General features: G+C 69.5%; 49 protein-coding genes (2 of these 49 cut by a window edge). 29 read left to right on the forward strand and 20 right to left on the reverse strand.

The annotated features are described in order from the left end of the window. A protein-coding gene (locus EDC29_RS06625; protein WP_123142996.1) for a FecCD family ABC transporter permease crosses the window boundary here: on the reverse strand, nt 1-1031 show its 5' portion. Its footprint begins 49 nt before the window's first position; 1031 of the gene's 1080 nt are visible here — the first part of the coding sequence; the start codon lies at nt 1029-1031; the stop codon falls past the left edge of the window. Further along, complete coding sequence (locus tag EDC29_RS06630) at nt 1013-2146, reverse strand: ABC transporter substrate-binding protein (RefSeq protein ID WP_132229077.1); 1134 nt, start codon at nt 2144-2146, stop codon at nt 1013-1015. The genes EDC29_RS06625 and EDC29_RS06630 overlap by 19 nt, the downstream gene beginning before the upstream one ends. Nucleotides 2147-2410: 264 nt before the next feature. Here EDC29_RS06630 and EDC29_RS06635 point away from each other — a divergent pair, with 264 nt between their 5' ends. Next, nucleotides 2411-3460, forward strand: a complete 1050-nt coding sequence (locus EDC29_RS06635; protein ID WP_123139415.1) for a GGDEF domain-containing protein — start codon at nt 2411-2413, stop codon at nt 3458-3460. A gap of 34 nt (nt 3461-3494) precedes the next feature. Here the strand turns inward: EDC29_RS06635 and EDC29_RS06640 are convergent, their stop codons facing one another. Then, the gene (locus EDC29_RS06640; protein WP_123139414.1) at nt 3495-3902 is read right to left on the reverse strand and encodes a hypothetical protein; all 408 of its coding nucleotides are present in this window, start codon (nt 3900-3902) and stop codon (nt 3495-3497) included. A 98-nt stretch (nt 3903-4000) separates the two neighbouring features. Further along, nucleotides 4001-6043, reverse strand: coding sequence for a M1 family metallopeptidase (locus EDC29_RS06645; RefSeq protein WP_132229079.1), 2043 nt, complete (start codon nt 6041-6043; stop codon nt 4001-4003). Between the two features lie 159 nt (nt 6044-6202). On the opposite strand from EDC29_RS06645, the gene EDC29_RS06650 reads away from it, so the two are divergent. Both EDC29_RS06650 and EDC29_RS06655 read left to right on the forward strand, forming a co-directional pair. After that, nucleotides 6203-7336 (forward strand): ChaN family lipoprotein, encoded by a 1134-nt coding sequence (locus EDC29_RS06650; protein ID WP_243695633.1) that lies wholly within the window; start codon nt 6203-6205, stop codon nt 7334-7336. After that, nucleotides 7336-8595: a peptidase U32 family protein gene (locus tag EDC29_RS06655; protein ID WP_123139411.1), complete on the forward strand. Its 1260-nt coding sequence runs from the start codon at nt 7336-7338 to the stop codon at nt 8593-8595. Before EDC29_RS06650 ends, EDC29_RS06655 begins: the two co-directional genes overlap by 1 nt. A 10-nt stretch (nt 8596-8605) precedes the next feature. On the opposite strand, the gene EDC29_RS06660 is transcribed toward EDC29_RS06655, so the two are convergent. Further along, on the reverse strand, nt 8606-9049 hold the full coding sequence (locus EDC29_RS06660) for a YcgN family cysteine cluster protein (RefSeq protein ID WP_123139410.1): 444 nt from the start codon (nt 9047-9049) through the stop codon (nt 8606-8608). Nucleotides 9050-9305: 256 nt separating this feature from the next. Here EDC29_RS06660 and EDC29_RS06665 point away from each other — a divergent pair, with 256 nt between their 5' ends. From EDC29_RS06665 to EDC29_RS06685, 5 genes are read left to right on the forward strand one after another with little or no spacing between them, the layout of a single operon-like run. Next, on the forward strand, nt 9306-9764 hold the full coding sequence (locus EDC29_RS06665) for a methylated-DNA--[protein]-cysteine S-methyltransferase (RefSeq protein ID WP_123139409.1): 459 nt from the start codon (nt 9306-9308) through the stop codon (nt 9762-9764). Continuing rightward, the gene (gene xerD, locus EDC29_RS06670) at nt 9764-10660 is read left to right on the forward strand and encodes a site-specific tyrosine recombinase XerD (protein ID WP_132229081.1); all 897 of its coding nucleotides are present in this window, start codon (nt 9764-9766) and stop codon (nt 10658-10660) included. The genes EDC29_RS06665 and xerD overlap by 1 nt, the downstream gene beginning before the upstream one ends. A gap of 34 nt (nt 10661-10694) precedes the next feature. Then, nucleotides 10695-11177, forward strand: a complete 483-nt coding sequence (locus EDC29_RS06675) for a YajQ family cyclic di-GMP-binding protein (RefSeq protein ID WP_123139408.1) — start codon at nt 10695-10697, stop codon at nt 11175-11177. An 8-nt stretch (nt 11178-11185) separates the two neighbouring features. Beyond that, complete coding sequence (locus EDC29_RS06680; RefSeq protein ID WP_123139407.1) at nt 11186-11917, forward strand: DsbC family protein; 732 nt, start codon at nt 11186-11188, stop codon at nt 11915-11917. A 26-nt stretch (nt 11918-11943) separates the two neighbouring features. Then, complete coding sequence (locus EDC29_RS06685) at nt 11944-12729, forward strand: PP2C family protein-serine/threonine phosphatase (protein ID WP_005224017.1); 786 nt, start codon at nt 11944-11946, stop codon at nt 12727-12729. 13 nt (nt 12730-12742) lie between these two features. On the opposite strand, the gene mutS is transcribed toward EDC29_RS06685, so the two are convergent. Beyond that, nucleotides 12743-15337 (reverse strand): DNA mismatch repair protein MutS, encoded by a 2595-nt coding sequence (mutS, locus tag EDC29_RS06690; protein WP_123139405.1) that lies wholly within the window; start codon nt 15335-15337, stop codon nt 12743-12745. A gap of 425 nt (nt 15338-15762) precedes the next feature. On the opposite strand from mutS, the gene EDC29_RS06695 reads away from it, so the two are divergent. Both EDC29_RS06695 and EDC29_RS06705 read left to right on the forward strand, forming a co-directional pair. Beyond that, nucleotides 15763-16341, forward strand: a complete 579-nt coding sequence (locus EDC29_RS06695) for a hypothetical protein (protein ID WP_123139598.1) — start codon at nt 15763-15765, stop codon at nt 16339-16341. Between the two features lie 471 nt (nt 16342-16812). Beyond that, the gene (locus EDC29_RS06705) at nt 16813-17223 is read left to right on the forward strand and encodes a bacteriohemerythrin (protein ID WP_062271649.1); all 411 of its coding nucleotides are present in this window, start codon (nt 16813-16815) and stop codon (nt 17221-17223) included. Between the two features lie 6 nt (nt 17224-17229). On the opposite strand, the gene EDC29_RS06710 is transcribed toward EDC29_RS06705, so the two are convergent. Next, nucleotides 17230-17982, reverse strand: coding sequence for a TSUP family transporter (locus tag EDC29_RS06710; RefSeq protein ID WP_132229083.1), 753 nt, complete (start codon nt 17980-17982; stop codon nt 17230-17232). A 469-nt stretch (nt 17983-18451) separates the two neighbouring features. Between EDC29_RS06710 and EDC29_RS06720 the strand changes: the two genes are divergently transcribed. The 12 genes from EDC29_RS06720 to radA all read left to right on the forward strand — a co-directional run bounded on the left by EDC29_RS06720 (nt 18452) and on the right by radA (nt 32057). Further along, entirely contained in the window at nt 18452-19381 is a 930-nt protein-coding gene (locus EDC29_RS06720; protein ID WP_123143495.1) for an ABC transporter ATP-binding protein, read from the forward strand. Between the two features lie 5 nt (nt 19382-19386). Then, nucleotides 19387-20163 carry an ABC transporter permease gene (locus EDC29_RS06725; protein WP_123139401.1) on the forward strand — a complete coding sequence of 259 codons (777 nt, stop codon included), beginning with the start codon at nt 19387-19389 and terminating at the stop codon, nt 20161-20163. A 395-nt stretch (nt 20164-20558) separates the two neighbouring features. Beyond that, nucleotides 20559-22934 carry a penicillin-binding protein 1B gene (gene mrcB / locus EDC29_RS06730; protein ID WP_123143455.1) on the forward strand — a complete coding sequence of 792 codons (2376 nt, stop codon included), beginning with the start codon at nt 20559-20561 and terminating at the stop codon, nt 22932-22934. A 2-nt stretch (nt 22935-22936) separates the two neighbouring features. Beyond that, nucleotides 22937-23731 carry a tetratricopeptide repeat protein gene (locus EDC29_RS06735; RefSeq protein WP_132229085.1) on the forward strand — a complete coding sequence of 265 codons (795 nt, stop codon included), beginning with the start codon at nt 22937-22939 and terminating at the stop codon, nt 23729-23731. 35 nt (nt 23732-23766) lie between these two features. Then, nucleotides 23767-25674, forward strand: coding sequence for a DNA repair helicase YoaA (gene yoaA, locus EDC29_RS06740; RefSeq protein WP_123139398.1), 1908 nt, complete (start codon nt 23767-23769; stop codon nt 25672-25674). A 41-nt stretch (nt 25675-25715) separates the two neighbouring features. Beyond that, a complete protein-coding gene (locus tag EDC29_RS06745; protein WP_123139397.1) occupies nt 25716-26414 on the forward strand; it encodes a J domain-containing protein in 699 nt (232 codons plus the stop codon). Nucleotides 26415-26915: 501 nt separating this feature from the next. Then, entirely contained in the window at nt 26916-27272 is a 357-nt protein-coding gene (gene rpsF / locus EDC29_RS06750) for a 30S ribosomal protein S6 (protein WP_062271666.1), read from the forward strand. Nucleotides 27273-27294: 22 nt separating this feature from the next. Next, the gene (gene rpsR / locus EDC29_RS06755; RefSeq protein WP_005222396.1) at nt 27295-27519 is read left to right on the forward strand and encodes a 30S ribosomal protein S18; all 225 of its coding nucleotides are present in this window, start codon (nt 27295-27297) and stop codon (nt 27517-27519) included. Between the two features lie 61 nt (nt 27520-27580). Continuing rightward, a complete protein-coding gene (locus tag EDC29_RS06760) occupies nt 27581-28489 on the forward strand; it encodes a hypothetical protein (RefSeq protein WP_123143179.1) in 909 nt (302 codons plus the stop codon). Between the two features lie 47 nt (nt 28490-28536). Then, on the forward strand, nt 28537-28986 hold the full coding sequence (rplI, locus tag EDC29_RS06765) for a 50S ribosomal protein L9 (RefSeq protein WP_005222409.1): 450 nt from the start codon (nt 28537-28539) through the stop codon (nt 28984-28986). A gap of 267 nt (nt 28987-29253) precedes the next feature. Further along, nucleotides 29254-30663, forward strand: a complete 1410-nt coding sequence (gene dnaB, locus EDC29_RS06770) for a replicative DNA helicase (RefSeq protein ID WP_123139395.1) — start codon at nt 29254-29256, stop codon at nt 30661-30663. A 20-nt stretch (nt 30664-30683) separates the two neighbouring features. Next, entirely contained in the window at nt 30684-32057 is a 1374-nt protein-coding gene (gene radA / locus EDC29_RS06775; RefSeq protein ID WP_123139394.1) for a DNA repair protein RadA, read from the forward strand. Here the strand turns inward: radA and EDC29_RS06780 are convergent, their stop codons facing one another. Beyond that, on the reverse strand, nt 32058-33278 hold the full coding sequence (locus EDC29_RS06780; protein ID WP_132229087.1) for a YfiM family lipoprotein: 1221 nt from the start codon (nt 33276-33278) through the stop codon (nt 32058-32060). It lies immediately after the preceding gene. A 134-nt stretch (nt 33279-33412) separates the two neighbouring features. Between EDC29_RS06780 and EDC29_RS06785 the strand changes: the two genes are divergently transcribed. After that, nucleotides 33413-33964, forward strand: a complete 552-nt coding sequence (locus EDC29_RS06785) for a gamma carbonic anhydrase family protein (RefSeq protein ID WP_200189335.1) — start codon at nt 33413-33415, stop codon at nt 33962-33964. After that, entirely contained in the window at nt 33961-36114 is a 2154-nt protein-coding gene (locus EDC29_RS06790; protein WP_132229089.1) for a methyltransferase domain-containing protein, read from the forward strand. Before EDC29_RS06785 ends, EDC29_RS06790 begins: the two co-directional genes overlap by 4 nt. A 12-nt stretch (nt 36115-36126) precedes the next feature. On the opposite strand, the gene EDC29_RS06795 is transcribed toward EDC29_RS06790, so the two are convergent. From EDC29_RS06795 to EDC29_RS06825, 7 genes are all read right to left on the reverse strand, one after another. Continuing rightward, complete coding sequence (locus EDC29_RS06795; protein WP_132229091.1) at nt 36127-38874, reverse strand: EAL domain-containing protein; 2748 nt, start codon at nt 38872-38874, stop codon at nt 36127-36129. A gap of 200 nt (nt 38875-39074) precedes the next feature. After that, complete coding sequence (locus tag EDC29_RS06800; protein ID WP_132229093.1) at nt 39075-39506, reverse strand: type IV pilin protein; 432 nt, start codon at nt 39504-39506, stop codon at nt 39075-39077. A 14-nt stretch (nt 39507-39520) separates the two neighbouring features. Next, nucleotides 39521-42739: a pilus assembly protein gene (locus EDC29_RS06805; protein ID WP_132229095.1), complete on the reverse strand. Its 3219-nt coding sequence runs from the start codon at nt 42737-42739 to the stop codon at nt 39521-39523. A gap of 13 nt (nt 42740-42752) precedes the next feature. Continuing rightward, a complete protein-coding gene (locus EDC29_RS06810; protein WP_132229097.1) occupies nt 42753-43301 on the reverse strand; it encodes a pilus assembly PilX family protein in 549 nt (182 codons plus the stop codon). An 8-nt stretch (nt 43302-43309) separates the two neighbouring features. Further along, complete coding sequence (locus EDC29_RS06815; RefSeq protein ID WP_132229099.1) at nt 43310-44392, reverse strand: PilW family protein; 1083 nt, start codon at nt 44390-44392, stop codon at nt 43310-43312. Then, nucleotides 44389-44841 (reverse strand): type IV pilus modification protein PilV, encoded by a 453-nt coding sequence (pilV, locus tag EDC29_RS06820; protein WP_132229101.1) that lies wholly within the window; start codon nt 44839-44841, stop codon nt 44389-44391. Before pilV ends, EDC29_RS06815 begins: the two co-directional genes overlap by 4 nt. After that, nucleotides 44832-45410, reverse strand: a complete 579-nt coding sequence (locus EDC29_RS06825; protein ID WP_242466015.1) for a GspH/FimT family pseudopilin — start codon at nt 45408-45410, stop codon at nt 44832-44834. Before EDC29_RS06825 ends, pilV begins: the two co-directional genes overlap by 10 nt. 382 nt (nt 45411-45792) lie before the next feature. Here EDC29_RS06825 and EDC29_RS06830 point away from each other — a divergent pair, with 382 nt between their 5' ends. Next, nucleotides 45793-46809 (forward strand): class 1 fructose-bisphosphatase, encoded by a 1017-nt coding sequence (locus tag EDC29_RS06830; RefSeq protein WP_132229103.1) that lies wholly within the window; start codon nt 45793-45795, stop codon nt 46807-46809. A gap of 80 nt (nt 46810-46889) precedes the next feature. On the opposite strand, the gene EDC29_RS06835 is transcribed toward EDC29_RS06830, so the two are convergent. From EDC29_RS06835 to EDC29_RS06855, 5 genes are all read right to left on the reverse strand, one after another. Next, the gene (locus EDC29_RS06835) at nt 46890-47309 is read right to left on the reverse strand and encodes a DsrE family protein (RefSeq protein WP_123139384.1); all 420 of its coding nucleotides are present in this window, start codon (nt 47307-47309) and stop codon (nt 46890-46892) included. Nucleotides 47310-47381: 72 nt separating this feature from the next. Continuing rightward, nucleotides 47382-48800: a PhoH family protein gene (locus tag EDC29_RS06840; protein ID WP_123142832.1), complete on the reverse strand. Its 1419-nt coding sequence runs from the start codon at nt 48798-48800 to the stop codon at nt 47382-47384. A gap of 224 nt (nt 48801-49024) precedes the next feature. Further along, nucleotides 49025-49495, reverse strand: a complete 471-nt coding sequence (locus EDC29_RS06845; protein WP_123139382.1) for a peroxiredoxin — start codon at nt 49493-49495, stop codon at nt 49025-49027. Nucleotides 49496-49576: 81 nt separating this feature from the next. After that, entirely contained in the window at nt 49577-50116 is a 540-nt protein-coding gene (locus EDC29_RS06850) for a glycine cleavage system transcriptional repressor (RefSeq protein WP_005222440.1), read from the reverse strand. Between the two features lie 243 nt (nt 50117-50359). Continuing rightward, nucleotides 50360-51037, reverse strand: coding sequence for a Fe2+-dependent dioxygenase (locus EDC29_RS06855; protein WP_132229105.1), 678 nt, complete (start codon nt 51035-51037; stop codon nt 50360-50362). Nucleotides 51038-51121: 84 nt separating this feature from the next. On the opposite strand from EDC29_RS06855, the gene EDC29_RS06860 reads away from it, so the two are divergent. The 4 genes from EDC29_RS06860 to smc all read left to right on the forward strand — a co-directional run. Next, nucleotides 51122-51709, forward strand: a complete 588-nt coding sequence (locus EDC29_RS06860; RefSeq protein ID WP_123142835.1) for a hypothetical protein — start codon at nt 51122-51124, stop codon at nt 51707-51709. 13 nt (nt 51710-51722) lie between these two features. After that, nucleotides 51723-53516: an SLC13 family permease gene (locus EDC29_RS06865; RefSeq protein ID WP_132229107.1), complete on the forward strand. Its 1794-nt coding sequence runs from the start codon at nt 51723-51725 to the stop codon at nt 53514-53516. A 43-nt stretch (nt 53517-53559) separates the two neighbouring features. Continuing rightward, the gene (mepA, locus tag EDC29_RS06870; protein ID WP_132229109.1) at nt 53560-54393 is read left to right on the forward strand and encodes a penicillin-insensitive murein endopeptidase; all 834 of its coding nucleotides are present in this window, start codon (nt 53560-53562) and stop codon (nt 54391-54393) included. Nucleotides 54394-54485: 92 nt separating this feature from the next. Beyond that, on the forward strand, nt 54486-56389 hold the 5' portion of the coding sequence (gene smc, locus EDC29_RS06875; RefSeq protein ID WP_132229111.1) for a chromosome segregation protein SMC. 1588 nt of this gene lie beyond the right edge of the window; 1904 of the gene's 3492 nt are visible here — the first part of the coding sequence; it begins with the start codon at nt 54486-54488; its stop codon lies beyond the right edge, outside the window.

Below are 56389 nucleotides of genomic sequence, written 5' to 3' on the forward strand. Positions count from 1 at the left end.
AGCATGGCGGTGACCGCGCCGACCGGCAGTACCACCGGGGCGATGATCAACCGTCCCAGGGTGTCGGCGCCGAGCAGTACGATGGCCCCGGCCAGGGCGGCGTAGGGGAGCAGATAGCGGTGGTCGACACCGATGATCAGCCGCACCAGGTGCGGCGCGATCAGCCCGACGAAGCCGATCACCCCGAGGAAGGCGGTGCTCACCGCCGCCAGGACCGCGCCGGCGGCCAGGACCGTCAGCCGTAGCCGCGCCACCGCCACGCCGAGCGCGCGGGCGCTGTCCTCACCCCAGGCCATGGCGTTGAGCTGCCAGCCGGTGCGGGTGAGCAGGACGAGCAGCGGCGCCAACACCAGGGCGAGCCAGCCGACCTCGCGCCAGCCGGCCTTGCCGAGGTCGCCGAAGGTCCAGAACAGGGTCGCCGCCGCCTGGGTGTCGCTGGCGAAGTACTGCACCAGCATGGTGCCGGCGCTGGAGAAGGCGCCGAGTGCGATCCCGGCCAGCACCAGCGCCTCGGGGCGCAGCTGGCGCAGCAGCGCGATCAGCAGGATGGCCGCGGCGGTGCAGAGACCGCCGACGAGTGCCGCGCCGACCACCAGATAGGGCTGCTCGATCACCACCGTCTCGGGTCCCAACCGATTGAGCTCGCCGGCGCCGAGCAGCACGATGGCGCAGGTCGCGCCGAAGGCCGCGCCCTGGGAGACCCCGAGTGTCATCGGCGAGGCCAGGGGGTTGCGCAATACGCTCTGCATCACCGCCCCGGCCAGCGCCAGGCTCATGCCGGCGAGCAACGCGGCGAGCAGCCGCGGTAGCCGGATCGACCAGATCACGTGTGCCGCGGGGTCGGGGGCGGCGGGTCCGGCGCGCAGCGCCGTCAGCACCTCGCCGGCCGTCAGTGGGTAGCTGCCCTGGCCGAGGGCATAGACCACCAGCGCCATCAGCCCGACTCCCAGCGACAGCCCGGCGAGCAGGCGCCTGCGGCGTTGGTGGCGGAAGCTCGCGCGTGGCGCCGGGCTCAGGACACTGGCGTCCATCGTCCCTGCTCCAGATCGAGTCGCCCCAGGCCATGGCCGTGCTCGGCCAGCGCCGGCATGATATCGGCACCGAGAAAGGTGCGCATGATGGCGCCGGCCCGCGCCCCGATGTCGATGTCCGCCAGCGCCTCGGGGTGGAGCACCTTGGCCATCATCCAGGCGTTGACCAGGGCGTTCTCGACATTGGTGTTGTAGGCGTTGAACGGCAGGGTCAGCCACACCTGTCCGGTACGGACCGCGCGCAAGCGGTGATAGAACCCAGGGTCCCTGGCGTATTCGGTGAGGATGCCGGCCAGCCCGCCGCCGTCGATGAAGAGCACCGGCGGGTCCCACAGCAGCAGTTGCTCGCGATCGAGGAAGAGATGTCCTGCCGGGCCCGCCCGGTCGGCGAGGTTCTGTGCCCCGGCCCAGCGCAGCGGCTGGTGACCGGCCTGGGTACTGGTGAGACCGTGGCTGCCCTGCATGCTGACGCCGCCGAGATAGGCGGCCACGGGGGGCGTGGCGCCGACGCGTCGGTGCAGCGCGTCCAGCTCGTCGGTGAGGGCGGCGACGAGCTGGGCGGCGCGCTGGCCGCGCCCCACCGCCTCGCCCAGGGCCTGGAGCGACCCAATCAGTTCGTCGATGCGGAGGATGCCGGTATCGCCATAGTCGAGCACCAGCAGCTCGACCCCGGCGCGTGCGCGCAGTGCCTGCAGCTGCTGATCGTCGAGGGCGGCGGCGGCGACCAGATCGGGGCGCAGCCGCAGCACCTGTTCGAGGTCGGGCATCCGCCCGGGACCGCCGGGGCCGATCGAGGGCAGGGCGTCGATCCCCGTCGGCAGGGCGTAGCGATAGCTGCTGGTGGTGAGCGCGCGTCGCTCGAAGTCCTCGACCCCGACCAGTCGATCGGCGACCGCCAGGTAGGTCAGCAGGCGTAGTGCGCCGGGGCCGATTGCCAGGAGTCGCTGACTGGGTGCGGCCCGTGCCGGAGACGGCGCGGGGGGGATGAGGGTGGCGGCGAGCAGGGCGAGAAGCTGGCGCCGGGTGCAGCGCGCGGCTGTGCCATGGTTGATGGTCCTCGTCCGGGCGCTGGTGGCGGGCGTGTCCGGCGTCCTGCGTGTCGGTTTCGTATCCATGTCTCGCTCCCTGGGGGCTCTCCATCGGACCGCTGTCGCTCGGGGACAGCGGTCGGCGTGACTCCGGGCATGATGGCGTCTGGCCGCGGTGCCCGGCAAGGTGTCTGCGCGCGGTCCGGTCGGTCTGGGCGCCCGTCCGGGGGTGATTGATCCCGCCTGCCGGCGGGCGTATCTTGGTCCAGCCGTCGTCGCGCGACGGCTTGTACGGCGCGCGTTCTCGGGCCTCGCGCCTGTTCGATCGTCCCACCGCGTCAGCCTAGCCGCATGAAACACCCCCAGTGTGACCAGATCGTGCTCGTCAGCGCCGACCTCGAGGCCAGGCGGGTACGTCTGACCCTGCGCGCGGCCCTGCTGGGGGTGGTGTTGAGTGCATTCTTCAGTTGGTTCGACTTCTGGGTCACCGGCTATCTGTTCCACGCCCTCGCCGAAGGGCTCTTCTGTGTCCTGCTGTCGTGGCTGGCCTGGGGGCTGTATTGCGGCCGCGGTCAACGCATCCTGCCGCTGCTCGGCGTGGTGCTCGCCGGGGTGTTGCTCGCGGCGCTGTCGATCACCGGTGAGGCCGGTGACGGGGTGTTGATCTGGGCGGCGCTGCTGCCGCCGCTGGCCTTCTTCGTGCTGGGGCTGTGGCTGGGGCTGGCGGTCTCGCTGGGATTCAGTGCGGTGCTGATGTCGATGCTGTGGCTGCGGATCGCGCTGGACCCCGGCTTCGGTCTGAACTGGCTGGCGATGGTCAATGGCGGCGGGGCCCTGCTGGCCTCGACCGTGATCTCAATGCTCTACGAGCACAGTCGTGCCCATACCGCGCGGCGCCTGGCCCATGCGGCCAACACCGATCCGCTCACCGGGGTGGCCAACCGGCGTGGCTTCCTCGCCGGTTTCGAGTGCCGGATGACGCTGGCGCAACGGTCGCGGACGCCGGTCTCGCTGCTGCTCTTCGACCTTGACCGGCTCAAGCAGCTCAATGACGAGCTGGGACATGCGGCGGGCGATGCCGCCATCCGTCACGTGGTGCGGGTGATCCAGGGGCTGGTGCGGCGCCAGGACCTGTTGGCGCGGCTCGGCGGTGATGAGTTCGCGCTGCTGTTGCCCGGCACCGATCTGGAGGGGGCTGCGACCCTCGCGCACAAGCTGCGCGAGACGCTGGCGCGTGCGCCGCTGGAGATGGCGGGATGCACCCGGGCGCTGACCCTGAGCATCGGGCTGGCCCAGGCCGAGCCGGGCGAGACCGACTACGACCGGCTCGCCTCGGTGGCCGACCGCTGTCTCTACCGCGCCAAGGAAGGGGGGCGCAATTGCGTGGTCGATCGCTGCTGAGGGCCGGCGCGTCGTGGCGCCAGCCCGGTGCGCGTCAACAACCGTATTCGCAGACCTGATAGCTGCTGACGGTACCGCCGCAGTTCTCGTAGCAGAGTCGGTACTCCTCATCGCACTGGCCGGTGTCGGCACCCTGGTTGCAGTAGCTGCTCGACGAGCACTTGCTGCGCTCGATGTCGCTCTTGGCCGTGGCCATGCAGGCGGTGTAGTTGATCATGGCGTTGCGCTCGCAATCGGCGCGGGCGTTGGCGGCGCGGTTCTCGGCCTGGTTGCGGCACATCGCGCGCATGCTCAGGCACTGGTTCAGGCACTGCTTGCCGGCGCTGTCGGCCGGGGGCATGTAGCTGTACTCGGTGCGATAGGACGGGCCACAGGCGACGAGCGCGATGGCGAGCGTGGCGAGGAAGACAAGGCGCTGCAGTGCGCGGGAGTGGATGGGCATGATCGATCCTTGAGCCGGAGTCCGGCAGTCGTTGAGTCCGTTTGATTCTAGCCAATTCTGTCCCCAATGCAGGTGCGCTGGCGCAGGTCGTGACGTCCTCATCGGTGCGCCGGGGCGAAGCGGTGGGTCAGGGCGCTCGGTCCGCTCGGCCACTGGCCCTTGAGCCGATTCTCGGCGCGTGCGCCGACGAAACCGAGATAGCCGTACTTGCCGTAGTGGGGCAGCTTGCGCGCCAGTGCCGGCAGCGCCTCGGCCCGCTCGGTACCGAGCCAGGCGAGCGGCTGTTCACCGCGCGCGGCGGTGAGCACGATGCTGTCGAGCCCGTCGAGACGTTGCGTCGGGGGCGCTGCGGTGGGGGCGGGGACGGCGTGCTCGAAGGTTGCGCGATGGCGGTTCTCCCAGCCGAGCAGCCAGATCGCGCCGTGCTCGGGCAGGGTGTCGAACGCGCTGTCGAGCGCCACCCGCCAGCCCGGATGTCCGCTGCGCCAGCGCTCGGCCAGCGCCCGATAGCCGTCGAGCAATGCTGTCGGTGCCCGTGCCGGCAGCAGGATCAGCCCTCGCTCGGCGCCGAACAGGTTGCCGAGTGCCACCGGGGTCTCGCCGGGCAGCAGGGTGCGGAAGACGTCGAATCCGGGGTCGACGGCGAGGGCGAGCGGGCGCTGGTCGAGCGCGATGCCGAACGCCTGGGTGCGCTCGGTGGTGTCGATCCAGACCGTGCGGCTGGTGTCGTCGGGCAGTGCGAGCCGCAGCGGCAGGTACAGCGGGAAGGGTGCGCCCGGCTGGGTCTGGCGGATCTCGCCGTGGACCTCTATCTGGCCGTCGTGTTGCTCGAGTCTGACCCCGTCGAGCGCCAGCGTCGGTGCCCCGGGTCGCTCGACCCAGGCGGCGAAGAAGTCGCCGAGGTCGGTGCCCGAGACCTGCTCGAAGGCGCGGCGCAACTCGGCGTAGCCGGCGGCGCGGAAACGGTTGTCGGCATAGAAGCGGCGCAGTCCGGCGCTGAAGGTCTCGTCGCCGAGGCGGCGGCGCAGCATGTGGAAGACCATCGCCCCCTTGCCGTAGCCGATCGCCTGGGAGCCGCCGTCGTGACGGGCGCGGAAGGCGCTGAGCGGGAAGTCCTCGCCGTGGTGGACGTGATCGGCGTAGGCCTTGAGCATCTCGCGCCGTGCCTCGACCCCGGTGCCGGCGCGCTCGCGCTGCCAGTAGTCGGCGAGATAATTGGTCAGGCCCTCGCTCCAGTTGCCCGAGTCGGCGTCGACATAGACCCCGTTGCCCCACCAGTTGTGGAGGATCTCGTGCGGGTAGGAGGTGTGGAGGATGAAGGGCAGACGGATCACCCGTGAGCCGAGCAGGGTGAAGGAGGGCATGCCGTAGCCGCTCTCCCAGAAGTTCTCGACCAGCGCGAACTTGGCGTAGGGGTAGGGGCCGATGCGCTCGCCATAGTCGCGCAGATAGGTGGCGGTGGCGTCGAGATAGCGTCGCGCGAGTGCGGGGTCGGGCGCGCGCAGATAGACCTGGGTGGCGATGCCCTCGCTGCTGTCGCGATAGAGGGTGAAGGGCGCGGCGACCAGATAGATCGACTCCTGCGGCTGCGTCTCGCGCCACTGTGAGCGACCCGACTCGGGCGCCGCGCCGGGGCCGCTGCCTTGGGAGACGGCGATCCAGCCCGCGGGCAGGGTGACATCGAGCGTGAAGCGCAGTCGCTGTCCGGGCAGCAGCGGGTACCAGCCGCTGGCCCCGGAGAGGAAGATGCCATCGCTGTCGATGGTGCCGAGCGACCACTGTCGGTCGCGTCCAACCCCCTCGATCTGGCGGCGCAGGCCGTGACGGATCTGGCCCCGGTAGTCGAGGGTGACCGGCCCGGTGCCGGCGTGCCGCAACCGATAGACGGCGAGGTGGCCGCGTCGCCCGACCGGGGTGAGGGTCGCCGTCTCGTCGCCGACGGTGGGCGTGAGCCCGGCGTCGAGCAGCACCAGGGTGTCCTCGAGCCCGGCGGGCAGGCGCAGCCGATCGCTCGCCTCCAGGGTGCCGGTGGCGGGGTCGATGTGCACCGCGAGCTGGTGCTCGACGAGCGGTGGCGGGGACGCGGCCTGGGCCGGGGTCAGACCGAGCAGCAGCAGGGTTGAAAGGATCAAGTGTCGCATCAGTATCCGGATCCTCGGCAGAATAGGGAGCGGGGCGGTGTGTGCCCCGGGCAACAGGGTCGGTGGTCGGCGTTCCTTCTCGATGCTCGAGGGAAGCGCAGAGCGCGTGACCTGGTCAATCATGCGGGCCGCGGTGGCCCGAAACCAGCGGGGTGAGACGTGTCCTACAAAAGCTTGGCGATGATTGCCGTCGCCGTCGTGCTGGCGGCGACGGGGGCGAGTGTCCTTGCGCGGGATGCCGAGCCTGCGGCGGGGGCGGCCACCCGGGTGCTCGAACTCGATGCGCTGACCGGGGTCGAGACCCTGCTCGGGCGCATCGCCGAGCGCCGCGTGGTCTATGTCGGCGAGCACCACGACCGCTATGCCGACCATCTCGATCAGCTGGCGGTGATCCGCGGCCTGCACGCCCGCGGCAAGCCGCTGGCGATCGGTCTGGAGTGCTTCCAGCAGCCCTTCCAGATCCATCTCGACGCCTATGTCGCCGGCGCCATCGACGAGGCGCAGATGCTGCGCCGCACCGAGTACTTCGAGCGCTGGCGCTTCGACTACCGGCTCTATCGTCCGATCCTGCGCTTCGCGCGCGAGCACGAGATCCCGCTGATCGCGCTCAATCTCGACCAGGCCCTCACCCGCCGTGTCGGCGAGGTCGGCATCGACGGGCTCGACCCTCGTCAGCGCGCCGCCCTGCCCGCCGCGCTCGCCCGGCCCGACGCGGCCTATCGCGAGCGGCTGCGCGAGATCTTCGCCCAGCACCCCTTCGGCGACGAGCGCGATCTCGATCACTTCATCGAGGTCCAGCTGCTGTGGGACGAGGGCATGGCCGCGCGCGCCGCCGACTATCTCGCCGCCAACCCCGAACGCACCCTGGTGGTGCTCGCCGGGGCCGGGCACCTCGAGTACGGTATCGGTATCCCCGACCGGGTCGAGCGCCGGCTCGGGCTGCCGGGTGCGGTGTTGCTCAACGGCGAGGGGCGACCGGTCGAGCCGCCGGCGGCCGATTTCTATCTCTATCCCGCCCCGGCCGAGCTGCCCCCGGCCGGGCTGCTGGGGGTGCAGCTCGGCGAGGGCGAGGAAGGGGCCGGCACCCGCGTGGTCGGCTTCGCCGCCGACAGTGGCGCGCAGGCCGCCGGGGTGGCGGTGGGCGATCGTATCCTCGCCCTTGCCGGGCGAGCGGTCGCCGACTATGCCGATATCCGTCTGGCGCTGCTCGATCGTGTCCCCGGCGAGCGGGTCGCGGTCACGGTGCTGCGCGGCGCCGAGGAGCGGCGCGATCTTGAGGTGGAGTTGCGCTGATGTCGATCTCGCACCGCCCCGAGCTGCTCTCCCCGGCCGGCAGCCCCAGCCATCTCGACTATGCCTTCGCCTATGGCGCCGATGCCGTCTATGCCGGGCTGCCCCGGTACAGCCTGCGGGTGCGCAAGGGCGGCTTCGACGCCGCCTCGCTCGCCACCGGCATCGCCGCGGCCCATGATCTCGGCAAGCGCTTCTATCTCGCCGTCAACCTGATGCCGCACGGGGCCAAGCTGCGCACCTTCGTCGACGACATCGGCGCGCTGGTCGCGCTCGGCCCCGATGCGCTGATCATGGCCGACCCCGGGCTGATCATGCTGGTGCGCGAGCGCTGGCCCGAGCTGCCGATCCACCTCTCGGTGCAGGCCAACACGGTCAACGCCGCGGCGGTGCGCTTCTGGGCGATGCAGGGGGTCGAGCGGGTGATCCTCTCGCGCGAGCTCTCGCTCGACGAGATCGCGGCGATCCGCGAGGCCTGTCCCGACACCGAGCTGGAGGTCTTCGTCCACGGCGCGCTCTGTATCGCCTATTCCGGGCGCTGTCTGCTCTCGGGGTACTTCAACCACCGCGACGCCAACCAGGGGGTGTGTACCAACGCCTGTCGCTGGCGCTACCGCTTGGGCGAGGTGGCTGGCGGCGAGCCCGGGTTCGTGCTGGAGGAGGGCGAGCGCCCGGGCGAGTACATGCCGGTGTTCGAGGACGAGCAGGGCACCTACATCATGAACTCGCGCGACCTGCGCGCCGTCGAGCACGTCGCCCGGCTGATCGAGATCGGCATCGACTGTCTCAAGATCGAGGGTCGCACCAAGTCCGACTACTATGTCGCGCGCACCGCCCAGGTCTATCGCCAGGCGATCGACGACGCGCTCGCCGGGCGCGCCTTCCGTGCCGACCTGCTCGAGGCGCTCGAGGGACTGGCCAACCGGGGCTATACCGAGGGTTTCTATCGCCGTCACGGCGCCGATCCGGCGCTGCAGAACTACGACTGCGGTGCCTCGCGCAACCAGCGCCAGTTGTTCGTCGGCGAGGTGCTGGGGGCACGCGAGGGCTGGGCCGAGGTGGCGGTGCGCAACCGCTTTGCGCGCGGCGATCAACTGGAGCTGATGAGCCCGGGCGGCAACTACGCCTTCCGTCTCGAGGCGCTCAGCGATCGCGAGGGCGCGCCGCTCGAGGTCGCGCCGGGGGCGGGCTGGACGGTGCGGGTGCGCCTGCCCGAGGGCGTCGAGCCCGGCGCGCGGGCGCTGCTCACCCGCGCGGTCTGAGCGCGGCGGCTCAGCGCACCCAGTCGATGAGGTGCATCAGCGGGTTCTCCCCGGTCTCCGGGCTGAGCACGCGTCCGCGTACGCTCTCCCCGGCCTCGGCCACCGACTCCGGGTCGCCGCTCACCAGCGGGTGCCAGCGCGGCAGGGGGCGGCCCTCGGCGAGCAGCCGGTAGGCGCAGGTCTCGGGCAGCCAGCGCGGGTCGGCCAGGTGCTCGGGGGTGAGGGTGATGCAGTCGGGCATGCGCCGGGCGCGGTTGGGGTAGTCGCGGCAGCGGCAGGTGTCGAGATCGAGCAGGGCGCAGGCGATGCGGGAGTAAACGATGCGGCCCGTGTCCTCGTCCTCGAACTTCTCCAGACAGCACTTGCCGCAGCCGTCGCAGAGCGCGTCCCATTGCCCGGTGTCCATCAGCTCGAGCGGGGTGGTCTCCCAGAAGGGGGCGGCGGTCTGGTTCATGCGGGGTCCTCGGTCGCCCGATCGGGCGCGAAAAGCGCTTCATCTTGCCGTAAAGCGGCTAGAGTCGCCAGCCGCCAGCCGCCAGCCGCCAGCCGCCAGCCGCCAGCCGCCAGCCGCCAGCCGCCAGCCGCCAGCCGCCAGCCAATGGGCCGTCTTCCATGCTGGTAGCTGGCGCCTGAAAGCTGAAGACCGACGCCTGGGCTATAATCGCCGGTCCGGTCGCTGGGCCGGTGGTCGGGTCGAGGAGGAGGGGAACATGGCGAAGGCGCTGATCCAGGCCCCGTTCGGGCCGATCGCCGTCGACTGGCGCGGGGGCGCGCTGGCCGGGGTCGATCTCGTGCCGCAGGGCGAGCGCGATGGCGCGGTCTTGCCCGATTGGGTGCGCGCCGAGTTCGTCGCCTATCTCGAGGATCCGGGGCATCGGATCGACCTGCCGCTGCAGCCCGCGGGCACGGCCTTCCAGCAGCGCGTCTGGAGCGCGCTGCGGGCGATCCCGCCGGGGCGCCCCTGTACCTACGGCGAGCTGGCCGCGAGACTCGGCAGCGCGGCGCGCGCCATCGGTCAGGCCTGTCGCGCCAACCCCTGCCCGCTGGTGGTGCCCTGTCACCGGGTGGTGGGCCGGCGCGGGGCGGGTGGTTTCGGTGGTGCGCGCGCCGGTGCGCCGCTGGCCGTCAAGCGCTGGTTGCTGCGCCACGAAGGCTGGGAGGAGGACTGATGGCCGAGGACGGGATCCTGATCGAGCGTTTCGTCGAGTCGCTGTGGCTCGAGCGCGGCGCGAGCCGCAACACCCAGAGCGCCTATCGCTCCGATCTGCGCGCCTTCGCCGCCTGGCTTGCCGCCGAACGCAAGCGGGGTCTGGCGGCGGCCGGACGTCAGGACCTGCTCGATTATCTGGCGCTGCTCGCCGAGCAGGGCCGCAAGCCGCGCTCGAGCGCGCGCCTGGTCTCCTCGCTGCGGCAGTTCTATCGTTATCTGCTGCGCCGCGAGGTGATCGCTGACGACCCGAGCGCGCGCATCGAGACCCCGCGCCTGGGCCGCCCGCTGCCCAAGAGCCTGAGCGAGGCCGAGGTCGAGTATCTGCTGCGCGCGCCCGATACCACCGACCCGCGCGGTCATCGCGACCGCACCATGCTCGAGGTGCTCTATGCCAGCGGGCTGCGGGTGACCGAGCTGGTCACCCTGATGCCCGCCCAGATCAGCCTCACCCAGGGGCTGGTGCGGGTGCAGGGCAAGGGCGGGCGCGAGCGTCTGGTGCCGCTCGGCGACGAGGCCACGCACTGGGTGCGCGAGTACGTCAAGGGGCCGCGCCTGGAGCTGCTCGGCGGGCGTTGCAGCGACTATCTGTTCCCCACCAGTCGCAGCGAGCACATGAGCCGTCAGGCCTTCTGGATGCTGATCAAGCGCTATGCCATCGAGGCCGGGGTGCTCAAGCCGCTCTCGCCCCACACCCTGCGTCACGCCTTCGCCACCCATCTGCTCAATCACGGTGCCGATCTGCGCGTGGTGCAGATGCTGCTCGGACACAGCGACCTTTCAACCACCCAGATCTATACCCACGTTGCCCGAGAGCGGCTCAAGCGGATGCATGCCGTGCATCATCCGCGCGGCTGAGCCGGTCGGGCCATATCCCTGTTCGAGGTTCTTCATGCCATCGTTTGACATCGTTTCCGAGTTCGATCTACAAGAGGTGCGCAACGCGGTCGATCAGGCCAATCGCGAGATCGGTACCCGCTTCGACTTCAAGGGCGTCACCGCCAGCTTCGAGCTCGCCGAGGACAAGATCCAGCTCGCCGCCGAGCAGGAGTTCCAGCTCCAGCAGATGCTCGACATCCTGCGCCAGAAGCTGGTCAAGCGTAAGATCGATCTCGCCGCGCTGGAGCCGGGCGAGGCGGTGCAGACGCTCAATGCCGCGCGCCAGGAGATCGTCCTCAAGCAGGGCGTCGACAGCGACACCGCCAAGCGCATGGTCAAGGCGATCAAGACGAGCAAGCTCAAGGTGCAGGCCCAGATCCAGGGCGAGCAGGTGCGGGTCACCGGCAAGAAGCGCGACGACCTGCAGGCGGTGATCACGCTGCTGCGCGAGTCCGACTGGGGGCTGCCGCTGCAATTCGAAAACTTCAGAGACTAGGAAGCCCCATGCTGAGAATCAGATCCCTCGCGCTGGCCGCCACCCTCGGCTGCCTCGCCACCGCCGTGCAGGCCGGTCCCGAGCAGCAGATTCGCGCCGCGCTCGAGGCGGTGTCCCCGGACATCGCCATCAGCGATATCCGTCCGGCCCCGGTCGATGGCCTCTACGAGGTGCTCGTCGGCAGTGAGCTGATGTACATGACCGCCGACGGTCGTTATTTCATCGATGGACGCATCGTCGATCTCAAGACCCGCACCGATCTCACCGAGCCGCGTCTGGCCGAGGCCCGCAAGGGGCTGATCGAGTCGATCGGTGAGGAGTCGATGGTGAGCTTCGGTCCCGCCGACGCCGCGCACACGGTCACGGTGTTCACCGACATCGAATGTGGCTACTGTCGCAAGCTGCACAGCCAGATCGACGACTATGTCGCCAACGGTATCCGCGTGCGCTATCTGTTCTTCCCCCGCGCCGGCGAGGGCAGCGAGGCCTATCGCGAGGCCGTCTCGGTGTGGTGCGCCGGTGATGCCGAGGCGCGTCGCGAGGCGATGACCGAGGCCAAGCAGGGCAAGTCGATCGAGATGCGCAAGTGCGACAACCCGGTGGCCGAGCACATGGCATTGGGGCGTGAGCTGGGCCTGCGCGGTACCCCGGCGATCATCACCGAGGACGGCACCCTGATCCCGGGCTATGTCGACCCCAAGCGCCTCGCGGTCGAACTCGACCAGATGGCAGGCTCCTGAGCGCGGCGACGGCGAGTGGCCCCGTGATGTGGTCGCATCAGCTCGAGTACGCCTGGCAGACCGACTGCGGTCGGGTGCGCGCGCACAATGAGGACGCCGTCGGCGTCCATCCCGCGCTCGGCCTGATCGTGGTCGCCGACGGGGTCGGCGGCGCAAGCGCCGGCGAGGTGGCCAGCCGCACCGCGGTCGAGACCATCGCCGAGCGCTTCCGTCGTCACCCCTCGCCACGCCACGACGCCGAGCGTACCCGGCTGTTCGTCGAGGCGGCGATCGAGGAGGCCAATATCGCCATCTGGCGCCATGCCAACACCAACCCGGGGTGCGCCGGGATGGGGACCACGGTGGTGCTCGGCGTGCTCGGTCCCGGCTGGATGGTGGCTGCGCATGTCGGCGACTCGCGTCTCTACCGGTTGCGCGACGGCGTACTCGAACAGCTCTCGCGCGATCACAGCCTGCTCCAGGAGGTCCTCGACCAGGGACTCTACGACTCGCGCGAGGAGGCGATGGCGAGCGGCATCGGCGAGAACATCCTCACCCGTGCGCTGGGTTCGCTGCCGAGCCCCGGGGTGAGTTCGTCGATCTGCACCCTGGCACCCGGGGATCTCTATCTGTTCTGCAGCGACGGGCTGAGCGGCATGCTCGGTGAGGCGCAGCTGCGCGAGGCGCTGCGCGCGGCCGACCCCGCCTCCCTGGGACGGACTGCCGAGGACCTGATCACCGCGGCCAACGCCGCGGGCGGCAAGGACAACATCACCCTGGCGTTGCTCGGTGTCGGCCCCCGGCTGGTGCCGGAGACCGATCCGCTCGGCTGAGTGGCGTGCCGGCTCAGTCGGTCGTCAGCAGCGCCCGCAGTCGGTAGAGCGCGTCGAGCGCCTCGCGCGGGCTGAGTGCGTCGGGGTCGAGTGCCTCGAGCGCCTCGTGCAGCGGGTCCGGTGCCGGCGGTTCGGGCGTGGGTGCGGCCGCCGGCTCGGCGGCGAACAGCGACAGCTGCACCGCCTCGCGCTCGGCGTGGGCGCGGGCATTCTGCTCCAGCTCCTGCAGCCGCGCGCGGGCACGCGCGATCACCGGCTGCGGCACCCCGGCGAGCGCAGCCACCGCCAGCCCGTAGCTCTGGTTCGCCGGTCCCTCGCGCAGCGCGTGCATGAACACCACGGTGTCGCCGTGCTCGACCGCGTCGAGATGGACGTTGGCGATCCCCGGATACTCCTCGGGCAGCGTGGTCAGCTCGAAGTAATGGGTGGCGAACAGGGTGTAGGCGCCGATCCCGGTGGCCAGCTCGACCCCGCACGACCAGGCCAGCGACAGCCCGTCGAAGGTGCTGGTGCCGCGACCGATCTCGTCCATCAGCACCAGGCTCTCGGCGGTGGCGTTGTGGAGGATGTTGGCCGTCTCCTCCATCTCCACCATGAAGGTCGAGCGCCCGCCGGCGAGGTCGTCGGAGGCGCCGATGCGCGAGAACACCCGATCAACCGGGCCGAGCCGCGCGCTGCGCGCCGGCACGAAGCTGCCGGCATAGGCCAGCAGCACGATCAGCGCGCACTGACGCATGTAGGTCGACTTGCCGCCCATGTTGGGGCCGGTGATCACCAGCATCCGCCGCTCGCCGTCGAGCCTGAGCGAGTTGGCGACGAAGGGCTGGTCGATGACCTGCTCGACCACCGGGTGACGGCCGTCGACGATCTCGATCCCGGGGGTGTCGTCGAGCGTCGGTCGCGCCCAGCCGAGGCGCTCGGCGCGCTCGGCGAGGTTGGTGAGCACATCCAGGGTGGCGATCCCGGTGGCGCTCGTCTGCAGCGGCGCGAGCCGTTCGGCCAGGGTCGTGAGCAGCGCCTCGTAGAGCGCCTTCTCGCGGGCCAGGGCGCGCTCGCGGCTGCTCAGGATCTCGTCCTCGAAACCCTTCAGCTCCGGGGTGATGTAGCGCTCTGCGGCCTTCAACGTCTGGCGGCGCACGTACTCGACCGGCACCGCGTCGCCGTGGCTGCGCCCGACCTCGATGTAATAGCCGTGCACCCGGTTGTAGCCGACCTTGAGGGTGGCGATGCCGGTGCGCGCGCGCTCGCGCTGCTCCAGTTCGACGAGGAAGCGGTCGGCGTTCTCCGAGAGCCCGCGCAGCCGGTCGAGTTCGGCGTCATAGCCCGCGGCGATCACCCCGCCATCGCGGATCAGTAGCGGCGGCTGGGGGATGACGGCGCGGGCGAGCAGGTCCTGGGTCTCGGGGTGGGTGGCGATCCTGTCGGCCAGCTCGGCGAGCAGCGGGTCGTCGATCGCCCCGAGGTGTTCGCCGAGTGCCGGCAGCAGCGCCAGCGAGTCGCGCAGCACCGCGAGGTCGCGCGGGCGCGCCGAGCCGAGCGCGACCCGGGCGAGGATGCGTTCGAGATCGCCGATGCCGGCGAGCAGCTCGGCGAGGTCGGCGCGCCCCGGGGCCGCGAGCAGCGCGGCGACCGCGCCGTGACGGCGGGCGACGGCGTGACGGTCGCGCAGCGGGCGGTTGATCCAGCGGCGCAGCAGCCGGCTGCCCATCGCCGTGGCGGTGTGATCGATCACCCCGGCGAGGGTGTGCTGGTGCTCGCCGCTGAGGCTCTCGGTCAGCTCCAGGTTGCGCCGGGTGGCGGCGTCGATGATCAGCGCCTCGTCGCGCTGCTCGGTGCTCAGCCCGCGGATGTGGGGCAGGGCGGCGAACTGGGTGTCGCGCACGTACTGCAACAGACAGCCGGCGGCGCCGATCGCCAGCGTCATGCCGGCACAGCCGAAGCCGCCGAGGTCGCGGGTGCCGAACTGCTCGCAGAGCATGCGCGCGCCGTTGTCGGCCTCGAAGTGCCAGGCCGGGCGACGGGTGAGGCCGCGCTCGAGGCGCAGCGCCTCGGGCAGGGAGGAGGACTCGTCGACCAGCACCTCGGCGGGGCGCAGGCGTTCGAGCTCGCTGGCGAGCGCCTCGCGTCCGCTGACCTCAAGCACCGAGAAGCGCCCGCTGGAGAGTTCGAGCTGGGCCAGTCCGTAGCCCGCGCGCGCCGACTCGGCGATCGCCACCAGCAGGTTCTCGCGACGGTCCTCGAGCAGCGCCTCGTCGGTGAGGGTACCGGGGGTGACCACGCGGGTGACCTTGCGCTCCACCGGCCCCTTGCTCTTGGCCGGGTCGCCGATCTGCTCGCAGATCGCCACCGACACGCCCTGGCGCACCAGTCGCGCGAGATAGCCCTCGGCGGCGTGATAGGGCACCCCGGCCATGGGGATCGGACGCCCGGCCGACTGGCCGCGCTTGGTCAGGGTGATGTCCAGCAGCCGGGCGGCGCGCTCGGCGTCCTCGAAGAAGAGTTCGTAGAAGTCGCCCATGCGATAGAACAGCAACAGGTCCGGATACTCCGCCTTGAGTCCGAGGTACTGCCGCATCGCCGGGGTGTGCTGAGAAAGATCCTGGGACATCCGCTCTCGTGTGTCGTGGCCGGGTGGAAAAGGCCAGCTAGTCTAGAGGCTTTGGCGCGGGTGTGCAGCGGGGGAACCTGAACCGCAAAGAGGCCAAGGACGCGAAGGCGGTTGTTTTCGGGGCGACTTCTCAGCGGCAGGTCATCAGTCCGCAGTAGGAACATGTGGCTCGACCGCTTCCCCAAGAGGTTTTTATCCGTCGGGTTGTGGTCGGGTGTGAGCCACTGGCGTCAGGCGGGAGACGCCGTCCCTGCTGGTGAGTGCTGAGGTTCGCGGGGGATGCGGACGAGTTTCGAGCCCCTTTGACGACTCAGTAGGTAAAAACTTTGTGTCCTTCGCGCCTTTGCGGTTCAACAGATCGGGTGTCCTCGCTGAGTGGACGATTGGGTGTCCGTGCGGCGGCGCTTCCCGGTAGAATGCCGGCCATGAAAAAGAATGACCTGAAACTCCCCAAGACCTACAAGACGCTGCTGATGCTGGCCCTGGTGTTCGGGCCGTTCTTCTGGCTGACCTTCACCGATGACGGCAAGCGTCGCACCGACCTGGCGTTGATGTACGTGCTCGGCAAGAGCGAGTTCAACGCCGCGCTCGAGTCCTTCGACAGCGATCTGACCGAGGCGCGGTTGCGCGAGACCTTCGCGGACCTCGAACTGCAGTGCGCCGATGGCCCCAACCCCTATGGCGACCGGCTGTGCGGCGCCGCGATCGGCAGCTTCAACCAGATGCCGGCCTCGGCGGTGACCTTCTTCTTCCGCGACGGCCAGCTGCGTGCGACCAAGCTGGTCTATCGCCGCGCCTATCACCAGCGGATCGGCGACTGGATCGCCGGGCGGGTCGCGACGCGTGGCGATGCGCTGCACCGCGAGAGCGAGGTGCGCGACAGCGGCGGGGTGCGCCAGCTGGCGGTGGCCGACGGCGCGATCTTCCTGCGTGACGGCGAACTCGGCAAGGACGAGGAACCCGCGCTGCTGTGGCTGTCCCAGGCGGCACTCGCCGGGCGTTGAGCCGCGATCAGCGATCGGCCGACAGGGTTGAACCGCAAAGCCGCGAGGCACGCACACTGAATGATGTGTGATGTCGGCGTGAGGCCACAGGCGGCACGGGTCCGCACCCACTGGCGGCTGATCGCTGGCGGCTGATCCCCCTTTGCGCCCTTCGCGCCTTCGCTGTTCAATCCCCTGGTAGCTGGTAGCTGGTAGCTGGTAGCTGGTAGCTGGTAGCTGGTAGCTGGTAGCTGGTAGCTGGTAGCTGGCACGCCACGTCTGCGGACCCGAAGACCGTTCGCTTGCTTTGCGCCCTTCGCGCCTTCGCGGTTCAATCCATGCTGGCGGCTGGCGGCTGGCGGCTGGCGGCTGGCGGCTGGCGGCTGGCGGCTGGCGGCTGGCGGCTGGCGGCTTCCTCGGCTACAGTCGGCGTTTGTTTCGGCGTGACCGCGTTGGCCGCGCCCGCTCCGTGTCACCCCACAGGTATCCCTCATGCTGAAAGAATGGTCCGACGTCTATTCCATCGGTATCCCCGAGATCGATGAGCAGCATCGCTGCTTCTTCTCCGCCTCGCACCGGCTCTATAGCGAGATCCTCGATCGCAAGGGCAAGGAGGCGGTCGAGGGTGCCGTGTCCTTCATGCGCGAGTACGCCGAGCGCCACTTCTCCACCGAGGAGGCGTTCATGAACGAGCACGGCTATCCGGATATCAAGGATCACCTGCAACAGCATGCTGCCTTCTTTCGCCGCCTCGATATCCTCGAACAGGAGCTGCAGATGTTCGGTCCCACCCAGGACCTGGCCGAGCGCGCGCTCGACATCACCCAGGACTGGCTGATCGACCATATCGCCGACGAGGACATGCTCTACTCCCTCCATATCAAGAGCGGCAACGCGGCCTGAGTCCGTTCAGCCGAGCACCTGCTCCCACAGCAGCCGCGCCGAGATCGCGATCGAGACCACCACCAGGATCGGGCGCACCAGCGCGGCGCCGTGACGCAGCACCAGATGAGCGCCGATCCAGGCGCCGACCAGCTGTCCGCCGGCCATCACCAGCGCGATCTCCCAGAGCACGTGGCCGCCGCTGACGAACAGGAGCAGCGCGGCGAGGTTGCTGGTGAAGTTGAGCAGCTTGGTATGCGCCGTCGCACGGCGCAGGTTGTAGCCGAGCAGGGACACATAGGCGATGGCGAAGAAGGTGCCGGTGCCAGGCCCGAAGACGCCGTCGTAGAAACCGACCCCGAGACCGATGGTGAGCGCGAAGGCGCCGTGGCCGATGCGCTGGTGCGAGTCGATGTCGCTGACCCGGGGCGAGAACCAGAAATAGAGCGCGAAGCCGATCAACAACAGCGGGATGGCGTGCTCGAGCGCGGCGGCGTCGATGTGTTGCACCAGCACCGCTCCGGCTGCGGCGCCGAGGAAGGTGAGGAGCACCGCAGGTAGCGTCTCGCGCAGCGCGATGGCGCCGCGGCGGATGAAGTGGATGGTTGCGGTGGCGCTGCCGAAGACCGCCTGGGCCTTGTTGGTCGCCAGGGTCTCGACCGGGCCGAGTCCGGCCCAGAGCAGCGCCGGGATGGTGATCAGTCCGCCGCCGCCGGCGACGGCGTCGACGAAACCGGCGGCGAGCGCCACCGGCAGCAGCCAGAGTGCGGTATCGAGCATGGCGTGAGGCGTGGGGCAAACGCTTCATTATCGCCGCTCGGCGCTCGAGCGTCAGCCGCCAGCGACCAGAACGTGTGAACCGCCAAGGGCCAAGAGCGCGAAGATGAGGAAGGGCTTCCAGCCGCCAGCCTCCGGTGAGGGGGCAGGGTTGTCTCGTCGCGTCGCGGTTGACCGCATACCGACACTGGAGGCTGTTTGCTGAAGGCTGGTCGCTTTCTTCGTGTCCTTTGGGTCTTTGCGGTTCAATCCCCTGGCGGCTGGCGGCTGGCGGCTGGCGGCTGGCGGCTGGCGGCTGGCGGCTGGCGGCTGGCGGCTGGCGGCTGGCGGCTGGCGGCGCCGCTTGCGAGCGCGCGGCCGGCGCCGCTAGAGTAGTCGGCTATCCAGATCCGCCGGCCCGGTCGTTGGCGGGCCGCCTCGCGCGGGCCGTCGGTCCGCCGCTCATTCGGTCGCAATCCGTCAGACTTCCATCATGCTCGCACTCGATGTCCAGCAACTCACCAAGACCTACAAGGGTGGCTTCCAGGCGCTCAAGGGGATCGACCTGACGGTCGAGGAGGGTGACTTCTTCGCGCTGCTCGGCCCCAACGGGGCCGGCAAGTCGACCTTCATCGGTATCCTCTCGTCGCTGGTCAACAAGAGCAGCGGTCGGGTCAGCGTCTTCGGTCACGATCTCGATCGCGACCCCGAGCGGGTGAAGTCGTGCATCGGCCTGGTGCCGCAGGAGTTCAACTTCAACCTCTTCCTGCCGGTGTTCGAGGTGGTGCTCAACCAGGCCGGTTATTACGGCATCCCGCGGCGCGAGGCCAAGGTGCGCGCCGAGCGCTATCTGCGCCAGCTCGATCTCTGGGATCGGCGCGACACCGAGATGCGCCGACTCTCCGGTGGGCTCAAGCGCCGGCTGATGATCGCCCGCGCACTGGTGCACCAGCCGCGGCTGCTGATCCTCGACGAGCCGACCGCCGGGGTCGACATCGAGATCCGTCGCTCGATGTGGTCCTTCCTGCGCGAGCTCAACGCCGAGGGCACCACCATCATCCTCACCACCCACTATCTGGAGGAGGCCGAGAGCCTCTGCCGCAACATCGCCATCATCCAGCACGGCGAGCTGGTCGAGCGCTCGACCATGGGCGCGCTGCTCGGCAAGTTGCACACCGAGACCTTCGTGCTCAACCTCAAGGGACAGGTCAGCGAGCTGCCCGAACTCGGCGGCTTCGTCCTCCAGCATCTCGACGACTGCACCCTGGAGGTGGAGATGAACCGTGATCACACCATCAATGGGCTGTTCGAGGCGCTCTCGCGCAACGGCATCGAGGTGATCAGTCTGCGCAACAAGCAGAACCGGCTCGAACGACTGTTCCTCGACATGGTCGAGCGTCGTCCCGCCGACGAGGGGGTCTGAGTATCATGGCCGAGACCTATCGCTACTGGATCACCTTCCAGACCATCCTCACCAAGGAGATCCTGCGCTTCTCGCGGATCTGGGTGCAGACCATCCTGCCCTCGGTGATCACCACCACCCTGTATTTCGTGATCTTCGGTCGGCTGATCGGTGAGCGCATCGGCGAGATGGACGGGGTCGCCTATCTGGAGTTCATCGTCCCCGGTCTGGCACTGATGAGCGTGATCACCAACGCCTATTCCAACGTCGTCTCGTCCTTCTACAGCAGCAAGTTCTCGCGCTATATCGAGGAGTTGCTGGTCTCGCCGGCGCCCAACTGGGTGATCCTCGCCGGCTATGTCGCCGGCGGCGCGGCGCGCGGTATGGTGGTGGGCGTGGCGGTGATGGTGGTGGCGATGCTGTTCACCGACATCGAGGTGCACAGTTATGGCGTCACCCTGCTGGTGTTCCTGATGACCGCGGTGCTGTTCGCGCTCGGCGGCTTCATCAACGCGGTCTATGCCAACAGCTTCGACGACATCTCGATCATCCCCACCTTCGTGCTCACCCCGTTGACCTATCTCGGCGGGGTCTTCTACTCGATCGAGCTGCTGCCGGAGTTCTGGCAGGGGGTGTCGATGGCCAATCCGGTGCTCTACATGGTCAACGCCTTCCGCTACGGCCTACTCGGCATCAGCGACATCCCGCTCGGCGTCGCCTTTGCGATGATCGCCGCCTTCATCGTCGCGCTCGCCGCCTACAGCCTGCACCTGCTGCGCCGCGGCATCGGGATCAAGAACTGAGCCGTCGGGGGCGGCTCGGCTTGCAGCGGCCAGAAGGTTGAACCGCCAAGGGCGCGAAGGGCGCAAAGAAAGCGACCAGCCTTCAGCAAGCAGCCTCCAGTATCGGTTTGCGGTCAACTGCGGCGGTACGAGGCAATCCAGCTTCCTCACCTGGAGGCTGGCAGCTGGAAGCCCTTCTTCTCTTCGCGTCCTTCGCGCCTTGGCGGTTCAATCTTCTGGCCGCTGGCCGCTGGCCGCTGGCCGCTCGCAGTTGTGCGCCGCCGCCGCAAATGGGACCATAAGCAACTGATTACAGCGAGACTCAGGACAGCCCGTGCCCGCGACGCCCCGATCCCAGCAGCCGAATCCCGTCCAGTCGATGCGCCGCGCCGTGGCGCGGCGGTGGGGCTGATCCCATGGCCACGACCCGCAAGACCCGTCGCCGTCCGCCGCGCAAACGTGGCGGCAAGATCCTCGGCTTCCTGATCCGGGTGGGGCTGTTGCTCGCGCTCGCCATCGGGCTCGGCACCACCCTCTACGGCATCCATCTCGACCGGGTGGTGCGCGCCAAGTTCGAGGGACAGCGGTGGGCGCTGCCGGCGCGCGTCTATGCCCGTCCGCTGGAGCTCTATGCCGGGCGCCAGCTTGCCGTCGACGAACTCGAACAGGAGTTGCAACGGCTCAACTATCGCCGGCTCGCCAACCCCGACAGCCCCGGTAGCTATCACCGTGAGGGCGAGCAGATCGTGCTGCGAACCCGTCCCTTCCGCTTCTGGGATGGGCGCGAGTCGAGCCGTGGCCTGCGGGTGCGCTTCGACGGCCACCGGGTGAGCGTGCTGGAGGCCGTCGACGGCGGTCCCGATCCGGCGCTGGTGCGGCTCGACGCGATGCTGATCGCGAGCATCTATCCGACCCACAACGAGGACCGCATCCTGGTGCGGCGCAAGGATCTGCCCGAGCTGCTGGTGCACACCCTCTATGCGGTCGAGGATCGCAGCTTCGAGCGCCACCTCGGGGTCGACCCGCGCGGCATCGCTCGCGCCGCCTACAGCAACCTGATGGCCGGCGGCGTGGTCGAGGGGGCCAGTACCCTGACCCAGCAGCTGGTGAAGAACTTCTATCTCTCCGCCGAACGCACCCTCGAGCGCAAGCTCAAGGAGGCGTTCATGGCGGTGCTGCTCGAGCGCCGTTATACCAAGGGCGAGATCCTCGAGGCCTACGCCAACGAGATCTATCTCGGTCAGGACGGCAGCCGCGCGATCCACGGCTTCGGGCTGGCCAGTCGCTTCTATTTCAACAAGTCGCTGGCCGATCTCGATGTCGCCGAGACCGCGTTGCTGGTCGGCATGGTGCAGGCGCCCTCGAGCCTCGATCCGCGACGTCGCCCCGAGGCGGCGCTCAAGCGGCGTAATCTGGTGCTCGACGTCATGGTGCGCGACGGTGTGGTCGATGCCGCCACCGCCGCCGCGGCCAAGGACGCGCCGCTCGGGGTGGTCGACGGTGGCGGGCGTCCGGCCGGCGAGTATCCGGCCTTCATCACCCTGGTGCGGCGCCAGCTGCAGCGCGACTATCGCGACGAGGACCTGCGCTCCGAGGGGCTCAACATCTTCACCACGCTCGATCCGCTGGTACAGACCACGGTCGAGCGCTCGGTGCCGGAGCGTCTGGGGGCGATCGAGTCGGCGCGCGGCAAGCGCAAGGGCTCACTGGAGGCCGCGGCGGTGGTCACCTCGGTCGCCCAGGGCGAGGTGCTGGCACTGGTCGGCGGACGCGATTCGGCCTATGCCGGATTCAATCGTGCGCTCGACTCGGTGCGCTCGATCGGCTCGCTGGTCAAGCCGGTGGTCTATCTCACTGCGCTCACCCACCCCGAGCGCTACAGCCTCTCGACCATCATCGAGGACAAGGCGGTGAGCATCCCCGACGGCACCGGGTCGCGCTGGGAGCCGAGCAACTACAGCCATCGCGTTTATGGCAAGCTGCCGCTCTACGAGGGGCTGGTGCGCTCGCTCAACCTCGCCACCGTCAACCTCGGCATGGACCTGGGCGTCGACGAGGTGGTCGACAATCTCTACCGGCTCGGTGCCCAGCGGCGCATCTCGGCGGTGCCGGCGATGCTGCTCGGTGCGGTCAACCTCTCGCCGCTGGAGGTGGCCCAGGTCTACCAGTCGATCGCCGCCGGCGGCTATCGCTCGCCGTTGCGTGCGATCCGCGAGGTGGTCGACGCCGAGGGGCGTCCGCTCAACCGCTATCCGCTGGCCGTCGAGTCGGTGGTCGATCCCCGCGCGGCCTATCTCACCACCTGGGCGATGGAGCGGGTGGTCGAGCGCGGCACTGCCGCCTGGCTGGGACGTCAGCTGCCTGATGGCATGAGCATGGCCGGCAAGACCGGTACCACCAACGGACTGCGCGACAGCTGGTTTGCCGGCTTCTCGGGCGACAAGGTCGCCGTGGTCTGGGTCGGGCGCGACGACTTCAAGCCGATGGGGCTGACCGGCAGCAGCGGCGCGCTGCGGGTCTGGGGCGACTTCATGCTCAAGCTCGAGAACGAGCCGCTGGCGCCGCTGCGCCCGGAGGGCGTGGTGACGGCGCAGGTTTGCGATGGCGCCGAGATGCCTTATGTCGCCGACTATGTCCCGAGCGCCGACAGTTGCGGTGGCGACGAGTCGGCCGAGGAGCAGGAGGGCGAGGCCGTGGCCGAGGGGGCGGCGCAGGATGAAGAGCCTGCGCCGCCCGAGCGTTCACGCCCCGCCAGGGAACAGAACCTCTTCATGAGCGATTTCTACAACTGACGATGCGAGCCTTCATCATCCTGATCGCTGTCCTGGCGCTGAGTGCCTGCGCCGGCCAACCCCGTCAAGGGGACCCCGCACCCGTGGTCCGGGTGACCCCGCGCCCCGAGCAGGCGCCGACCCCGGAGTCGGCCGAATCCGCCGCCGAGGATCCGGCGGTCGCGGAGCCGCAGACCGAGGTCTATGCCTATCGCGACCCGGCGCAGCTCCCGGCGCCCGAGGTGGTTGCCGAGCCAGGCCCGACCGGCTCCACTGTGCCGGCGCTGGTCTCCGAGGCGCCGACCCAATCTCCGACGCCGACGCCGACGCCGGCGCCGGTCGAACAGCGCCCGAGCGCCCCGAGCGTGCGCTCGAACGCGCCAGCGGCCATCACCCCGCCGCCGCCGGAGACGCCTCGTACCGCGGCGGTGACCACGCCTCAGCAGGCTCCGGCGCAACCCGCGCCTGCGCCGGCCTCCTCGGTGAGCGCGCCCGATCTGCCGGCTGCCGCCGAGGCCCTGGCGCGACAGGCCGAGCGCCAGCGTCAGTCGGGCGACTATGCCGGCGCCGCCGCCTCGCTCGAGCGCTCGCTGCGCATCGCGCCCAAGCAGGCCTATCTGTGGAACCGGCTGGCGCGGGTGCGGCTCGAGCAGGGCCAGACCGGGCAGGCGGGCAATCTCGCCTCGCGCTCCAACAACCTCGCGGGCGAGGACGCGGCGGTACGTCGTGACAACTGGCTGATCATCGCCGATGTGCGTCGGCGCGCCGGTGACGCCGCCGGTGCGAGCGAGGCCGAACGTCGCGCCAGCGGCGGTTGAGCGCGACGGGCACGGCGACGGCCAGGGTGGACCGCATGGAGCTTGCGCGGGTCTTCGGCGACGACGGGCCGTTGAGCGCCCGCGTGCCGGGGTTCCGGACGCGTCAGCCGCAGCGCGAGATGGCCGAGCGGGTCGGCGCCGTGATCGACGGCGGCGGGGTGCTGGTGTGCGAGGCCGGCACCGGCACCGGCAAGACCTTCGCCTATCTGGTCCCGGCGATCCTCTCCGGGCGCAAGGTGCTGATCTCCACCGGTACCCGCAACCTCCAGGACCAGCTCTTCCATCGCGATCTGCCGTTGATCCGCGACGCCCTCGGCCTGCCGTTGCGCGCCGCGCTGCTCAAGGGGCGGGCGAACTATCTCTGCGTCCACCGCCTGGGTCTCGCGCTCGACGAGCCGGGGCGTCACGATCGGGTGCTGCGCGCGCATCTCGAGCGGGTGCGCGACTGGTCGGCCAATACCCGCAGCGGTGACATCGCCGAGTTGCCGCTCCCGGACGAGAGCGCGGTGTGGCCGCTGGTGACCTCGACCACCGACAACTGTCTCGGCCAGGAGTGTCCGCAGTGGCAGTCCTGCCACCTGCTCGCCGCCCGGCGCGAGGCCCAGGCCGCCGACCTGGTGGTGGTCAATCATCATCTGTTCTGCGCCGACCTGGCACTCAAGGACGAGGGCTTCGGCGACATCCTGCCCGGCGCGGACTGCTTCATCCTCGACGAGGCCCACCAGCTGCCTGATACCGCCTCGACCTTCTTCGGCATGGCGTTGAGCAGCCGTCAGCTGCACGACCTGCTGCGCGACACCGAGCTGGAGTACCAGCGCGAGGCGGGCGACGTGCCCGAGCTGCTCGAGCACTGCGCCCGGGTGCGCCGGGTGCTGCAGGACCTGCGTCTGGCGCTCGGCAGCGGCGAGCGACGCGGCCCCTGGGAGTCGCTCAAGGAGGAGCCTGCGGTGATACGCGCGCTCGATGCCCTGGCGCGTCGTCTGACCGCGCTCGGCGAGGGGCTCGGTGCGCTCGGCGGGCGGGGCAAGGGGCTCGATGCCTGTGCCGAGCGCGCCACCGAGCTGCTGGCGCGGCTGCAGACGCTGCTCGGCGAGCCCGACGAACGGGTGGTACGCTGGTTCGAGACCCAGGGGCGTGGTTTCCGTCTGCACCAGACCCCGCTCGAGGTCTCCGGGGTGTTCCGTGCCCAGATGGCGCGACCCGGCACCGCCTGGGTGCTGACCTCGGCGACCCTGGCCGTGGGCGATGACTTCGGTCATTTCATCCGCCGGCTCGGGCTCGACGAGGCCGAGACCGCGCGCTGGGAGAGCCCCTTCGACTACTCCAGCCAGGCGCTCTGGTTCGTCCCCCGCGGTCTGTCCAAGCCCTCGGAACCGGACTACAACCAGCAGGTGCTGGCGCTCGCCCGCGAGGTGATCGGCTACAGTCGGGGGCGGGCCTTTCTGCTGTTCACCAGCCATCGGGCGTTGCGCGAGGTCGCCGCCGGGCTGGTCGGCCAGATCGACTATCCGCTGCTGGTGCAGGGACAGGCGCCGCGCGGCGAGCTGCTCGAACGCTTTCGCGAGCTGGGCAACGCGGTGCTGCTCGGCACCTCGAGCTTCTGGGAGGGGGTCGACGTGCGTGGCGAGGCGCTCTCCTGCGTGCTCATCGATCGTCTGCCCTTCGCCTCGCCCGGCGACCCGGTGCTCGCCGCGCGCATCGAGGCGTTGCGCCAGCGCGGCGGCAACCCGTTCCGCGACTACCAGTTGCCGCAGGCGGTGATCGCGCTCAAGCAGGGGGCGGGACGGCTGATCCGCGGCAGCGAGGACCGTGGCGTGCTGGTGGTCTGTGACCCGCGACTGCTCTCGCGCTCCTATGGCTACGCCTTTCTCGACAGCCTGCCGCGCACCGCGCGCACCCGCGACATCGCCGATGTGCGCGACTTCTTCGCCACCGCCGACTGAGGTCCGGGGCCCCGGTCGATATCGACAATCGAGGAGGATGGATGGCTCGTCTGCTGGTCCTGATCGCGCTGCTGGTCCTGCTGTGGTGGGGGTGGCGCTGGTTCGTCCGTACCCCGGCGCCGGAGGTCGCGCGCGCCCTGCGTGGCTGGGTGGTGTGGGGTCTGGTCGGCCTGCTGGTGCTGGCGGCAGCCACCGGACGGCTCAATCCGCTGTTCGCCGCCCTGGGCGCGGCGATCCCGGTGGTGCTGCGGATCGCCAATCTGGCGCAGCTGTTGCCGCTGCTGCAGCGCTTTCTGGGGCGCGGGCGCGCCGGTCAGGGGCCGCGATTGCGCAGTCGTTATCTCGAACTCGAGCTTGATGCGGGTGGTGGCGCGCTCGACGGCCAGGTGCTCGACGGCCCCTTCGCCGGGCGGCGACTGAGCGCGCTCGATCGCGAGGCGCTGGCACGGATGCTCGAGTTCTATCGCGAGTCCGACGCGGAATCGGCGCGGTTGCTCGAGACCTATCTCTCCCGGGCGCGCGGTTGGAGCGGGGCGAGTGGCGGCAGCGGTGGCGCCGGCTCGGGACGACCGAGCCCGAGCGAGGCGCGCGCCATCCTCGGCCTCGGCGCGGACGCGGGGCCGGACGAGATCCGCGCCGCCCACCGTCGGCTGATGCAACGTCTGCATCCCGACCGCGGCGGCTCCGACTACCTGGCCGCGCGCATCAACGCCGCCAAGCAGGTGCTGCTGGAGGAGTAGCGGCCAGTTGCCGGAAGATTGAACCGCCAAGGCACCAAGGGCGCAAAGGGGTGTTCAAGCTGTTACCGACCGGTCGCCGGTGGTCGCCTGCCCTCAAGCGCTGGGCCAAGGACGTGCGCACCGGTTGATGACGGCAAACCGTGCTGTTGTCGAGGGCGCACACCCACTGGCGACTGGAGGCTGATCGCTGGAGGCTCTGCTCTTCTTTGCGCCCTTCGCGCCTTGGCGGTTCAATCCCCTGGTCGCTGGTCGCTGGTCGCTGGTCGCTGGTCGCTGGTCGCTGGTCGCTGGTCGCTGGTCGCTGGTCGCTGGTCGCTGGTCGCTGGTCGCTGTCGGCTGGAGGCTGGAGGCTGGAGGCTGGAGCTCCAATCTTTCGTTTCCAAAGCCTCCTGATTTTGCGTACAATGATCGATTCCCCGAATCCTCGGGGATACTCCTTGCCTCACCGTCTCGGCGCCGAGTCTGCGCGGCGGGAGGCTGTCCAATCCGTAAGGAGCCAAGATGCGACACTACGAAGTGGTTTTCCTGGTGCACCCGAGCCAGAGCGAGCAGGTGCCCGGCATGGTCGAGCGTTACAAGACCAATCTCGAGAAGCGCGGCGGTCAGATCCACCGCCTCGAGGACTGGGGCCGTCGTCCGCTGGCCTACCCGATCAACAAGGTGCACAAGGCACACTATGTGCTGATGAACGTCGAGTGCGATCAGGAAGCGATCGACGAGCTCGAGAGCGCCTTCCGTTTCAATGACGCAGTGCTGCGCAACATGATCATCCGTCGTGACAGCGCCGTCACCGAGCCCTCCCCCCTGGCCAAGACCGAGGGCGAGGACGAGGGCGCTTCGAGCAAGCGCGACGACTGATCACTAGGCACTGGAGAACATCATGTCCCGATTCTTTCGACGCAAGCGTTACTGCCGGTTCACCGCTGAAGGCATCACCGAGATCGACTACAAGGATCTCAACCTGCTGAAGGCCTATGTCAGCGAGTCCGGCAAGGTCGTGCCCAGCCGCATCACCGGTACCTCGGCCAAGTACCAGCGCCAGCTCGCCCAGGCGGTCAAGCGCGCGCGCTACCTGGCCCTGCTGCCCTACACCGACGGTCATTGATCCGGCGCGTCGTGCCGCCCTCGGTTGAGACCGGTGGCGGCACGGCTGCAGGTCTGATGCGATGAAGTCACTGGCGAGTTTCATCATGCGCGGGCCTTCGCAGGCGGCGCTGGTGGCTGCCACCTCGGCCCTGCTGTCGGTGATGATCCCGGTGTTCGGGGTCGTCGCCGCAGCGGCAGTGGGCCTGGTGACCCTGCGCAACGGCGCGCGCGGCGGTGCCCTGGTGGCGCTGTTCGCGACCCTCGGGGCGGGACTCTTCTACGGTCTCGTGTTCGGGGCCCCGCTGCTGGTGCTCGGGGTGTTGCTGCTGTTCTGGGTGCCGATCTGGGGGCTGGCGCTGGTGTTGCGCTACAGCCGATCGCTGGCGCTCACGGTCGAGTCCGCGAGCCTGCTGGTGATGCTCGGTCTGGTGCTGGTCTACGCCATCGTTGGCGACCCCGCCGTCTTCTGGGCGCGGTTGCTCGAGTTGATGCGCGAGGCGGCGCTGGCCGCTCAGCCCGATGGCGCGGCGGCCAACGCCGCGCTGTTCGGCGAGCTGGCGCGGTGGATGACCGGGGCCTTCGCCATGGCGCTGACCTTCCAGGTCGTGCTCGCCCTGTTCCTCGCCCGCTGGTGGCAGGCGCAGCTCTACAACCCGGGCGGCTTCGGCGAGGGCTTCAGGGCCTATCGCCTGCACCGCGCCTTCGCGCTGTTGGCGCTGTTGCTGATCGCCGGCTGGGCGCTGGTGCGAGGCCCGGGGTTGCTCGCCGATCTCGCGCTGGTCGCCGGGGTGGGCCTGTTGCTCCAGGGGCTGGCGGTGGTCCACCAGCTGCGAGTCCAACGTGGCTCGGGGACGGGCTGGCTGGTGCTGCTCTATGTGCTGCTGGTGCTGTTGCCGCAGATGGCGGTGGCGATCGCCGCCCTCGGCCTGCTCGATGTCTGGGTGGACATCCGCGCCCGGGCAGCGCGCCTGCCCTCGCGGCGACGCTGAGGCTTGAATCGCATGCAGACGACGAACGATTTAAGAGGAAATATCACGTGGAACTCATTCTGCTGAAGAACGTTGGTGGTCTTGGCTCGCTCGGAGACAAGGTCAATGTGCGTCCGGGCTACGGTCGTAACTACCTGGTGCCGCGCGGCTTCGCCGTGGTCGCCACCGCCGAGAACCTGGAGGCCTTCGAGGCGCGTCGCGCCGAGCTCGAGCAGCTCGCCGCCGAGCAGCTGGCCGCGGCCGAGGCGCGCAAGGCCGAGCTCGAGGAGATGCGCGTGACCGTCGCTCGCAAGGCCGGTGACGAGGGACGTCTGTTCGGCTCCGTCGGCACCGCCGACATCGCCGAGGCGGTCACCGCCGCCGGTATCGCGCTCGACAAGTCCGAGGTGCGTCTGCCCAACGGCGCCTTCCGCGCCACCGGTGAGTACGAGGTCGCGCTGCACCTGCACGCCGACGTCGATACCACCATCATGGTCGACGTCGTCCCGGAAGACTGAGTCCGCCGCTCGCCCCGCCCTCACCGGGGCCTGTGCGTGGATACAGGGGCGCTCTGCGCCCCTGTGTTGTCTCTGCGCCGCCGTGCTGTCGTTGCTGTCCCGCGCCTGCTTCGGGTGATCTCAGATCGTCGCGGACCATGCTTGCCAACGCCTGGTTCATGACACCACAATCAGGGCGTCCGAGCCCCGCTCGAACGACACGCCAGCGGATCCCGATCAACCTCCCCGAGCGTCGCCGAGCCGGTTATCCTTTCCACCGGGGGCCTCATGTTCGACCCTGATACCGAAGAGCTTGCCGCGCTCGCCACCGAGGGTGGCATGGATCGGGTGCGGGTGCCGCCGCACAATCTCCACGCCGAGCAGTCGTTGCTCGGTGGTCTGATGCTCGACAACACCGCCTGGGACCGGGTCGCCGATGTGGTCTCGGCGCGTGATCTCTATCGTCGCGAGCATCGGTTGATCTTCCAGTCGATCGCCCGACTCGCCGAGTCCGACCAGCCCTTCGACGTCGTCACCCTCGCCGAGACCCTGGAGCGCTCCGAGCAGCTCGAGGCCGCCGGCGGACTGTCCTATCTCGCCACCCTGGTCAACGAGACCCCGAGCGCGGCCAACATCAAGGCCTATGCCCAGATCGTGCGCGACACCTCGGTGCTGCGCCAGATGATCGCCGCCGGCACCGCGATCGCCGACAGCGGTTACGACAGCCAGGGACGTCCGGTCACCGAGCTGCTCGACGACGCCGAGCGTCAGGTGTTCGAGATCGCCGAGCAGCAGTCGCGCGGCGGCGGCGGTTTCCAGCCGATCAAGTCGCTGCTCAACCTCGCCGTCGAGCGCATCGACACCCTCTATCAGAGCGACGAGCCGATCACCGGCCTGGCCACCGGATTCACCGACTTCGACGGCATGACCTCCGGGTTGCAGCCCTCCGATCTGGTGATCGTCGCCGGGCGTCCGTCGATGGGCAAGACCACCTTTGCGATGAACATGGCCGAGCACGTCGCCATCCAGTCGAAGCGGCCGGTGGCGGTGTTCAGCATGGAGATGCCGGGTGATTCGCTGGCGATGCGCATGATGTCCTCGCTCGGGCGTATCGATCAGCACCGCATCCGTACCGGCAAGCTCGAGGACGACGAGTGGCCGCGACTGACCTCGGCGGTCAACATCCTCGCCTCGGCGAAGATGTTCATCGACGACACCCCGGCGCTGTCGCCGACCGAGGTGCGCGCACGGGCGCGCCGGCTCAAGCGCGAACAGGGCGACCTGGCGCTGATCGTGATCGACTATCTGCAGTTGATGCAGGCGCCCGGGGTGGGGGAGAACCGCGCCACCGAGATCTCGGCGATCTCGCGCTCGCTCAAGGCCCTGGCCAAGGAACTCGACGTCCCGGTGATCGCGCTCTCGCAGCTCAACCGCAGCCTCGAACAGCGCCCCAACAAGCGCCCGGTGATGTCCGACCTGCGTGAGTCGGGCGCCATCGAGCAGGACGCCGACCTCATCGTGTTCATCTATCGCGATGAGGTCTATCACGAGGACACCCCCGACAAGGGGATTGCCGAGATCATCATCGGCAAGCAACGTAACGGCCCGATCGGCACCACCCGGCTGACCTTCCTCGGCAAGTACACCAAGTTCGAGAACTATATCGGCAGCTATTACGGCGAGGGCGACGACGGCTGACCCCTGGAGACTGAACGCGGATGGCGACCCCCCCCAAGAAGCCCAAGACCAGCTATGTGTGCAGCGAGTGCGGCGCGAGCCAGCCCAAGTGGGCCGGCCAGTGTCCGGATTGCGGCGCCTGGAACAGCCTCAATGAGCAGCTCGCGCCGGCGCGTCCGGCGGCGGCGCGTGGCGGCGGCTATGCCGGGCTCGCCGGCGGGGCGGTGGTCGAGACCCTGGCCGAGGTCGCCCCGGAGGAGCGCGCCCGCACCGCCTGCGGCATCGGCGAGCTCGACCGGGTGCTCGGCGGCGGGCTGGTCGGCGGCTCGGTGATCCTGCTCGGCGGCGATCCAGGCATCGGCAAGTCGACCCTGCTGCTGCAGGCCTGCGCGGCGCTCGCCAGTAGCCGCCGGGTGCTCTATGTCAGCGGCGAGGAATCGCCGCAGCAGATCAGTCTGCGCGCGCGCCGGCTCGGGCTCGACGGCGAGGACATCCGGCTGCTGCCCGAGACCTGTGTCGAGCGCATCCTCTATCACGCCGCCGCCGAGCAGCCGCGGGTGATGGTGGTCGACTCGATCCAGACCCTGTTCACCGAGCAGCTGCAGTCGGCGCCGGGCTCGGTGTCGCAGGTGCGCGAGTCGGCCGCGCAGCTGGTGCGTTTCGCCAAGCAGCGCGACACCGTGGTCTTCCTCGTCGGTCATGTCACCAAGGAGGGCGCACTCGCCGGTCCCCGGGTGCTCGAACACATGGTCGACACCGTGCTCTATTTCGAGGGCGAGTCGGGCGGCGCCTTCCGCCTGGTGCGCTCGATCAAGAACCGCTTCGGCGCGGTCAACGAACTCGGCGTCTTCCTGATGGGCGACCAGGGGTTGCGCGAGGTCAAGAACCCCTCGGCGATCTTCCTCTCGCGTCACGACGAGCCGACCCCCGGCAGTCTGGTGATGGTCACCCGCGAGGGCACCCGGCCGTTGCTCGTCGAGGTCCAGGCGCTGGTCGACGAGAGCTCGCTGGCCAATCCGCGCCGGGTCGCGCTGGGGCTCGATCAGAACCGCCTGTCGATGCTGCTGGCGGTGCTGCACCGTCACGGCGGCATCGGCATGTTCAACCAGGACGTCTTCGTCAACGTCGTCGGCGGGGTGCGGATCGGCGAGACCGCCGCCGACCTGCCGGTGCTGATGGCGGTGTTGTCGAGCTATCGCGACCGCCCGCTGCCGCTGGAGCTGGCGGTGTTCGGCGAGGTCGGACTCTCGGGCGAGGTGCGTCCGGTGCCCAATGGCCCGGACCGGCTGCGTGAGGCGGTCAAGCATGGGCTTCGCCGGGTCATCGCCCCGGCCGGCAACGTCCCCAAGGGCGGTGTCGAGGGCCTGGAGATCGTCGCCGTGCGCACCCTCAGCGAGGCGCTCGACGCGCTCTGATCAGGGCGCGTCGCGATGGAGCGGTCGGGCGTCGATGCGCCGCTCGATGTGCTCGGCGATGCGGCGGTAGCGCGGGTCCTCGGTGTCGCCGAAACGGGCGGCGAACTCGGTCTTGTTCATCCCCTCCGGCAGCCCCGCGATGCGCGGCATGAAATCGTCCTCGATCAGCCCGGCGCGGGCCCGCTCGCGCACCCAGCGCGCCTGCTCCGGGGTGGCGGTGGCGAGGGTGGCGAGGCGGATGCCGGCGCGGTTGGCGGCGAGGTCGGCAAAGCTGAAACCACTGCCGCCGTCGCTGTCGCTGTGCTCCTTGTACCAACCGACCAGGGTCGAGAACAGGTCGCCGCCCTCGAGCGCGAGCGCCGCCGAGGCGGTGAAGTGCTGGGCGAGGTCCTCGCGCTTGCGCAGGGTCACGGTGCGCTGTGGCAGCCGCGCGCCCTCGGGATCGTGCAACTGCTGGCCGTTGACATAGAGCGCGAGCAGCAGCAGCGCGGCGCGGTTGTCGGCGAGCGGGGCCTCGCTCGGCGCGCCGAGCAGCACGCCGAGCAGGGTGGCGAGATCGGGCGCCGAGCGATCCGCGGCGAGATGCCGGCCGAGCCGGCGCTGCGCGGCGAGCATGGCGGGGCGGTCGGTGTCGGCGATCAGGCTGCTGGCCAGGCGCTCCAGCCCGTCGGCCTGCCAGGTGTAGATCACACTGATCCGCTCCGGTCCGAGCCGGGTGCGCTGTACCAACCGGCTCTGACCGAGCGCATCGAGCAGTCGCTCGGTCAGGCCCTGCACCAGTCCGGCGGGCAGCGGCAGTCCGGCGACCCGGGCTTTGACCACCTCGGGCAGTGCCCCGTCGGTCTCGACCAGACCGAGTTCGAGGTTGAGATAGCGCCCAGGTCCCACCCAGGGCAGCGCAATCGAGCCCTGCAGGTCGAGTCGCCCGGGGGCGAGCTGGACCGCGGCGCGTCCCTCGGCGCCGATCCGGGCGATCAGGTGGTTGGCCACCCGCTCGGCCTCGGCGGCGCTGAGCGCGACCATGGTCGGCATCCCGGCGAGGCGGTCGCGCGGGCGGTTGTGACGCAGCCAATCCTCGGCCCAGGCATGGTCGGCGGCGCTGAGCGGCGCGCGCTCCGGGACCACCGCCTGGCCGTCGAGCGCGACCCTGAGCGCGAGCCCGGCGAGACCGAGCAGGATCAGCAGGCCGAGCCAGCCGAGTCCCTTGATGATGAGATGCATGATGCGGGTTCCTGTGCGGCGCATGGCGGGCAGGGTAGCGGCTGTGTTGCGCGCGGCCAAGCCCGCGGCTTGCGGGGTGTGTCCGGCGCGGTCATGCTGGGGCGATCCGTGTCAGATCGAGTGAGGCGATGGTGATGTGTCCGATCCGTGTATTCGAGGGGCGTCGTGCGGAGATCGACCCGGGCGCCTGGGTCGACCCGAGCGCGGTGCTGATCGGTGCGGTGCGGCTTGCCGCCGCGGCCTCGGTGTGGCCGGGGTGCGTGGTGCGCGGCGATGTCGAGCGCATCGAGATCGGCGCCGCCAGCAACATCCAGGACGGCTGCGTGCTGCACGTCTCGCACGACGGGCCCTTCCGCCCGGGCGGCGCGCCGCTGCTGATCGGTGAGCGGGTCACCGTCGGTCATCAGGCGCTGCTCCACGGTTGCGAGATCCGCGAGCGCTGTCTGATCGGCAGCGGCGCCCGGGTGCTCGACGGCGCCCTGATCCATCCCTACACCCTGCTCGGCGCCGGCGCCCTGGTCACCCCGGGGCAGGAACTCGCCGGCGGTCAGCTGTGGCTGGGCGCGCCGGCGCGTCCGGTGCGTCCGTTGAGCGAGCGCGAGCGGGCGCAGATCGACTACTCGGCCGAACACTATGTTGCGCTCGCTGCGCGCCATCGCGCCGCCTTGGCGGAGGTCGACGGATGAGCCGGCGAGCACGACGTCCGGCGGCCGCGTCGCACGATGCGAGCACGCAGGCGGCCCTGGTCGATGCCTTCCGCAGTGGTGACCTGCCACGTGCCGAGACCCTGGCTCGACGTCTCACCGCGACCCGTCCGGGCGCGGCCTTCGGCTGGAAGGCGCTCGGTTCGGTGTTGCTCGCCGAGGGCCGTCCACGCGCGGCGCTGGATGCGCTGGAGCGGGCGCTGGCGCTGGCCGGGGACGATCCCGAGTGTCGCAATACCCTGGGCCGCGCGCTGCTCGATCTGGGCGAGCCCGGGCGTGCCCTCGAGGTGCTCGAGCGCGCCCGAGCGCTGCGTCCGGCAGACCCCATGGTGCTCGGCAACCTCGGCGCCGCGCTGCAGACGCTGGGCCGGAGCGAGGCGGCGCTCGTGCCGCTGGCCCGCGCCGTGGCGCTGGCGCCCGATTCGGCGGCGGCGCTCAACAACCAGGCCGGTGCCTTGCTCGCGCTCGATCGCGCCGCTGCCGCGCGCCCCTTGCTGGAACGGGCGCTGGCGCTCGATCCCGGGCTGGTGCAGGCGCGCGCCAACTGGGTGCGCAGTGTCGAGATGCTGCGCCCCGACGCGCCGTCCCCGGCGTTGCGCGGCCTGTTGGTACGGGCGCTGGATGAGTGTTGGTGTATGCCGCAGCGGCTGCTCGTGCCCAGTTGTGCGCTGCTGCACGCCGAGCCGGTCATCGCCGCGGCGCTCGCGCGTGTCGCCGCGCACTGGCCGGGGGCGCCGACCCTGGCAGCGCTCGGCGGTGCTCCGGTGGTTGCGGCCCTGCTCGCCGACGCATTGCTGATGGCGTTGCTGCCACGGGTGATCCTCGGTGATGTCGGGCTCGAGCGGTTGCTGACCCTGTTGCGCCGGGCGTTGCTCGTCGAGGTTGAGCAGGGGCGACTCGACGCCGACGGCTTGGCGCTGCTGGTGGCGATCGCGCAGCAGTGCGAGCTTGCCGAGTTCGTCCACGACCAGGACGCCGAGGAGACCGCGCGGGTCGCGACGCTGCGCGCTGAGCTCGCTGAGGCGCTGCGCTGGCGCGCGCCGATCGCCGCCGAGCGGGTGGCGGCGCTGGCCGCCTATCTGCCGCTCGGCTCCATCCCCTTCGCCGAGCGTCTGCTCGAGCGGGACTGGCCGGAGTCGCTGCAGCCCCTGCTCGAGCGTCAGCTCGTCGAGCCCCTGGCCGAACGGCGTCAGCTCGAACACATCGAGCGCTGGGCGCTCACCGAGGACGTTGTGAGCCGGCGGGTGCGCGCGCAGTACGAGCGCAACCCCTATCCGCGCTGGCGGGTGAGCGAGCCGGTACTGACGCCGGCGCCCGACCTGCCGGCGCTGCTGCGCCAGCGGCTGCCCGGCGTCGAGCTGGGGGGCGTGACCTGTCCGGAGACGCCCGAGGTGCTGGTCGCCGGCTGCGGCACCGGCGAGCACGCGATCGCCACGGCGCGGCGGTTGCGCGGGGCGCGGGTGCTGGCGATCGACCTGTCGCTACGCAGTCTCTGCCATGCCCGCGCGCGCAGCGAGGCCCTCGGGGTCGCGGTGCGCTATGCCCAGGCCGACCTGCTGGCGCTCGCCGCGCTCGACGAGCGCTTCGACCTGATCGAGTCGGTGGGGGTGTTGCACCATCTCGACGATCCGCTCGCCGGTGTGCGGGTGCTCGTCGGGCGTCTGCGGCCCGGCGGGGTGATGCTGCTCGGGCTCTACAGCGAGCGGGCACGCGCGGCCGTGTATCGTGCGCGAGCGCTGGTGGATGCCGCCGGGATCGGTGACGACCCGGCGCGGATCCGTCGCGCCCGTCAGCGACTGATCGAGGCCGCCGACGAGGAGCGGGTGCTGCGTCCGCTGCTCGATTCGCCAGATTTCCACTCGATGAGCGGTTGTCGCGATCTGCTGTTCCACGTCCAGGAACACTGCTTCACGCCGTCTGGGCTTGCCGATCTGTTCAGTGATGCCGGACTGGAGCTGCTCGGGGTCGAGCTCGATCCGACCCGGCGCGCAGCCTATCGCGCGCGTTTCCCGGAGGATCCGACGGTGGCCGATCTGGCGCGGCTCGATACCTTCGAGCGCGATCATCCGCTGACCTTCACGGCGATGTATCACTGCTGGGTCAGGCCGCGCGCCGGGGCGCGGCCGGGCTAGACGGAGGGGCGATCAGCTACCGCGCAGCTTGGGTGGACGGGGCGCGGGCTTTTGACTGATACGGTGCTCGAGCTGCTCGGGCGGAAGCGGCGGGGCGTAGAGTTCGCCCTGGGCGTGCGGACAGCCGATGGTGAGCAGCAGTTCGCGCTGACCCTCGGTACGTACGCCATCGGCGAGCAGGCCGATCTCGAACGACTGGGCGAGGGCGATGACCGCGTGTACCACGTCGAGATCCTCCTGGGCCTCGGGCAGGTTCTCGATGAAGCCGCGATGGATGCTCAGGGTGCCCACCGGCAGCCGGCGCAACAGCGAGGGGGCGAGCCAGCCGGCGCCGACGTCACGCAGCGTCAGGTGGACGCCGAGCTGGTGCAGGGCGGCGAACAGCTCGACGATCTGATCGCTGTGCTTGAGCAGCAGCCCCTCGGTGAACTCCAGCTCGAGTTGATCGCCGTCGAGTCCGTGGGTGTCGAGCGCGCGCGCGATGGTGCTGGCCAGATCGAGTCGCAGCAGCAGCGGCTCGGAGACGTTCAGCGCCAGTCGTCCGACCGGCAGCCCCCGGCTGCGCCAGTGCTGGAACTGCTCGCAGGCGCGGTTCAGCGTCCAGTGACCGAGCTCGACCAGGAAGCCGCCGTCATCGGTCAGTGGCAGGAAGCGCTCGGGCGCGACCAGACCGAGTTGCGGCTGGTTCCAGCGCGCCATCGCCTCGATGCCGCACCATCGACCCGACTCGACGTCGACGCGCGGTTGGTAATGGAGCTGGAAATCGCCGCGCTCGAGCCCCTCGCGCAGCTGGCCGATGAGCCGTTGGCGCTCCTCGGCGGCGGCATCGGTGTGGATCGCCAGACAGCGATAGGCGTTGCGTCCGCCCTGCTTGACCGCGCGCAGCGCCGACTCGGCCTTGGCGAGCAGCAGGTCGCGGTCGCGGCCGGTGCTGGGGTCGAAGGCGATGCCGATGCTGGCGGTGACGAAGACCTCGTGCTCGCGGATGTGAAAGGGCGCGGCGAGACAGTTCTGCAGTCGCTGGGCGATCGATTCGGCCTCACGGATCCCGGGGATCTCCTCGAAGATCAGGCCGAACTGGTTGGCGCTGAGTCGGGCGAGGGTGTCGGCCGGGCGGATCTCGCTGCGCAGGCGCAGCGCCACCGAGCGCAGCAGCTCGTCGCCGATCTGCGGACCGAGATGGGTGTTGATGTTGGCGAAGCGGTCGAGGTCGATGAGGAAGAGCGCGAGCGGGATTTGCTTGCGCTGGCGCAGCTCGATGGCGTGCTCCAGGCGGGAGTTGAACAGCAGCCGGTTGGGCAGCTTGGTGAGCTGGTCGTAGTGGGCCAGGTACTCGGCGCGGCGGGGGGTGTTGAGGGTGGCGCTGTGCTCGGCGAAGACGCCGACATAGTTGAGCAGGTTGCCGCGGGCGTCGACGATGCGGTGGATGGCCAGGCGCTGGAGATAGATCTCGCCGTCCTTGCGGCGGTTCCAGACCTCGCCGATCCAGGAGCCGTGCTTGAGCAGGTGACGCCACATGCCGACGAAGAAGCTGCGCGGGTGCCAGTGCGAGTTGAGCAGGCTGGGATTGCGACCGAGGACCTCGGCCTCGGTGTAGCCGGTGATGCGGCTGAAGGCGGCGTTGACGGCGACGATGCCGCCCTCGGGGTCGGTGATCAGCACGCCCTCGGAGGTCGCGGCATAGACCGCGGCCGACTGCAGCAGACGGCGTTCGGCCTCGCGCACCAGGGTGACGTCGCGGACATTGATCACCGCGCCGGCAAGCTGGTCGTCCTCGCCGCGGTGCGGACTGACCCGTATCTCGAGGTCGCGTGGTTCGCCGTCGGGGCCGGGGCGACGCAGGTCCTCGGCATGTTCCTTGGCGTGTGCGAGACAGCGCTCCAGTGCCTGCTGCAGCGCGGCGCCGAGTGTCTGGTCGGAGATCACCCGACCAAGTGGCTGGTCGATGACCGCGTCGTAGTCACGATCGAGCGCGTTGAGGAAGGCGCGGTTGACGGCGCGGATGTGGTGCTCGGGATCGACGAAGGCGAGCCGCTCGGATGAGGCCGAGAGGATCTCGCTGTAGTGCGAGAGCGCCTGCTCGGCGCGGTAGCGCTCGGTGATGTCCATGACCACGCCGCAGATACGGGCGTCGCTCTCGGTGGCGCGCGGGTCGATGTGGCCGGTGCCCTCGATCCAGCACTCGCTGCCATCGGGGCGCTGCAGCCTGAAGCGCACCTGGATCGGTGCTTGGGACTCTCCAGCCTGCTCGAGGGCCTGTTCGACGCGCGGACGGTCGTCGGGGTGGATGAGCCCGAGCGCGTCCTCGAGCATCAGCGTCTCGGTCGGGGGCAGCCCCCAGATGTCGTACCAGGTACGGGTGACGCGGACCTGACCGGTCGCCACCTCGAGCTGCCAGTTGGCGACCCGGGCGAAGGCCTGGGCCTCTTCGGTCGGGTGCGCGGGCTGGCCTCCCCGTGTGGCGGTGATCATGACCAGCCAGCGCAGACCTTGATCCTGGCAGGGTGACAGTGTGAGCTGCGCCTCCAGCGCGCCGCCGCTCGTCAATAGTCTGGCCTGGATGTGTCTTGGTGGGGCCTCGGGGCTCAGCTCGGTGAACAGTTGTGGGTCGGGGTCGGCCAGCAGGGCATTGAACGCGGTGCCGGATAGCGCCCGATCGTCCCGCCCGAGCAGGTCGAGCAATGGACGGTTGACTTCGATGATGCGCAAGCCCTGATCCAGCAGGAGCGCCCCCATCGGGATGGCTGAGAGCAGAGACATTGAATTCGGTGTGCTGCCAAGGGGTGGGTACGAGGGAGCGGGCAGAGATACGCTAGCGTCCTGCCGCGTAAGTTTACGTTTCCGTAAGCTTGTTGTTAGCCGTCATTATAGGGGGGCGGCGCCGGGTTCGTGTACACCTGTCTGGCGTTTTCGCCAACCCGTTTTCGTTTCTCTGCTCGTCGTCAGGGCCTTGTCCCCCTTCACCAGCACTGCTCGATGCTGCCACCGGTGGCGCTCTTGGCACCGCTCTGGGTGATGGCGAGGTTGCCGCAGCTGTCGCTGTTCTGTCCGCCGCTGCTGGTCGGGGTCGCGGTCAGGGTGAAGGTGTCGCGGGTGGTGGTCAGGGCGATGGTGTAGTACTGGGTGGTGCCGTCCTGGGGGGCGCGCTTGAGGCTCGTCGGGAACAGGCCGGCGACGGCGGTCCCCGCCTTGTTCTGGTCATAGCGGTAGTTCTCGGTATAGAAGCGCTGCATCCACTGGGTACCTTCCAGCAGCACGGCACGCGCATCGGCACGCCGCGACTTGCGGACGCTGTCCTGATAGGAGGGATAGGCGATCGCGGCGAGGATGCCGACGATCGCCACCGCGATCAGCAGTTCGATCAGGGTGAAGCCCTTGGGTCTGGTGTGCATCGTCGTGCCCTCGATTATCTGAGTTGACGCCAGGACTGACGACCGCCGAACAGATCGCCCTTCTCGCGGATCACCGCCACCGCACCGGTCGAGCCGCCGGCATGCTTGTACTCGACCTCGCCGGCGGAGATCACCGATGGGGTGTCGATGATCCCGACCTCGGAACGCCGTCCCGAGACCGGTAGCGTGGCAACGTTGGTGTCCGGGACATTGCCGGCGGCGACCTCGTCGAGCGTGTTGAAGTGACCGTCGCCGTTGACGTCGAACACCGACTCGTCGAGGCGTCCGCCGGTCTCCAGGTCGAGCTCCATGATCCAGCTGGTGCCGCCGGCGTCGCAGGGCTGGTCGGAGGGGACCAGGGTGGTGAAGATGGCGCGCCCGTGACGCAGCAGCGGGACGCTGACCACGCGTTCGCCCTGGGCGACGTTATTCGGCGGGATCAGATCCATGTACCAGCCCTGGTCCGGGGTGTTGCTGGTCCAGTCCGGCAGGTTGTCGGAGATGACGCGCCAGGTGAGGCCATTGCTGGTCGGCTCGGTGAGGATGCTCTGCTCCAGCAGGTCGTCGCGGTCGAGGTCGGACTCGCCGTGGTCCCAGATGCCGTAGAGGGTCTGGCGGTCGAGGGTGGCGTTGTCACCGACCTCGTAGTACTGGCCGGTGCCGAACAGGATCAGGTAGCCGCCCTCGGGGTGGAGGGCGATCTCGGGCGGACTGGTGATGGGCTGGGCATTGCCCGAGGCGTCGCTGGCGCGAAACAGTGGCTCGGGATTATTGCCCTGCTTGAAGGCGACCGCCCCCCAGCTGTTGGCGTTGCCCGCCGAGAGGTCGAACTTCCACAGGTTGCCGCGCAGATCACCGGCATAGGCGGTGGTGATGGTGCGCGCGTCGTCGCCGAGCAGCACCGGGCCGGCCAGACCGTTGGCGGTGGTGGCGTCACCGACCTCGGTGTCGATGCCGGCGATGCGGCTGCCGTCTGCGACATCGATCAGCAGCAGCTTGGCGCTCGATCCGGTCTCGTAGCCGTTGCCGACCACCACCGCCCAGTCGTCGTTGGCCAGGCGGCCGATCGCCGGCTGGATGAACTGGTTGATCGGATAGCCGAGATCCCCGCCGGTGTACTCCCAGAGGATATTGGCTTCGGTGAAGGTGTCGGGGTTGGTGATGTCGAGCGCCATCAGGGTACGACCGCCGGCGCCGGTCGAGGTCACCAGGATGCGCTTCCAGCTGCCGTCGATGCAGACATCGGCGGCCTGTGGCGAACCGTCCATCAGGTACTTGTGGGCATAGCCGGGGACGGAGAGGTCGGCGAGCTCGGGGAGCAGGCTGGAGGGGACCACCGCGAAGCGCTCGACCCCGGTGGCCGCCTCGAAGGCGTGCAGCATGCCGTCGTTGGCGCCGACATAGAGCATCTTGGTGCGGGCGTCGGCGGCGGTGCGGAAGGCGGTATAGGTATCGGTGTCGGCGGTGCCGCAGTCGACCTGTTGATAGCCGAAGTTCAGGGCGCCGACATAGAGCGGGTTGGAGTTGACGATGTCGCCGAGGATGGCGCCGCGCTCGCGCAGTCCGCCCGGGGTGGTGTTGCTCTCGTCGCTCTGATCGCCGCGGATCCAGTCGAGGACGGGTTCGGTGATGCCGTAGCCGGTGAGGGTGGTCTGCTGATCGCCGCTCAGTGCGTTCCAGTTCAGCGAGACGCGCGCGCCGTCGATGATCGAGTAGAGCTTGCGGCTGCCGGCGCCGGGGATCTTGCCCGCCGTGTCGGTGTCCCACAGCGCCTCCTCCTCGATGTCGCCGTCCTGGTCGCTGTCGGGCAGGGAGCCATCGGCCTCGACCTCGTAGGCGAGCAGCCGTCCGCTCCAGTCGGTGGTGTCGAACTTGGCCTGGAAGATCAGGGTGTCGGTGTTGAGCCGCGTCGAGTTGGTGGCGATGGTTGCGGCGGTGGCCGACTCGGCGGCGGCGGCGAAGATGGTCTCCAGCGCCTCGGTGAGGCTGCTGGCGTCGGTGGCGAGATAGGCCTGGTTGGTGCCGCCGCTCAGGGCGATGGTGTCCAGCGTGGTCGGGTCGGTGCCATAGGGCAGGGCGAAGCCGACGACATAGGTCTTGACCCCGATGTCGAGCAAGGCCTCGGCGGCGGCGGCGGCCTCGCTGATGGCGGTGGCCGGATCGCTGAGGTTGTTGCCGTCCTGGTCGGTCGAGGGCAGGCCGTCGCTGACCAGGATGACGAAGTCGCGCCCGCACGACTCGGGCAGCGGGTAGACGCTCGAGGTGTAGCCTTCGCCGCTGTCGCTCCAGCCGCCGGCGAAGTAGTCGCGGGCGGTGAGCAGGGTGCCCTCGATCGGGGTCAGGCCGGCGTTGCGGATACCGCTGCTGGTGCATGGAAAGGAGGCATTGGGGATGTTGCAGGCGAGCTTGCCCCTGAGGCTGGTGGCGTGGGCGCTGTCGAGGTCGTCGATGGCGACATGCAGATAGCCGCGTCCGGGCGAGCTGTTGGCGTACCAGGTGCGACCGACATAGGACCAGGCGAGACGCTTGCCGAAGCTCTCGATGCCCTGTGCCAGATCGCTGTCGGTGGGGCTGAGGGTGGAGCGGAAGAAGTAGTTGCTGTAACCGCTGCGCCAGTCGCTGTTGGAGTAGTCGGCCGCGATGCTGTTGCCGGTCTTGCTGCGATAGCAGGTGTAGACGTTGTTGCCGCCGCTCGGCAGTGTCGGGAAGCCCGCGCCCGAGCTGTAGCAGAAGGCGTTGCCCTGGTTGCTGCCGGCATAGAAGGGCAGGGCGACGTTGTAGTAGATGAAGTTGCCGGGGTCGGTCGGGTTGGCGATGCGAAAGCGCTTGGTGGTCGAGTCGCGGGGGCCGTCGAAGGTGTCGTCGTAGTTGCCCCAGTAGTAGCTGACGTCGTAGGGCGAGTTGTGCAGGTACCAAGCGCTGGTGCTCGACTGCTTGTAGGCCATCAGCCCCATGTTGACCGCGTCGGTGTAGTTGGTGATCAGGTGACGGATGACGCCGCGCGCGATCTCCGACTTGCTGCTCGGGTCGTCGCTGCCGATCGCCGAGCCGTTGGCCTGTTCGTCCATGCTGTTGGAGTTGTCGAGCACGACGAGGATGTTGGCGTTGGCCGCCAGCGCCAGGAACAGCGGGTAGGAGGCGATCGCGGCCTGTGTCGCACCCGGGGCGATGGTCAGGGCTGAGGCGAGCGTGAGGAGCGCGAGTCGCGGGGCGCGGATCGGGGGTGCGCGCATGGCCATGTCCTCCCTAGCGTTGATAGACGGTCTGCAGGATCACCCGCGCATTGCTGGTGCCGCCGAGGCTGCGCGCGGTGACACGGTAGTAGCGGATGTCGGGGAGCGGCCCGAACTTGGTGCTGCTCGTCGGTGCCGGGGCGAGCTCCTCGATCACATAGCGCGCCGCCTCGGTGAGATCGGCGATGGCGGTGCAGGTCTGCGACGCGGCCGCGCCGCAGCCGCTCTCGCTGCCGTCCCAGCAGTAGCCGGAGACCCAGAACTGGCCGATCTCCTGGTTCGGCGAGACTGGCTGGATCAGCCCGGGCGTCGAGCCGTCGAAACCGGGCAGGGTCGCGGCCTGGAGGAAGACCTCGGCGTCGCGCAGACAGGCCTCGGCGCCCTGGAAGGCGAGGGTGCGCTGATGGCTGTTGCTGGCCATGGTCTCCTGCAGGCTGGTGACCTGCATCGCCGTCACCCCGGCCAGGGTCATCACCAGCAGGAAGATCAGCGAGACGATCAGGGCGACGCCGCGCTGGGTTCGCTGGGAGCTGGGTGCTCGACGGGGGGGGGTGATCGACATGATGGTCCTCAGGGGAGCCGATTGCGCAGGCTCAGGGTGGTGGCGAAGCCTTGATAGAGTCGCCGGTCGGCGGCGGTGAAGCCGTCGCCGATGATGTTGGCGCGTCCGGTGTCGGCGCTGGGGAAGGCGACCCACTGCGGCTCGGTGTTGAGCTGGTCCTCGGGGCTGGCGAGGAGCAGCTGGAGACGCACGCTCAGCACCTGACCCCAGTCGGTGACCGCGCTGGCATCGACATAGTTGGCGTCGACCACGCGATCGCCGTCGGCGTCGATGCCATAGAAGAACTGCATGTCCTCGACCCCCTCGATCAGCTCGTCGGCCGCCACCGAGGTGGTCGCCGCGCTCACCTGGGAGCGGATGCGATAGAGCGAGCGTCCGCCCGAGCTGCCGACGCCGATGTAGAAGGCGGTGGGCACGAAGTCGACCATGCTGGAGTCGGGGCCGAAGGTGTAGGGGGTGCCGTTGGCGGTGCACACCACCGGTGAGCCGAGCCCCTTGGAGCAGTTGCCGGGGGTGGCGGTGCCGGTGTTGTGGACGATGGTGACGTTGCTGCTGTTGACGTTGGTGAGCTGGAGGATCGAGGTCTGGGTGGCGTCGCAGACCATGACGATGCTGCCGTCGTCGAGGTCGTGGGTGGTGTTGAGCTTGAACTCGGCCGCGGTCGGATTGTGGGTGGCCACCGTGTAGCTGTCGCCGCCGCCGTGGATGAAGGTCGCCGCGTCGGTGCCCGCGACCCGATCGCCGGCGCTGGTGCCGATGGCCCGTCCGGGAAAGCTCTGGCTGCCGTCATAGCCCATCACCGAGCCGGCGCTGAAATCCAGCCACCAGGTGGTGCCCGCGCCATTGATGACGTTGGCGATCTCGTTGCGGATCGGGCAGCCGGTATAGCCGGCCATGCGGATCTCGTAGCCGAGCGTCTCGATCGCGAAGCGACCGTTCTCCTGGATGCGCGAGAGCGCCTCCTGGAAGCGGTAGACCTGACGGTTGGCGACGAGCAACTGGATCATGCCGCCGATCAGGAAGATTCCGATCAACATGCCGATCATCAGCTCGATCAGCGAGAGGCCGCGCTGTCGGGTGGGCGTGCTCATAGGCTGCTCGTCATCACGAATTGCTGGGCGGGGTCCTCGCCGCGGCTGTCGTCCCACTGCACGGTGACGGTGAAGCTGTCGTCGTTGCGCACGATGCTGCCGGTGCCGCGCGGCAGGGTGCAGGCGAGCGCGGCGCGCCAGTGCTGGACGTCGCGGGCGGCCAGGGCGCCGCTGGCGGCGGTGGCCTTCGGGCACTGCGGGTCGGTCGCGAGGTCCTGGCCGTCGTAGGCGCCGGCGAGGGCCTGCTGGCGGTTGGCGCGCATCCGGTCGATGATGTCGTAGGCGAGGTTGGTGGCCTGGGTGCGCAGATAGGCGCTGCTGTTGAGTCGCATCGCCGTGGTCTGCAGCTCGGCCATGCCGAGCAGTCCGATGGCCAGCACCACCATGGCGATCAGGCTCTCGAGCAGGCTGAAGCCACGTTGGGTGTTGTGAGGGGGGCTCAGTTGCATGAGGTCGTCACCTTCTCGACCCGTGGTCGACCGGTGTCGCTGATCACGATGTTGTTGCGCTCGCCGCTGCTGTTGCACAGGCTGAAGCTCAGGGTGCCGGCCTGGAAACCGCCGCTGACCAGCTGGGTGGTGCCGTCCGGGACATAGGAGACATAGTCGGCGACCGGGCTGTTGCCCTGCAGGGTGTCCTGTCCGCCGAGTCCGTCGTGGACGGCGATCACCGTCTCGCCGCCATCGACCGTGGCGTCGTCGTCGGCGTCGACGAAGACGATCCACCCCTGCTCGAAGCCGTCGCTGGTGGTGCAGCTCGCACCGTCGGCGCTCTTGCACACCACCACCCGCTCGCCGCGCTTGATCGCCTCGCTGCGCGCGAGATGGAGCGCGGCCAGCGCGCTGTTGGTGTGGGCCGAGACCTGCATGTTGCGGATCACGCTGGTGAAGGTGGGGACGCCGAGCATCAGCACCACCGCCGAGATGGCGATCGTCATCAACAGCTCGATCAGGGTGAAGCCGCAGGGGCTGCGGCGTTGAGCCGCTTGCATGCCGGAGGGGCTGGGGGCGGTGCGCATGTCGGTGGATTGCTCGCCGGTTACGGCCCGAGGCGATCGGGCCTGTCGACCTGATACCGAGCGGCCTTCCCGTGTCCGGCCCGTTCCAGACACGCGCCCGGGGCGATACGCGGTCCCTGCTGCGATGAGTCCTGCTCTGTTCGGGGGCGAGGCGATCCTGCCCGTCATCGCCAAGTCTAGTTCATTCACCCTGAGCCTGGACCCATTGACAGCGGGGTCCAGGGGCGGCGCCGTGTCCGAGTTGTAGAGCCGATCACAGATCGGCAGGGCGTGATGTCACTCGGGGCGGTGCTGCCGCAACCCTTCTGGGGCCGTGCCGAAGCCCCTATACTGGCCGTTCATTCGATAACACTTATGTACTACGCGGAGACGAGGACGAGTCATGCATAACAACCGCACCACCATCACCCAGTACATCATCGAGGAACAGCGTCACGTCGCCGGGGCCACGGGCGATTTCAGCGGGCTGCTCAACGATGTGGTCACCGCCTGCAAGGTGATCAGCAACATGGTCAACCACGGCGCCCTGGTCGGGGTGCTGGGCAGCGCCGGGCAGGAGAACGTGCAGGGCGAGACGCAGAAGAAGCTCGACGTGCTCTCCAACGACGTCTTCCTCAAGTCGAACGAATGGGCCGGACACCTCGCGGCGATGGCCTCGGAGGAGATGGAGGCGATCTACCCGATCCCGGCACGCTATCCGCGTGGCAAGTATCTGCTGACCTTCGACCCGCTCGACGGCTCCTCGAACATCGACGTCAACGTCTCGGTCGGTACCATCTTCTCGATCCTGCGCCGCCCCGACGACACCGCCGAGCCGACCGAGCAGGACTTCCTCCAGCCCGGCACCGAGCAGGTCGCCGCCGGTTACGCGCTCTACGGCCCGTCGACGATGATGGTGTTGACCACCGGCAACGGCGTCAACGGCTTCACCCTCGACCAGAACATCGGCGAGTTCATCCTCACCCACCCGGGGATGACGATCCCCGCCGATACCCGCGAGTTCGCCATCAACGCCTCCAACATGCGCTTCTGGGAGCCGCCGGTGCGGCGCTATGTCGACGAGTGCCTGGCCGGGCGCGAGGGCGAGCGCGGCGAGGACTTCAACATGCGCTGGATCGCCTCGATGGTCGCCGAGGTGCACCGCATCCTCACCCGTGGCGGGGTGTTCATGTACCCGATGGACGAGAAGATCCGCGCCAAGGGGCAGGGCGGCAAGCTGCGTCTGCTCTACGAGGCCAACCCGATGTCGTTCATCGTCGAGCAGGCCGGCGGCGCGGCGATCACCGGGCGCGAACGGATCATGTCGCTACAGCCCGAGGCGCTGCACCAGCGCGTGCCGGTGATCCTCGGCTCGCGCAACGAGATCGAGCGTATCCAGGGCTACCATCGCGAGAGCTGATAGCTGATAGCTGATAGCTGATAGCTGATAGCTGAGAGCTGACGACGGCCCTCGCCCGATCGGGCGGGGGCCGTCGTCGTTCAGGGCCGCAGATAGACATAGCCGCGCGACTGCAGCTCGGCGATCCGGGTCACCCCGCCCTGTTCGACGATGCTGAAGCCGGGCACCAGGTCCTCCAGCGCATAGCCGTAGCCCTTGAGGGTGTTGCCGCAGATCTCCAGGGCGACGCCCTGCGCGCGCAGCCTCTCGGTGGCGTCGCGGATGCGATCGGTGGTCTCGATCTGGTCGAGCGCGCGGATCGCCGGGCCGTGGGCGACCAGCACCACGTTGAGCCGCTCGGGCCCGCCGGCGCCGTCGATGTGGTTCTGGATGTTGTTGAGCACGAAGGCGACCTTGGCGGTCTCGGAGACGTGATAAACGACGTCGAGCGGGGGTTGCTCGGCGAGTGCGGCGGGGGCGATGAGCGCGGACAGCAGCGCGAGGGTGGCGCGGGCGTGCATGGTTGGCTCCTCCCGGTGCGGGGTGTCGGTTGTGCACCGGGAGGGGCGGACCCTGGGGTCCGCCGGCAGGGGTCACAGTGTCTGCGAGGCGAAGTCGGCCAGACGCGAGCGCTCGCCGCGCATCAGGGTGATGTGCCCGCCGTGCTCCCAGTGCTTGAAGCGGTCCACCACATAGGTCAGGCCCGAGGTGGTCTCGGTCAAGTAGGGGGTGTCGATCTGACCGATGTTGCCGAGACAGACCACCTTGGTGCCGGGACCGGCGCGGGTGATCAGGGTCTTCATCTGCTTGGCGGTGAGGTTCTGCGCCTCGTCGAGGATGATGTACTTGTCGAGGAAGGTGCGCCCGCGCATGAAGTTCAGCGAGCTGATGCGGATGCGGTTGCGCAGCAGGTCGTTGGTTGCCTCGCGCCCCCAGTCGCCGCCGCCCTCGGGGCGGGTGAGCACCTCCAGGTTGTCCATCAGCGCGCCCATCCAGGGCGTCATCTTCTCCTCCTCGGTGCCGGGCAGGAAGCCGATGTCCTCGCCCACCGGGACCGTCACCCGGGTCATGATGATCTCGCGATAGCGGTTCTGGTCGAGCACCTGCGCCAGCCCGGCGGCGAGCGCCAGCAGCGTCTTGCCGGTGCCGGCGGTGCCGAGCAGGGTGACGAAGTCGAGCTCGGGGTCCATCAGCATGTTGAGCGCGAAGTTCTGCTCGCGGTTGCGTGCGGTGATGCCCCAGACGTTGTGGCGCGTCACCCGATGGTCCTCGACCAGCTCGATCACCGCCTCGGTCTCGGCGGGTTTGTCGCGCACGATCGCCTCGAAGCCGTCGTCCCGATCGAGCGAGAGACACTGCGCCGGGTACCAGTCGGCGATGTCGGGGCCGGAGACGCGGTAGAAGGTGTGGCCATCCTCCTGCCAGGCGTCGACCGCCTTCTGGTGTCGCTCCCAGAAGTCGGCCGGCAGCTCGTCGTGACCGCTGTAGAGCAGCTCGGCGTCGTCGAGCACGCGGTCGTTGCTGTAGTCCTCGGCGACGATGCCGAGGACCGCCGCCTTGATACGCAGATTGATGTCCTTGGAGACCACGATCACCTGGCGGTCCGGGCGCTCGCGGCTGAGCACCTGGGCGATGCCGAGGATCTGGTTGTCGGCGACGGTGCCGGGGAGCGCCTCGGGCAGGTCGAGTTCGAAGGCCGTGGTCTGGAAGTAGAGCCGGCCACTGGCCGCCTCGAGCCCGCCGCCGTTGCCGGCGAGCGGGCCGAGCGCCAGTCCGGCGTCGATCTCGGTCTTGTCCGCCCCGGCCATCAGCTGGTCGAGGAAGCGGCTGACCTGGCGCACGTTGCGCGCGACCTCGGACATGCCCTTCTTGCCGCGGTCGAGTTCCTCGAGCACCACCATCGGCAGGAAGAGGTCGTGCTCCTGGAAGCGGAACAGTGCGCTCGGGTCGTGCATCAACACGTTGGTGTCGAGGACGAACAGACAGGTGGTGTCGTTTTCGCGTTTGATCATGACGGTCTGCAGGGAGCGGTTGGGGCGTGGCCTGGCGCGCAGGGCTGCGTCGGTCGCGCCGTTGCGGACGCCCGCGTGGCGGGCCTCGAGGGCCGGGCGTGACCGGTCGGGGTCGTACCCGGCGGTACCCTGGAGGTCCGTCCGGCGGGGTGAGGATGGGGGGAGGCGAGGGGCCTGCGGCGGGCGTGGCGGGACATGATGCGATGGCGCGCCCTCTCCGCCTGCTACTGGGCCAGGCCCCTGGCCGCTTCAAGCACCTCGTCGACGTGCCCCTTGACCTTCACCTTGCGCCACTCCCGCACCAGGGTGCCGGTGGCGTCGATGAGGAAGGTGCTGCGTTCGATACCGAGGCTCTCGCGACCATAGAGCGTCTTGAGCTTGATCACGTCGAAGGCGCGGCAGAGCTGCTCGTCGGTGTCGGCGATCAGCTCGAAGGGGAAGGATTGCTTGGTCTTGAAGTTCTGCTGCGCGCGCAGACCGTCGCGCGAGACGCCGAGGATGAGGGTGTCGGCGGCGCCGAAGTCGGCGTGGGCGGCGGCGAAGTCCAGCCCCTCCTGGGTGCAGCCCGGGGTACTCGCCCTGGGGTAGAAGTAGAGCACCAGGTTGCGGCCACGATAGTCGGTCAGCCGGATCCGCTGGTCGCCGGTGGCGGTCAGCTCGAGGTCGGGGACCGGGTCACCGATGGCAATGCTCATGCGTCTTGCTCCCTGTAGCGATGGCTCATCCGCGGATGTGCGGTCGCCGTCGCCGGATTGGAAGCGGGCATCGCCGTCGACTCAGCTCTTGAGCGGCTCGAGCACCGCGTCGAGGTTGAGTCCGTCGCAGTAGTCCATGAACTCGTCGCGCAGTCCGGCGATATGGATGTCGGCGGGGATGCCCACGGCGATATGCACCGAGAACATCGGGGTGCCGGTATGGGCCGCGGCATAGGTGCTGGTGGCCATGTCCTCGATGTTGATCCGGCGCTCGGCGAAGAAGGCGGCGAGGTTGTTGACGATCCCCGGATGATCCATCGACACCACGTCGACCGCGTAGGGCAGCAGGTTGGCCCCGGCGTTACGCTGGCCGGTGCGCTTGGAGACGATGGTCATGCCGAGCTGGCGCTCGAGCTCGGGCAGCGCGTTCTCGATCTTGGCGAGGGTGTTCCATTTTCCTTCGACCAGCAGCATGGCGGCGAACTCGCCACCCAGGACGCTCATCCGGCTGTCCTCGATATTGCAGCCGTGCTCGAGCACGGTCCGGGAGATCTGATCGACGATACCAGGGTGGTCTTCGCCGAGCGCCGAGATCACGAGGTAGGTCTTCTGCCTGGTCATGTCCTTGCCGAAGGTGGAGGGTTGAGGAGACAACGCTGAGTGTAGCATGGCGTGTCTGCGCACCCCTATCGGCGGCTTTCGGCCGCCAGCTAACAGCCGCCAGCTACCAGCTACCAGCTACCAGCTACCAGCCGCCAGCTATCAGCGATCAGCCGCCAGTGAGGCAGGGTCGGCTACTTTGGCTGGCGGCTGGCGGCTGGCGGCTGGCGGCTGGCGGCTGATGGCTGATGGCTCGAATCCCCCTCACCCCGGCTCGGCCCACATCCGCAGCAGGTTGACATAGCTGCGGTCGACCCGCTGGGCGGCGGGGTCGTCGGGGGCGCGCTCGAGCAGGGTCTCGCGGGCCTGGCCGAGTTCGTAGAGCAGCTCGCGGCGGGCCGGGTCGCGCACCAGGCTCTGGATCCAGGTCACCGCCACCAGCCGCTCGCCCCGGGTCACCGGGGCGACCTGGTGGAGGCTGGAGGCGGGGTAGAGCACCGCGTCGCCGGCCTCGCCCCGCACCCGCTGCTCGCCGAAGCAGGTACGGATCACCAGTTCGCCGCCGTCGTAGTCGTCCGCCGGGCTGAGCCACAGGGTCAGCGCCAGGTCGCTGCGCATCCGTCCCCCGGCCCCGCCCATGATCGGCTCGTCGACGTGCTCGCCGTAGTGCATCCCCGGGCGGTAGCGGGCGAAGATCGGGTCGGCGACCCGCTCGGGCAGGGCGGCGGTGCGGAACACCGGGTGATGGCCGAGCGCCGACATGATGATGCGCGCGAGTCGCTGCATCCGCTCGGGGTCGGGTTGCAGCTCCTGGTTGTGCTTGACCCGTGCCGCGCTGCGCCCGGCGCTGCGGGTGCCCGCGACCGCCGGCAGTTCGGCCAGCGTGGCGTGGACCTTGTCGAGTTGAGCCGGGCCGAGTAGCTGGGGGATGATCTGCAACATGGGATCTCCTTGGTCGGGATCTCGGTGATGGTCGCCCCGCGCCCGGGGCGATCGGATTGGTCGAGACACGAGGGAGGCGGCGACATGATCCTGCAGGTCAGCATCGATGACCGGACCCATCGACTCGAGGTGCCCGAGGCGCTGCTCGAACAGGCGGCGGCGTTCTTCGCCCAACTCGATCGCGACATGGACCGTGGCTGGCAGCTCGGACGCACCTGGGTCGAGCACCCGGATCGCGAGCAGCGCTGCCGGATCGTCGCCGACAAGCTGCTCACCGCGATCGAGGACGGCAACACCCGGCTCGGGCTGCTGATGGCCGGCTATCTGCTCGATCGCCTGCCCGAACTCGAATCCGTGGCGCTCGCCGTCGATGGCGAGATCCACGACCATCGTTTCAATCTCGTCGTCGCGCCTGATGCCGCGCCCGTCGTCGATGTCGAGACCGCCACCCCGGCGCTCGGGCTCGACAAGCTCGCGGCGCTGGCACGCGCCGGCGAGGAGGTCACGGCGGTGTTCAAGGTCGGTCGCGGCTATCGCTTCTCGGTGTTCGACCACGCCAGCGGCGCCTGGCGCGACGGTCCGCTGTGCGGCGCCGAGGCGGAGGCGGCGCGGCTGCGCGAGGCGGCCTTCAAGGCGCGCTATGAGGCGCTGCAGCGGGGGCGCGCCGACTGAGCGCGAGGCGGGCATGGAGGCGTTGACGCAACTCGACTGGCAGGGCTGGTTCAGTCTGGCGATGGTGGCCTGCTGCTTCGTGTTGTTCGCCTTCACCCGGGTCGCCCCCGACATCGTCACCAGTGGCGCGCTGACCCTGCTGCTGGTCAGCGGGGTGCTCACCGCCGAGGAGGCCCTGGCCGGTTTCGCCAACCCCGGCATGCTCACCGTCGGGGTGCTCTACGTGGTGGTCAGCGGGCTGGCCGAGACCGGCGCCATCGGCTGGCTCGGCCCGCGCCTGCTCGGCCGCCCGCGCGGACCGCGCGCGGCGCGGGTGCGGCTGATGGCGCCGGTGGCCGCGCTCAGTGCGCTGCTCAACAACACCCCGGTGGTGGCGATCTTCATCCCCGCGGTGCAGGACTGGGCCAGACGTCATCGTCTGGAGCTGTCGCGGTTGCTGATTCCGCTGTCCTATGCCGGGATCGTCGGTGGGACCTGCACCCTGATCGGCACCAGTACCAATCTGGTGGTCAACGGGCTCTATATCGAGCACCAGGGCGGCGCCGGGCTGGGGTTGTTCGAGCCGCTGTGGATCGGTCTGCCGGTGACCCTGGTCACCCTCGGCTTCCTGCTGCTCGCCGGCGACTGGCTGCTGCCGCGCCGCCAGCCCCCGGCGGCCGGCTACGGCGACCTGCGCGAGTACGTCGCCGAGATGCTGGTCGAGCCGGGCAGTGCGCTGGTCGGGCGCTCGATCGAGGCCGCCGGGCTGCGTCAGCTCCCGGGGCTGTTCCTGGTCGAGATCGAGCGCGGCGCCCAGGTGTTGCCCGCCGTCTCCCCGCAGGCGGTGCTCCAGGCCGGCGATCGGCTGGTGTTCGTCGGGGTGATCGACTCGATGATGGAGCTGCAGCGCACCCGCGGGCTGATCCCCGCCACCGACCAGGTGTTCAAGCTCCACCTGCCACGCCCCGGGCGCTGCTTCGTCGAGGCGGTACTCTCCGACAAGTCGCCGCTGATCGGACTGAGCGTGCGCGACGGGCGCTTTCGCAACCGCTACGACGCGGTGATCATCGCGCTCTCGCGCAACGGCCGACGGGTGCGCGGCAAGATCGGCGACATCGTCCTCGCCCCCGGCGACACCCTGCTGCTGGAAACGCGTCCGGACTTCGTCGAGCGCCAACGCAACGTCCGCGACTTCCTGTTGGTGAGCCAGATCGGCGACTCGCACCCGCTCGAGCACGGTCGTGCCCCACTGGCCATCGCCATCGTGCTGGCGATGGTGGTGGTGGTCGCGTTCGGCTGGCTGAGCATGCTCGAGGCGGCGCTGCTGGCCGCCGGCAGCATGATCCTCACCGGCTGCACCAGCGGGCGCATCGCCCGGCGCGCGCCCGACTGGCAGGTGCTGGTGGTGATCGCCACCTCCTTCGGCATCGGCGCGGCGCTGGAGAAGACCGGCGCCGCGGCGCTGCTCGCCGGCGGTCTGATCGGACTCGCCGACGGCCAGCCGTGGTCGGCGCTGGGTCTGGTGTTCGTCGCCACCGCGCTGCTCACCTCGCTGGCCACCAACAACGTCGCTGCGGTGCTGGTGTTCCCGATCGCGGTCGAGACCGCGCGCACCATGGGGGTGGCGCTCGAGCCCTTCGTGCTGACGCTGATGATCGCCGCCTCGGCGAGCTTCGCCACCCCGATCGGCTATCAGACCAACCTGATGGTGTTCAACGTCGGCGGTTACCGCTTCGGCGACTTCGTCCGCGCCGGGGTGCCGCTGACCCTGCTGGTGGGCGTGGTGACCGTCGCGCTGACGCCGTTGGTGTGGCCCTTCCGGCCCTGAGTTAAGCTCGGGGCATCGTCCCGTCACTGGCCCGGAGGTCCGGATGTCGCCCTTGTGCTCGCGCCCGTTGCGTCCCCTGTTGCTGTTGTCGCTGTCCCTGGGCTGGGGCGCCGTCGCCGTCGCCAACCCCTGGCCCGGGGTCGAGCGCCCGAGCGCCGGTCCGGCGCAGGTCATCGGCGCCCCGGCCAATGGCTGTCTCGCCGGTGCCGTGGCACTGCCCGCGAGCGGGGTCGGTTATCTCGACGTACGCCGTTGGCGTGGTCGCTACTACGGCCATCCGCGTCTGCTCGCGCTGATCGAGGCGCTCGGCCGGGCGCAGCAGGCGCGCGACGAGCGGCTGGTGATGGTCGGCGATCTCTCGCAGCCGCGCGGCGGGCGGATGTCCGGCGGTCATCGCAGCCACCAGCACGGGCTCGACGTCGACCTGTGGCTGACCCTGGCGGCGTCGCCGACCGATGCGCGAGCGCTGCTCGACGAGGGCGACCCGCCGAGCCTGGTCGGCGGCGATCGGGTCAACGGGCGCTGGGGCGAGGATGCGCGCTTTCTCATCGAGTGGGCGGCGCGCCGACCCGAGGTCGACCGTCTGTTCGTCAACCCGGCGATCAAGCGCGCGCTCTGTGACGCCACCGGTGGCGCCGGCGACTGGCTGCGCAAGGTACGCCCGTGGTGGGGACACGACGCCCACACGCACGTGCGTCTGGCCTGCCCGGAGGACAGCCCGACCTGCGAGCCGCAGTCGCCGATCCCGGCGGGGCCGGGCTGTGGCGCCGAACTCGACTGGTGGTTCAGCGCCGAGGCGCGTAGCCCGGGCGGCGGAGGGCGCGCCGTCGAGCCGACCCCGCCGGCGGCCTGCGCGCGGTTGTTGCGCGCCCCCTGAACCGGTCCGCCCGATGACGCGCCAGCCCGCTGGCCATGCGGGCTCGGCGCGTTTCGCTGTACCCGTTGCATGGCTTCCGGTATGTTTCTCGCATGCGTCTCGAAAAGATCAAACTCGCCGGCTTCAAGTCCTTCGTCGACCCCACCAGCGTCGCCTTCCCCAGCAACCTCGTCGGGGTGGTCGGCCCCAACGGCTGTGGCAAGTCCAACGTGATCGACGCGGTGCGCTGGGTGATGGGCGAGAGCTCGGCGAAGATGCTGCGCGGCGAGTCGATGGCCGACGTCATCTTCAACGGCAGCACCGGGCGCAAGCCGGTGGGCACGGCGAGCATCGAGCTGGTGTTCGACAACAGCGATGGTCGCGCCGGCGGCGAGTACGCGCGCTTCGCGCAGATCTCGGTCAAGCGTCAGGTCACCCGCGACGGCCAGTCGACCTACTTCCTCAACGGCGCGCGCTGTCGTCGGCGCGACATCCAGGACCTCTTCCTCGGCACCGGCCTGGGGCCGCGCTCCTACGCCATCATCGAGCAGGGGATGATCTCGCGGATCATCGAGGCCCGCCCCGAGGACCTGCGTCTGTTCCTCGAGGAGGCCGCCGGCATCTCCAAGTACAAGGAGCGCCGCCGCGAGACCGAGAACCGGATGCGCCACACCCGCGAGAACCTGGAGCGGCTCGACGACCTGCGCGAGGAGGTCGGCAAGCAGCTCGAACACCTCGAGCGCCAGGCCGCCACCGCCGAGAAGTACACCCGGCTCAAGGCCGAGGAACGCCAGCTCGGGCTCGAACTCAAGGCGTTGCGCTGGCGCGCGCTGGCCACCGAGATCGCCACCGACGATCGGCGCATCGCCGAGGCCGAGACCGGCGCCGAGGGCCATCTCGCCGAGCAGCGCCGGGTCGAGTCCGCGCTCGAGCAGCGTCGCGCGGCGCGCGCCGAGGCCGGCGAGGTCTTCAACAGGGTCCAGGAGCAGTTCTACGCGGTGGGCGCCGAGATCGCCCGCACCGAGCAGGCGATCGAGTTCGCCAGCCAGGCGCGCGCGCGCACCGAGTCCGAGCTGGCGCGGCTCGACCAGGAACAGGGCGACGCGGTGCGTCATCTCGAACGCGATCGCGCCCGTCTGGTCGAGCTGGAGCAGGCGCTCGCCGCCGACGAGCCCGAGCTGGCCCGCGCCGAGCAAGCGCTCGCCGAGGTTGCCGGCTCGGTGATGACCGCCGAGGAGCAACTGCGGGTGTGGGAGGCGGAGTGGGACCGCTTCAACCGCGAGGCGGCGCAGCCGGCCGAGCAGGCGCAGGTCGAGCGCGCGCAGATCAATGCCATCGAGCAGCGGATCGAACGCGATCGCGAGCGGCTGCGCCGGATCGAGGAGGAGGTCTCGCGGCTGCGCTCGGCCGACGTCCACGAGCGTATCGAGGTGCTGGAGGAACAGGAAGAGGTCTCTCTGGCGCGGATCGACGACTTCGAGCAGCGCCAGCACACCCACGCCGAGACGCTCGCCGAGCACGATCGGGCGCTGCGCGCGCTCGCCGCCGAACTCGATCAGGTCCGCACCGAGCTGCAGCAGACCAAGGGGCGTCACGCCTCCCTGCAGGCGCTGCAGGAGGCGGCGCTGGCCGAGGCCGACGGCGCGCGCGCGCAGTGGCTCGCCGAGGCCGGGCTGGAGGACGCGCCCCGTCTGCTCGACGGGCTGACGGTCGAGCCGGGCTGGGAGCGGGCGATCGAGTGCGTGCTCGGCGAGCGTCTCGGCGCGCTCGGTTGCGCCCAGCCGCAGCGCCTGCTCGCGCGCCCCGAGTCGATCCCGCCGGGGATGATGCTGTTCGACACAGCAGCAGTCGCCGAGCCCGCGCCGGCCCATGCCCTGGCGGCGCGGGTGCGTGGCGGCGGTCCCCTGACCGCGCTGCTCGCCGGGGCATGGGCCGCCGAGGACCTGGAGCAGGCGCTCGCCGATCGCGCCGGGCTTGCCGCCGGCGCGTACTGGGTGACCCGCGAGGGGCTGCGCGT

Origin of the sequence: Marichromatium gracile, from assembly GCF_004343155.1 — a bacterium.
Classification (GTDB): domain Bacteria; phylum Pseudomonadota; class Gammaproteobacteria; order Chromatiales; family Chromatiaceae; genus Marichromatium; species Marichromatium gracile.

Bases quoted from the DNA above. Each gene is read 5' to 3' on its own strand.
- EDC29_RS06860 (WP_123142835.1), top strand. From the start codon at position 51,122: ATGATCCTGCAGGTCAGCATCGATGACCGGACCCATCGACTCGAGGTG.
- xerD (WP_132229081.1), top strand. From the start codon at position 9,764: ATGGCCGAGGACGGGATCCTGATCGAGCGTTTCGTCGAGTCGCTGTGG.
- EDC29_RS06850 (WP_005222440.1), bottom strand. From the start codon at position 50,116: ATGACCAGGCAGAAGACCTACCTCGTGATCTCGGCGCTCGGCGAAGAC.
- EDC29_RS06675 (WP_123139408.1), top strand. From the start codon at position 10,695: ATGCCATCGTTTGACATCGTTTCCGAGTTCGATCTACAAGAGGTGCGC.
- mepA (WP_132229109.1), top strand. From the start codon at position 53,560: ATGTCGCCCTTGTGCTCGCGCCCGTTGCGTCCCCTGTTGCTGTTGTCG.
- dnaB (WP_123139395.1), top strand. From the start codon at position 29,254: ATGTTCGACCCTGATACCGAAGAGCTTGCCGCGCTCGCCACCGAGGGT.
- EDC29_RS06725 (WP_123139401.1), top strand. From the start codon at position 19,387: ATGGCCGAGACCTATCGCTACTGGATCACCTTCCAGACCATCCTCACC.
- EDC29_RS06845 (WP_123139382.1), bottom strand. From the start codon at position 49,495: ATGAGCATTGCCATCGGTGACCCGGTCCCCGACCTCGAGCTGACCGCC.
- EDC29_RS06705 (WP_062271649.1), top strand. From the start codon at position 16,813: ATGCTGAAAGAATGGTCCGACGTCTATTCCATCGGTATCCCCGAGATC.
- EDC29_RS06815 (WP_132229099.1), bottom strand. From the start codon at position 44,392: ATGAGCACGCCCACCCGACAGCGCGGCCTCTCGCTGATCGAGCTGATG.
- EDC29_RS06795 (WP_132229091.1), bottom strand. From the start codon at position 38,874: ATGTCTCTGCTCTCAGCCATCCCGATGGGGGCGCTCCTGCTGGATCAG.
- EDC29_RS06720 (WP_123143495.1), top strand. From the start codon at position 18,452: ATGCTCGCACTCGATGTCCAGCAACTCACCAAGACCTACAAGGGTGGC.
- EDC29_RS06660 (WP_123139410.1), bottom strand. From the start codon at position 9,049: ATGAACCAGACCGCCGCCCCCTTCTGGGAGACCACCCCGCTCGAGCTG.
- EDC29_RS06640 (WP_123139414.1), bottom strand. From the start codon at position 3,902: ATGCCCATCCACTCCCGCGCACTGCAGCGCCTTGTCTTCCTCGCCACG.
- EDC29_RS06710 (WP_132229083.1), bottom strand. From the start codon at position 17,982: ATGCTCGATACCGCACTCTGGCTGCTGCCGGTGGCGCTCGCCGCCGGT.
- EDC29_RS06655 (WP_123139411.1), top strand. From the start codon at position 7,336: ATGTCGATCTCGCACCGCCCCGAGCTGCTCTCCCCGGCCGGCAGCCCC.
- EDC29_RS06805 (WP_132229095.1), bottom strand. From the start codon at position 42,739: ATGCGCGCACCCCCGATCCGCGCCCCGCGACTCGCGCTCCTCACGCTC.
- EDC29_RS06800 (WP_132229093.1), bottom strand. From the start codon at position 39,506: ATGCACACCAGACCCAAGGGCTTCACCCTGATCGAACTGCTGATCGCG.
- EDC29_RS06735 (WP_132229085.1), top strand. From the start codon at position 22,937: ATGCGAGCCTTCATCATCCTGATCGCTGTCCTGGCGCTGAGTGCCTGC.
- EDC29_RS06630 (WP_132229077.1), bottom strand. From the start codon at position 2,146: ATGGATACGAAACCGACACGCAGGACGCCGGACACGCCCGCCACCAGC.
- EDC29_RS06780 (WP_132229087.1), bottom strand. From the start codon at position 33,278: ATGCATCTCATCATCAAGGGACTCGGCTGGCTCGGCCTGCTGATCCTG.
- EDC29_RS06825 (WP_242466015.1), bottom strand. From the start codon at position 45,410: ATGCGCACCGCCCCCAGCCCCTCCGGCATGCAAGCGGCTCAACGCCGC.
- EDC29_RS06665 (WP_123139409.1), top strand. From the start codon at position 9,306: ATGGCGAAGGCGCTGATCCAGGCCCCGTTCGGGCCGATCGCCGTCGAC.
- radA (WP_123139394.1), top strand. From the start codon at position 30,684: ATGGCGACCCCCCCCAAGAAGCCCAAGACCAGCTATGTGTGCAGCGAG.
- EDC29_RS06785 (WP_200189335.1), top strand. From the start codon at position 33,413: ATGTGTCCGATCCGTGTATTCGAGGGGCGTCGTGCGGAGATCGACCCG.
- EDC29_RS06745 (WP_123139397.1), top strand. From the start codon at position 25,716: ATGGCTCGTCTGCTGGTCCTGATCGCGCTGCTGGTCCTGCTGTGGTGG.
- pilV (WP_132229101.1), bottom strand. From the start codon at position 44,841: ATGCAACTGAGCCCCCCTCACAACACCCAACGTGGCTTCAGCCTGCTC.
- EDC29_RS06840 (WP_123142832.1), bottom strand. From the start codon at position 48,800: ATGATCAAACGCGAAAACGACACCACCTGTCTGTTCGTCCTCGACACC.
- EDC29_RS06695 (WP_123139598.1), top strand. From the start codon at position 15,763: ATGAAAAAGAATGACCTGAAACTCCCCAAGACCTACAAGACGCTGCTG.
- mrcB (WP_123143455.1), top strand. From the start codon at position 20,559: ATGGCCACGACCCGCAAGACCCGTCGCCGTCCGCCGCGCAAACGTGGC.
- EDC29_RS06855 (WP_132229105.1), bottom strand. From the start codon at position 51,037: ATGTTGCAGATCATCCCCCAGCTACTCGGCCCGGCTCAACTCGACAAG.
- EDC29_RS06865 (WP_132229107.1), top strand. From the start codon at position 51,723: ATGGAGGCGTTGACGCAACTCGACTGGCAGGGCTGGTTCAGTCTGGCG.
- rpsR (WP_005222396.1), top strand. From the start codon at position 27,295: ATGTCCCGATTCTTTCGACGCAAGCGTTACTGCCGGTTCACCGCTGAA.
- EDC29_RS06635 (WP_123139415.1), top strand. From the start codon at position 2,411: ATGAAACACCCCCAGTGTGACCAGATCGTGCTCGTCAGCGCCGACCTC.
- mutS (WP_123139405.1), bottom strand. From the start codon at position 15,337: ATGTCCCAGGATCTTTCTCAGCACACCCCGGCGATGCGGCAGTACCTC.
- EDC29_RS06830 (WP_132229103.1), top strand. From the start codon at position 45,793: ATGCATAACAACCGCACCACCATCACCCAGTACATCATCGAGGAACAG.
- EDC29_RS06645 (WP_132229079.1), bottom strand. From the start codon at position 6,043: ATGCGACACTTGATCCTTTCAACCCTGCTGCTGCTCGGTCTGACCCCG.
- rpsF (WP_062271666.1), top strand. From the start codon at position 26,916: ATGCGACACTACGAAGTGGTTTTCCTGGTGCACCCGAGCCAGAGCGAG.
- EDC29_RS06790 (WP_132229089.1), top strand. From the start codon at position 33,961: ATGAGCCGGCGAGCACGACGTCCGGCGGCCGCGTCGCACGATGCGAGC.
- EDC29_RS06810 (WP_132229097.1), bottom strand. From the start codon at position 43,301: ATGTCGATCACCCCCCCCCGTCGAGCACCCAGCTCCCAGCGAACCCAG.
- EDC29_RS06760 (WP_123143179.1), top strand. From the start codon at position 27,581: ATGAAGTCACTGGCGAGTTTCATCATGCGCGGGCCTTCGCAGGCGGCG.
- EDC29_RS06680 (WP_123139407.1), top strand. From the start codon at position 11,186: ATGCTGAGAATCAGATCCCTCGCGCTGGCCGCCACCCTCGGCTGCCTC.
- EDC29_RS06835 (WP_123139384.1), bottom strand. From the start codon at position 47,309: ATGCACGCCCGCGCCACCCTCGCGCTGCTGTCCGCGCTCATCGCCCCC.
- yoaA (WP_123139398.1), top strand. From the start codon at position 23,767: ATGGAGCTTGCGCGGGTCTTCGGCGACGACGGGCCGTTGAGCGCCCGC.
- EDC29_RS06685 (WP_005224017.1), top strand. From the start codon at position 11,944: ATGTGGTCGCATCAGCTCGAGTACGCCTGGCAGACCGACTGCGGTCGG.